Origin of the sequence: Actinokineospora guangxiensis (assembly GCF_042657845.1) — a bacterium.
GTDB lineage: Bacteria > Actinomycetota > Actinomycetes > Mycobacteriales > Pseudonocardiaceae > Actinokineospora > Actinokineospora guangxiensis.
Window position 1 is genome coordinate 1 of record NZ_JBHSKF010000012.1, and the last position, 57,079, is coordinate 57,079.

The 57,079-nt window shown below is 73.7% G+C and carries 55 protein-coding genes and 1 tRNA gene (1 of these 56 cut by a window edge); 32 read left to right on the forward strand and 24 right to left on the reverse strand.

The window, feature by feature from the left end; translation table 11 throughout:
* Positions 1–911: 911 nt before the first annotated feature.
* From ACFPM7_RS21340 to ACFPM7_RS21385, 10 genes are all read left to right on the forward strand, one after another.
* Positions 912–1,529: a hypothetical protein gene (locus ACFPM7_RS21340; RefSeq protein WP_378249452.1), complete on the forward strand. Its 618-nt coding sequence runs from the start codon at positions 912–914 to the stop codon at positions 1,527–1,529.
* 8 nt (positions 1,530–1,537) lie between these two features.
* Complete coding sequence (locus tag ACFPM7_RS21345; protein WP_378249453.1) at positions 1,538–2,005, forward strand: phage tail protein; 468 nt, start codon at positions 1,538–1,540, stop codon at positions 2,003–2,005.
* Positions 2,005–2,484 (forward strand): phage tail protein, encoded by a 480-nt coding sequence (locus ACFPM7_RS21350; RefSeq protein ID WP_378249454.1) that lies wholly within the window; start codon positions 2,005–2,007, stop codon positions 2,482–2,484. The genes ACFPM7_RS21345 and ACFPM7_RS21350 overlap by 1 nt, the downstream gene beginning before the upstream one ends.
* Entirely contained in the window at positions 2,481–3,401 is a 921-nt protein-coding gene (locus ACFPM7_RS21355) for a LysM peptidoglycan-binding domain-containing protein (protein WP_378249455.1), read from the forward strand. The genes ACFPM7_RS21350 and ACFPM7_RS21355 overlap by 4 nt, the downstream gene beginning before the upstream one ends.
* Positions 3,398–5,710, forward strand: a complete 2,313-nt coding sequence (locus ACFPM7_RS21360; RefSeq protein WP_378249456.1) for a phage baseplate assembly protein V — start codon at positions 3,398–3,400, stop codon at positions 5,708–5,710. Before ACFPM7_RS21355 ends, ACFPM7_RS21360 begins: the two co-directional genes overlap by 4 nt.
* Positions 5,711–5,726: 16 nt before the next feature.
* Positions 5,727–6,134, forward strand: coding sequence for a GPW/gp25 family protein (locus tag ACFPM7_RS21365; protein WP_378249457.1), 408 nt, complete (start codon positions 5,727–5,729; stop codon positions 6,132–6,134).
* Positions 6,134–8,086: a putative baseplate assembly protein gene (locus tag ACFPM7_RS21370; protein WP_378249458.1), complete on the forward strand. Its 1,953-nt coding sequence runs from the start codon at positions 6,134–6,136 to the stop codon at positions 8,084–8,086. Before ACFPM7_RS21365 ends, ACFPM7_RS21370 begins: the two co-directional genes overlap by 1 nt.
* Positions 8,083–8,691 (forward strand): phage tail protein, encoded by a 609-nt coding sequence (locus ACFPM7_RS21375; RefSeq protein WP_378249459.1) that lies wholly within the window; start codon positions 8,083–8,085, stop codon positions 8,689–8,691. Before ACFPM7_RS21370 ends, ACFPM7_RS21375 begins: the two co-directional genes overlap by 4 nt.
* A complete protein-coding gene (locus ACFPM7_RS21380) occupies positions 8,688–10,367 on the forward strand; it encodes an NADase-type glycan-binding domain-containing protein (RefSeq protein WP_378249460.1) in 1,680 nt (559 codons plus the stop codon). The genes ACFPM7_RS21375 and ACFPM7_RS21380 overlap by 4 nt, the downstream gene beginning before the upstream one ends.
* Positions 10,368–10,464: 97 nt before the next feature.
* Positions 10,465–11,688 carry a lytic transglycosylase domain-containing protein gene (locus tag ACFPM7_RS21385; RefSeq protein WP_378249461.1) on the forward strand — a complete coding sequence of 408 codons (1,224 nt, stop codon included), beginning with the start codon at positions 10,465–10,467 and terminating at the stop codon, positions 11,686–11,688.
* A 4-nt stretch (positions 11,689–11,692) separates the two neighbouring features.
* Here the strand turns inward: ACFPM7_RS21385 and ACFPM7_RS21390 are convergent, their stop codons facing one another.
* From ACFPM7_RS21390 to ACFPM7_RS21400, 3 genes are all read right to left on the reverse strand, one after another.
* Positions 11,693–13,303 carry a helix-turn-helix domain-containing protein gene (locus ACFPM7_RS21390; protein WP_378249462.1) on the reverse strand — a complete coding sequence of 537 codons (1,611 nt, stop codon included), beginning with the start codon at positions 13,301–13,303 and terminating at the stop codon, positions 11,693–11,695.
* 100 nt (positions 13,304–13,403) lie between these two features.
* Positions 13,404–14,030, reverse strand: coding sequence for a response regulator transcription factor (locus ACFPM7_RS21395; RefSeq protein WP_378249464.1), 627 nt, complete (start codon positions 14,028–14,030; stop codon positions 13,404–13,406).
* Between the two features lie 88 nt (positions 14,031–14,118).
* Entirely contained in the window at positions 14,119–15,411 is a 1,293-nt protein-coding gene (locus ACFPM7_RS21400) for a COG1470 family protein (RefSeq protein WP_378249465.1), read from the reverse strand.
* Between the two features lie 239 nt (positions 15,412–15,650).
* Between ACFPM7_RS21400 and ACFPM7_RS21405 the strand changes: the two genes are divergently transcribed.
* Entirely contained in the window at positions 15,651–18,383 is a 2,733-nt protein-coding gene (locus ACFPM7_RS21405; RefSeq protein WP_378249466.1) for a winged helix-turn-helix domain-containing protein, read from the forward strand.
* 76 nt (positions 18,384–18,459) lie between these two features.
* Here the strand turns inward: ACFPM7_RS21405 and ACFPM7_RS21410 are convergent, their stop codons facing one another.
* The 4 genes from ACFPM7_RS21410 to ACFPM7_RS21425 all read right to left on the reverse strand — a co-directional run bounded on the left by ACFPM7_RS21410 (position 18,460) and on the right by ACFPM7_RS21425 (position 22,473).
* The gene (locus tag ACFPM7_RS21410; RefSeq protein ID WP_378249467.1) at positions 18,460–19,212 is read right to left on the reverse strand and encodes a D-Ala-D-Ala carboxypeptidase family metallohydrolase; all 753 of its coding nucleotides are present in this window, start codon (positions 19,210–19,212) and stop codon (positions 18,460–18,462) included.
* Positions 19,213–19,336: 124 nt separating this feature from the next.
* Positions 19,337–21,073 carry a selenocysteine-specific translation elongation factor gene (selB, locus tag ACFPM7_RS21415; protein WP_378249468.1) on the reverse strand — a complete coding sequence of 579 codons (1,737 nt, stop codon included), beginning with the start codon at positions 21,071–21,073 and terminating at the stop codon, positions 19,337–19,339.
* 4 nt (positions 21,074–21,077) lie between these two features.
* Positions 21,078–22,367: an L-seryl-tRNA(Sec) selenium transferase gene (gene selA, locus ACFPM7_RS21420; protein ID WP_378249469.1), complete on the reverse strand. Its 1,290-nt coding sequence runs from the start codon at positions 22,365–22,367 to the stop codon at positions 21,078–21,080.
* A 12-nt stretch (positions 22,368–22,379) separates the two neighbouring features.
* Positions 22,380–22,473, reverse strand: a tRNA-Sec gene (locus tag ACFPM7_RS21425).
* Positions 22,474–22,527: 54 nt separating this feature from the next.
* On the opposite strand from ACFPM7_RS21425, the gene selD reads away from it, so the two are divergent.
* The 19 genes from selD to ACFPM7_RS21520 all read left to right on the forward strand — a co-directional run bounded on the left by selD (position 22,528) and on the right by ACFPM7_RS21520 (position 36,822).
* A complete protein-coding gene (gene selD / locus ACFPM7_RS21430) occupies positions 22,528–23,535 on the forward strand; it encodes a selenide, water dikinase SelD (protein WP_378249471.1) in 1,008 nt (335 codons plus the stop codon).
* 118 nt (positions 23,536–23,653) lie between these two features.
* A complete protein-coding gene (locus ACFPM7_RS21435; RefSeq protein ID WP_378249472.1) occupies positions 23,654–24,364 on the forward strand; it encodes a hypothetical protein in 711 nt (236 codons plus the stop codon).
* Positions 24,365–24,367: 3 nt separating this feature from the next.
* Positions 24,368–24,874, forward strand: a complete 507-nt coding sequence (locus ACFPM7_RS21440; protein WP_378249473.1) for a MauE/DoxX family redox-associated membrane protein — start codon at positions 24,368–24,370, stop codon at positions 24,872–24,874.
* A complete protein-coding gene (locus ACFPM7_RS21445; protein WP_378249474.1) occupies positions 24,871–25,341 on the forward strand; it encodes a hypothetical protein in 471 nt (156 codons plus the stop codon). Before ACFPM7_RS21440 ends, ACFPM7_RS21445 begins: the two co-directional genes overlap by 4 nt.
* Positions 25,342–25,352: 11 nt before the next feature.
* Positions 25,353–26,288, forward strand: coding sequence for a peptidoglycan-binding domain-containing protein (locus ACFPM7_RS21450; RefSeq protein WP_378249475.1), 936 nt, complete (start codon positions 25,353–25,355; stop codon positions 26,286–26,288).
* Positions 26,285–26,425: a hypothetical protein gene (locus ACFPM7_RS21455; RefSeq protein ID WP_378249476.1), complete on the forward strand. Its 141-nt coding sequence runs from the start codon at positions 26,285–26,287 to the stop codon at positions 26,423–26,425. The genes ACFPM7_RS21450 and ACFPM7_RS21455 overlap by 4 nt, the downstream gene beginning before the upstream one ends.
* Before the next feature lie 117 nt (positions 26,426–26,542).
* The gene (locus tag ACFPM7_RS21460; protein WP_378249477.1) at positions 26,543–27,004 is read left to right on the forward strand and encodes a hypothetical protein; all 462 of its coding nucleotides are present in this window, start codon (positions 26,543–26,545) and stop codon (positions 27,002–27,004) included.
* 22 nt (positions 27,005–27,026) lie between these two features.
* Positions 27,027–27,509: a hypothetical protein gene (locus tag ACFPM7_RS21465; protein ID WP_378249478.1), complete on the forward strand. Its 483-nt coding sequence runs from the start codon at positions 27,027–27,029 to the stop codon at positions 27,507–27,509.
* Between the two features lie 187 nt (positions 27,510–27,696).
* Positions 27,697–28,536 carry an AfsA-related hotdog domain-containing protein gene (locus tag ACFPM7_RS21470; protein ID WP_378249479.1) on the forward strand — a complete coding sequence of 280 codons (840 nt, stop codon included), beginning with the start codon at positions 27,697–27,699 and terminating at the stop codon, positions 28,534–28,536.
* Positions 28,533–29,192, forward strand: a complete 660-nt coding sequence (locus ACFPM7_RS21475) for a methyltransferase family protein (RefSeq protein ID WP_378249480.1) — start codon at positions 28,533–28,535, stop codon at positions 29,190–29,192. Before ACFPM7_RS21470 ends, ACFPM7_RS21475 begins: the two co-directional genes overlap by 4 nt.
* Positions 29,192–31,798, forward strand: a complete 2,607-nt coding sequence (locus tag ACFPM7_RS21480; protein ID WP_378249481.1) for a PEP/pyruvate-binding domain-containing protein — start codon at positions 29,192–29,194, stop codon at positions 31,796–31,798. The genes ACFPM7_RS21475 and ACFPM7_RS21480 overlap by 1 nt, the downstream gene beginning before the upstream one ends.
* Positions 31,799–31,848: 50 nt before the next feature.
* Positions 31,849–32,661 (forward strand): hypothetical protein, encoded by an 813-nt coding sequence (locus tag ACFPM7_RS21485; protein WP_378249482.1) that lies wholly within the window; start codon positions 31,849–31,851, stop codon positions 32,659–32,661.
* Positions 32,658–33,836: a cytochrome P450 gene (locus ACFPM7_RS21490; protein ID WP_378249483.1), complete on the forward strand. Its 1,179-nt coding sequence runs from the start codon at positions 32,658–32,660 to the stop codon at positions 33,834–33,836. The genes ACFPM7_RS21485 and ACFPM7_RS21490 overlap by 4 nt, the downstream gene beginning before the upstream one ends.
* Entirely contained in the window at positions 33,833–34,477 is a 645-nt protein-coding gene (locus tag ACFPM7_RS21495; protein ID WP_378249484.1) for a nitroreductase family protein, read from the forward strand. Before ACFPM7_RS21490 ends, ACFPM7_RS21495 begins: the two co-directional genes overlap by 4 nt.
* Before the next feature lie 371 nt (positions 34,478–34,848).
* On the forward strand, positions 34,849–35,103 hold the full coding sequence (locus ACFPM7_RS21500; protein ID WP_378249485.1) for an SDR family oxidoreductase: 255 nt from the start codon (positions 34,849–34,851) through the stop codon (positions 35,101–35,103).
* A 91-nt stretch (positions 35,104–35,194) separates the two neighbouring features.
* Complete coding sequence (locus tag ACFPM7_RS21505) at positions 35,195–35,491, forward strand: hypothetical protein (RefSeq protein WP_378249486.1); 297 nt, start codon at positions 35,195–35,197, stop codon at positions 35,489–35,491.
* Positions 35,492–35,687: 196 nt separating this feature from the next.
* Positions 35,688–36,236, forward strand: a complete 549-nt coding sequence (locus ACFPM7_RS21510) for a DUF6292 family protein (RefSeq protein WP_378249487.1) — start codon at positions 35,688–35,690, stop codon at positions 36,234–36,236.
* Entirely contained in the window at positions 36,233–36,397 is a 165-nt protein-coding gene (locus ACFPM7_RS21515; RefSeq protein WP_378249488.1) for a hypothetical protein, read from the forward strand. The genes ACFPM7_RS21510 and ACFPM7_RS21515 overlap by 4 nt, the downstream gene beginning before the upstream one ends.
* Before the next feature lie 221 nt (positions 36,398–36,618).
* The gene (locus tag ACFPM7_RS21520; RefSeq protein WP_378249489.1) at positions 36,619–36,822 is read left to right on the forward strand and encodes a cold-shock protein; all 204 of its coding nucleotides are present in this window, start codon (positions 36,619–36,621) and stop codon (positions 36,820–36,822) included.
* Between the two features lie 60 nt (positions 36,823–36,882).
* Here the strand turns inward: ACFPM7_RS21520 and ACFPM7_RS21525 are convergent, their stop codons facing one another.
* The 4 genes from ACFPM7_RS21525 to ACFPM7_RS21540 form a co-directional block, all read right to left on the reverse strand.
* On the reverse strand, positions 36,883–37,239 hold the full coding sequence (locus ACFPM7_RS21525; RefSeq protein ID WP_378249490.1) for an STAS domain-containing protein: 357 nt from the start codon (positions 37,237–37,239) through the stop codon (positions 36,883–36,885).
* Between the two features lie 120 nt (positions 37,240–37,359).
* The gene (locus ACFPM7_RS21530) at positions 37,360–39,666 is read right to left on the reverse strand and encodes an ATP-binding protein (RefSeq protein ID WP_378249491.1); all 2,307 of its coding nucleotides are present in this window, start codon (positions 39,664–39,666) and stop codon (positions 37,360–37,362) included.
* A gap of 62 nt (positions 39,667–39,728) precedes the next feature.
* Positions 39,729–40,286: an ABC transporter permease gene (locus tag ACFPM7_RS21535; protein WP_378249493.1), complete on the reverse strand. Its 558-nt coding sequence runs from the start codon at positions 40,284–40,286 to the stop codon at positions 39,729–39,731.
* A 29-nt stretch (positions 40,287–40,315) separates the two neighbouring features.
* On the reverse strand, positions 40,316–41,341 hold the full coding sequence (locus tag ACFPM7_RS21540; RefSeq protein WP_378249494.1) for a medium chain dehydrogenase/reductase family protein: 1,026 nt from the start codon (positions 41,339–41,341) through the stop codon (positions 40,316–40,318).
* 102 nt (positions 41,342–41,443) lie between these two features.
* On the opposite strand from ACFPM7_RS21540, the gene ACFPM7_RS21545 reads away from it, so the two are divergent.
* Positions 41,444–42,073 carry a TetR/AcrR family transcriptional regulator gene (locus ACFPM7_RS21545; RefSeq protein WP_378249495.1) on the forward strand — a complete coding sequence of 210 codons (630 nt, stop codon included), beginning with the start codon at positions 41,444–41,446 and terminating at the stop codon, positions 42,071–42,073.
* A 38-nt stretch (positions 42,074–42,111) separates the two neighbouring features.
* Here ACFPM7_RS21545 and ACFPM7_RS21550 read toward each other — a convergent pair whose 3' ends face one another.
* From ACFPM7_RS21550 to ACFPM7_RS21585, 8 genes are all read right to left on the reverse strand, one after another.
* Positions 42,112–42,798 (reverse strand): hypothetical protein, encoded by a 687-nt coding sequence (locus ACFPM7_RS21550; RefSeq protein WP_378249496.1) that lies wholly within the window; start codon positions 42,796–42,798, stop codon positions 42,112–42,114.
* Between the two features lie 133 nt (positions 42,799–42,931).
* On the reverse strand, positions 42,932–44,080 hold the full coding sequence (locus ACFPM7_RS21555; RefSeq protein ID WP_378249682.1) for an endonuclease: 1,149 nt from the start codon (positions 44,078–44,080) through the stop codon (positions 42,932–42,934).
* Between the two features lie 292 nt (positions 44,081–44,372).
* A complete protein-coding gene (locus ACFPM7_RS21560) occupies positions 44,373–45,323 on the reverse strand; it encodes an iron-siderophore ABC transporter substrate-binding protein (protein WP_378249497.1) in 951 nt (316 codons plus the stop codon).
* Entirely contained in the window at positions 45,320–46,135 is an 816-nt protein-coding gene (locus ACFPM7_RS21565) for an ABC transporter ATP-binding protein (protein WP_378249498.1), read from the reverse strand. Before ACFPM7_RS21565 ends, ACFPM7_RS21560 begins: the two co-directional genes overlap by 4 nt.
* Entirely contained in the window at positions 46,135–47,202 is a 1,068-nt protein-coding gene (locus ACFPM7_RS21570) for a FecCD family ABC transporter permease (RefSeq protein ID WP_378249499.1), read from the reverse strand. The genes ACFPM7_RS21565 and ACFPM7_RS21570 overlap by 1 nt, the downstream gene beginning before the upstream one ends.
* Positions 47,199–48,221, reverse strand: coding sequence for a FecCD family ABC transporter permease (locus ACFPM7_RS21575; RefSeq protein ID WP_378249500.1), 1,023 nt, complete (start codon positions 48,219–48,221; stop codon positions 47,199–47,201). The genes ACFPM7_RS21570 and ACFPM7_RS21575 overlap by 4 nt, the downstream gene beginning before the upstream one ends.
* 84 nt (positions 48,222–48,305) lie before the next feature.
* A complete protein-coding gene (locus ACFPM7_RS21580) occupies positions 48,306–50,018 on the reverse strand; it encodes an ABC transporter ATP-binding protein (protein WP_378249501.1) in 1,713 nt (570 codons plus the stop codon).
* Complete coding sequence (locus ACFPM7_RS21585) at positions 50,015–51,523, reverse strand: ABC transporter transmembrane domain-containing protein (RefSeq protein ID WP_378249502.1); 1,509 nt, start codon at positions 51,521–51,523, stop codon at positions 50,015–50,017. Before ACFPM7_RS21585 ends, ACFPM7_RS21580 begins: the two co-directional genes overlap by 4 nt.
* Positions 51,524–51,570: 47 nt before the next feature.
* Here ACFPM7_RS21585 and ACFPM7_RS21590 point away from each other — a divergent pair, with 47 nt between their 5' ends.
* Positions 51,571–52,482 (forward strand): GNAT family N-acetyltransferase, encoded by a 912-nt coding sequence (locus tag ACFPM7_RS21590; RefSeq protein WP_378249503.1) that lies wholly within the window; start codon positions 51,571–51,573, stop codon positions 52,480–52,482.
* Here the strand turns inward: ACFPM7_RS21590 and ACFPM7_RS21595 are convergent.
* The 5 genes from ACFPM7_RS21595 to ACFPM7_RS21615 all read right to left on the reverse strand — a co-directional run.
* On the reverse strand, positions 52,443–53,234 hold the full coding sequence (locus ACFPM7_RS21595) for a siderophore-interacting protein (protein WP_378249505.1): 792 nt from the start codon (positions 53,232–53,234) through the stop codon (positions 52,443–52,445). The genes ACFPM7_RS21590 and ACFPM7_RS21595 overlap by 40 nt on opposite strands.
* A gap of 55 nt (positions 53,235–53,289) precedes the next feature.
* Complete coding sequence (locus tag ACFPM7_RS21600) at positions 53,290–53,940, reverse strand: hypothetical protein (RefSeq protein ID WP_378249506.1); 651 nt, start codon at positions 53,938–53,940, stop codon at positions 53,290–53,292.
* Between the two features lie 66 nt (positions 53,941–54,006).
* Positions 54,007–55,257, reverse strand: coding sequence for a glycosyltransferase family 87 protein (locus ACFPM7_RS21605; RefSeq protein ID WP_378249507.1), 1,251 nt, complete (start codon positions 55,255–55,257; stop codon positions 54,007–54,009).
* A gap of 123 nt (positions 55,258–55,380) precedes the next feature.
* Positions 55,381–55,767, reverse strand: a complete 387-nt coding sequence (locus ACFPM7_RS21610) for a hypothetical protein (protein WP_378249508.1) — start codon at positions 55,765–55,767, stop codon at positions 55,381–55,383.
* 106 nt (positions 55,768–55,873) lie between these two features.
* On the reverse strand, positions 55,874–57,079 hold the 3' portion of the coding sequence (locus tag ACFPM7_RS21615; RefSeq protein ID WP_378249509.1) for a cytochrome P450. It continues 105 nt past the right edge of the window; 1,206 of the gene's 1,311 nt are visible here — the last part of the coding sequence; the start codon falls outside the window, past its right edge; its stop codon occupies positions 55,874–55,876.

A 57,079-nucleotide genomic window follows, 5' to 3' on the forward strand; every position in this document is an offset into this window, starting at 1 on the left:
CTGCCCGCCCGGCCCGCGCCGACGACGACGACCGTCCCGCCACCCCCACCACCACTCATCCCGTCCAGTCAGCTCCAATCTCCACCGACGCCCACCCAACCTCCGCCGCAGACCACCCGACGCCCCGCACCGCCGCCGAACAGCCAAGTTCCACCCCCACCTCCAGCTCGCCATCCACCACCGCACCTGAGCCCACTCACCCGGATCCGAGCCACACCTCACACCCCACCCACGCAATCTCCACCACCACAGACCTCCCCACCGACTCCCCCCTGGTCCACCCAACCCCCACATCCGAAGACATCCACCCAACGCCCTCCACCCCCAACCCCCCACTGGCCCCTCACCTCACGCAACCCTCCACCGCCGACAGCCGTCCCCACCCAGCTCCCACCAACCACCCCGGAACCACATCCCTCCACGCTCACACACCCCAAAACCTGATCCACCCAGCCGCTCTTCACTCCCACCCACTCCCGACGATCCACCAACCGCACCCCCCCGCACATCTGTCCCACCCGATCCCCAGCGGCAACCAGTCCCGCCAACCCACCCACGCGGCCAGACCGAACGTCAGTCCACATTCCACGACACCGCATCCCGACCTCAGCACCACGCAGCCACAACACCGACCTCCCAACCCGCGCACGTTCACAGCCCAAACGAATCCCCCCGAAGTCGCCGGCTTCCCCGTTGACGGACCACCCCAGATGATCTCCGGTCCACCCCGAGCGCTCCCCGTCCGGCTCAACCCAGGTCGCGCCTACCTGACCTCCCTCCTCCCTGCCGCATTCGGCCACCGTTCCACGACCGGATCACCAGCCGCGCGAACAAGCCTCGCCCAGAGATCACCCACGACCACCTCCCCAGACCACCCTCCCGCCGCCACCACACCCCCCAGCCTCTGGTCCATGGCAGCCGCCGCCCCCACCACAACCGCCACCATCGCAGCGCTCAAGGACCAGTGGTCCGCCAGGCAGGACGCCGACAACCCGAGACCAGACTTCTGGACCCTCTCCCAAGACACCACAGTCACCGCGCCCTCCCTCGCCGGTCTCGACTCCTCCTTCGCCACCGAATGGGCCGCCGCCGACCAGGCCGAACAGCGGAAAGAAGCGGCGAAGCTCCTGGCCGCGAGGAAGAGCCGTCCCCAGGACAAGGCGCCCGCGCCGATAGTCGCTCCCAACGGGGGCACCCTCAGCGACTACCTCGCCAACGGCGGTTCCCTCGACGCCCTCATGGCCGCAGAACCCGAGGACCAGGACGGGCCCGAAGAACCCGAACCCACGCCGACCACCGCCTTCCTCCCCGGCCGCCGGCCTCCTGAGGAAGACCCGCCACCCACCCTCACGATCGACGAGATCCGCGAGGAACTGGCCGACGAGCCGCCCGCCCGGTGGATGAACCTGGACGACCCCGACGACTACGACGAGCTGGCCGACCGGCTCTACAACACCCTGTCCAGCAGGCTGCGCTTCGACGTGTTGGTCGAGCGCGAGCGGTCCGGCACGTTGCTGGACTTCAGTTAGGAGGAGCGATGCCACCCGATCCGCCGAATCCGCTGGTGCTCGCGCACGGCATGGCGCACCGCTTCGTCGTCACGGCGGGGTCGCGGGAGCTGGGGGCCTGGTCGAAGGTCGCCGGGCTGTCGGTGACCTGGGACCTGGCCGAGTACCGGGTCGGGCATTCCGACCAGTACTTCAAGTTCGCCGGGGTGCCGAAGTTCGCGCGGGTGAAGTTGAGTCGGGCCGCCGACGCGACCGCCACGCCCGCGGTCAAGGTGTGGCTGGACGAGGTGCAGGCCAGCGGCGGGGTGCCCGAGTCGGGGGCGGTGCAGATGTTGACCTCGGCCGGGCAGGCGGTGATGACCTGGACGTTGCAGGAGATGTTCCCGATCGCCTGGCAGATCAGCGAGTTCGACGCCAGTGCGGGCAAGGTCGCCGTCGAGACGCTGGAACTCGTGCACTCCGGGTTCCTGACCGGCAAGCAGAGCGGAGGCGAGTGATGAGCGGCGGCAAGCAGGTCGCGCTGGGCATGGCGATGCGGTTCAACGTCAAGATCGACGGCGTGAACCTGGGCAACTGGACCTCCTGCAAGGGGCTCGAGGTCAAGACGAAGGTCCACAAAGTACGCGACACCGGCAACTACGCCTACGAGAAGATCCTCTTCGGTGACGTCCAGTACCAGACCGTCAAGCTCGAACGGGCGATGGAGAAGACCTCCTCGGCGGTGCTGCGCGAGTGGCTGGTGGAGAAGCTGAGCCCCTGGCAGCAGCCCGGGTTCATGCCGGAGCTGCTGTACTCGGTGATCGGCGGCAGCACGGCGAACATCACCCTGCTCGACTCGGCGTGGCAGGAAGTCGCGTCCTGGAAGCTGAAGAACGTCTACCCCGCGGGCTGGTACGGGCCGACCTTCTCGGCCAAGGACACCGCGGTGGCCATCGAACGGCTGGAGCTCGACCACGAAGGGTTCCTGGACGAATGATCATCCCGAACGCGCTGCCGAAGATGAGCGACCTCGGCAAGGCGATGAACTACGCCTCCCTGCTCGGGGAGAACGCGCGGCTGATGCTGGTCTCCGACGAGGGCGGCATCCCGGTCCGCTTCAGCGTGAACCCGAAGACGGTCCAGCTGAACAAGACGAACAAGACCGAGGGCAACCGCGGGGTCGTCACCTCCACCTTCAAGGACGCGCTGAAGGCCACCAGCAACCTGAAGCTGACGCTCAAGGGCGCCCACCTCACCGGCGCCGTCACCACGCAGGCCTCCATCGACCAGCTGATCGCCTGGGCGACGCCGCGCCAGATCAGCGCCGCCGAGGCCATGGCGCTGGATTCGGTGAGCGCCGCCGAGAACCTGATGAACGACGCGGTCGACATGGCCAAGAACGCCGCGGCCGAGAAGATCAAGGGGATGCTGCCCGGCGGGGGCGGCGACGGGCAGAACGCGCTGCCCGCTGAATCATCCACAAAGGACACGATTGTCAACAGGCTCATGTCGGCGCCGGTCTACTACCGGCTGCCCGTGCTGCTGGTGATGTGGGGCGTGGGCGGACCGCTGCGCGGCGGCACCAAGGTGAACCTGGAGCGGGTGGACATCGAGTACGAGCGCTTCGACTGGACCGGCGTGCCGGTGTGGGCGAAGGTGACGATGAGCCTCATCGAGTACACCGCGCCGCTACCCAGGCAGAACCCCACCTCGGGCGGGTTGCCCGGCCGCAGCAAGCACACCGTCTCCCAGGGCGAGGGGCTCGTGCAGATCGCCACCCGCGCCTACGGCACGCCCAAGGCGTGGCGGGAGGTGGCCGAGGCCAACGGCCTCGACGACCCGCTGCGGGTCAAGCCCGGCCGGACCCTCGCGCTGCCCGCCGCCGACTCCTTCGGACAGGGCGGTGCCCGGTGACCAGGCCGCAGGAGGGCATCGCCAACTCCGAGTCCACGGGCCGCCCGACGGTCAGCGTCGGCGGCACCCCGCTCACCCCGGAGCTGAGAGCGCGACTGCTGCGGGTCGTGGTCGACAACGACCTGCACCTGCCGGGCATGTTCGAGCTGACGTTCCTCGACATGGACGGCAACACCACCGGGTTGGCCGGGGCGTCCATCGGCGCGCCGGTGACCGTCATCGGCGCCGGGCCGGGCGGCACGGCGATGCCGCTGATCACCGGCGAGATCACCGCGATGGAGGCGCTGATCGCCGGGGTCACCGTGCGCACGGTCATCCGCGGCTACACCGAGGCGCACCGGCTGCAGCGGGCCAAACGCAGCCGCACCTACATCAACGTCACCGACGCCGACATCGCCCGCCGGGTCGCCACCGAGGCCGGGCTCCAGGTCGGCACGGTCATGCCGACGAGCACCACGCACGCCTACATGGCGCAGGTCAACCAGACCGACTGGGAGTTCCTGACCGCGCGCGCCACCGAGATCGGCTTCGAGGTGGGGGTCGCCAACGGCCTGTTCCACTTCCGGCCCGCCACCGACAGCGCGACCTCGGCGGGCGGCGGCGTCGAGGGCTTCGGCAAGAGCCTGCTCGCCGACGCGCTCGACACCAGCGCCACCGTCGAGGTGGCGTTCCCGGAGAACCTGATCAGCTTCCGGCCGCGGATCACCGCGGGCAACCTGACCCCGGATGTCGAACTGCGGGTGTGGGACCCGATGCTGCGCCAGACCCTGTCCCAGGCCTCGGGAACGCCGTCGGGCAGCACGCCGTCGCCTGCGGGCATGGGCGCGCAGTTCACCAACGGCGGGCTCTCGGCCGTGGCGAACTCGCTGGAGGCCGCCGCCGACTCGCTGACCTCCTTCAGCGCCACCGGCGTGCAGGACGGGCTGCGGGGCGCGGAGCAGGCGCTGACCAACGCCGCGTCGGAGGCCACGGGCGGTCTCCTCGGCTCGCCGATCGGGTTCCTGGGCGCCCCGCCGAGTCCGACCGCGCGGGTCGTGGTCGACCGGCCGGCCGTCGACGCGACCACCCTGCCCACCTCGGGGCCGATGATCGCCGGGGCGCTGGGCACCGACGTGGGCAGCACGTTCGCCGAGGCCGAGGGCGAGGCCAAGGGCAACGCGGCCATCCAGCCGGGCGCGCGGGTCTCGATCAGCGGTGTCCCCACGGTGTTCGCGGGCACCTGGCAGGTGTCGCGGGCCAAGCACATCTACGACGACTCCGAGTTCGGCTACCGGGTGGTGTTCTCCGCCCACGGCAGGCAGGACCGGACGCTGCTCGGCCTGACCTCGCGCTCCGCGCGCCGCTCCCCCGGCGCCACGGTGCTCGACAGCGTGGTGTGCGGGGTGGTCAGCAACTGCGCCGACCCGCTCGGCAAAGGCAGGGTGAAGGTGACGCTGCCGTGGCTGTCGCCGGACTTCGAGACCGACTGGGCGCCCAACACCCAGTTCTGCTCGGGCCCGCGCAGCGGCGCGATCTTCATGCCGGAGGTCGGCGACGAGGTGCTGGTCGCCTTCGAGTTCGGCGACGCGCGCAGGCCGTATGTCATCGGCGCGATGATGAACCAGCTCACCGGCTGGAGCATCGCCTCGTCCGGGCCGATCGTGGCGGGCGGGCTGCCCGGCCTCGGCGACATGGCGGTAGGCATGGCCGGGCAGGCCGCGGGGTCGGCGCTCGGCTCGCAGTACGGGCCGCTCGGGCAGATGATCGGCGGGCAGATCGGCAAGCAGGTCGCGGGCGAGATCACCGGCGAGGCGAAGGAAGCCATCGACGGCTCGGTGCTCGCGCCGGGGATGCTCACCGAGGTCCACCACCGCGGTTACGTCTCCAGCACCGGCAACGCGCTGCTGTTCTACGACGTGCCGATGCCCTTCACCGAGCCGCCGCCGCACCTGGAACAGGCGATGGGCGACCAGGGCGGCGGGACCGAGGGCGGTGGCGGCTCGCTGCTGCCGCCGGGCACCGGCGCGCTCGGCTCGGCGGTGCGCCTGGGCTCGCAGAACGGCGAGATCGGGGTGACCGTCGACCAGGTCAACGGCGGCGTCACCATCAGCGCGACCCCGATCCCGGGGGTGACGACGATCCCGCTGCCGAACGTGAACATCTCGGCGATGAACGGCTTCATCAGCCTCAGCTCCGGCCCATCGGGGACGATGCTGATCGACGGCGGCACGAACCTGGTCATCTCCTCGGCGCAGACCATCACCCTGCAGAGCGGCGCGATCAACATCATGGGCGGGGTCCTGGTCAACGGCAAACCCCTGCCCATCTGACGGACCGAAGGCAGCCATGATCGACAACGACTTCATCGGGCGGGGCTGGTCGTTCCCGCTGGACGTGACCGCCAACGGCACGATCGCCACCGTCGGCGGGGCGCTCAAACTGGAGCAGGCCATGACGCTGGTGCTGTCCACCTACCCCGGCGAGCGCCCCTTCCGGCCGCGCTTCGGCTCCAGGCTGCGCGACTTCACCTTCGAGAGCGCGACGGCGGCGGTGTTCGCCAGGATCGCCACCGAGGTGCGCGACTCGCTGGCGATGTGGGAGCCGCGCGCCGCGGTGCGCGACGTCGTCGTCTACCCGGCGCAGGACCGCGAGAACCTGCTGCACATCGACATCACCTACGTCATCAAGGGCGAGAACGACGAGCGCAACCTCGTCTACCCCTTCTACTCCATTCCCGATGAGGGGGACTACTGATGGTGCTCCCCGCGCCCAACCTGGACGACCGCCGCTTCCAGCAGTTCGTCGACGAGGCCAAGCGGTACGTGATGCGCCGCTGTCCCGAGTGGACGGACCACAACGTGTCCGACCCCGGCGTGACGCTGATCGAGACGTTCGCGTTCATGACCGAGCAGCTGTGCTACCGGCTCAACCGGGTGCCGGACCGGCTGTACGTCAAGTTCCTCGAACTGCTGGGGCTGCGCATGCTGCCGCCGACGGCGGCCGAGGTGCCGGTCACGTTCTGGCTGTCCACACCGGCCCGCGCGCCGCTGGTGATCCGGGCGGGGACGAAGATCTCGACGACGCGCACGGAGAGCGAGGACGCCGTCGTGTTCTCGACGCTGGCCGACCTGCCGGTGCTGCCGACGGAGATCTGCGCCATCCGCAGGGTGGTCAACCGGGGGGTGGCCAGCGAGAACCAGACCACCGCCTATGAGCTGGGCGAGGCGTTCACCACCTTCGCCGACCCGCCGCAGCTGGACGACGCGCTGCTCATCGGCCTGCGCGACCCGGCGCCGCGCTGCGCCGTGCGGCTGGACTTCGACGGCGACAGCGAGGGCGTCGGCGTGAACCCGAAGCACCCGCCGCTGGTGTGGGAGGCCTGGACGGGCGACGGCTGGGCCCCGTGCCCGACCACCACCGACGAGACCGGCGGGCTCAACCGGTCGGGGCGGATCGTGGTGCACCTGCCCGAGTCGCACGAGGCCAGCCTGATCGACGAGCACCGGGCCGCCTGGCTGCGGGTGCGGGTCGTGGAGCCGCTGCCCGGCCAGCCCGCCTACAGCTCCTCGCCGGTGCTGCGCGGACTGGTGGCGGGCACGGTCGGCGCGACCGCCCGCGCGGTGCACGGCGAGGTCGTGGAGTTCGAGGAGCTGGGCGAGTCCGAGGGCGTGCCGGGGCAGCGCTTCGACCTGGCGCGCAGCCCGGTGCTCACCGGCCAGCACCCGGCGTCGCTGCAGGTGTCGACCGACACCGGCTGGCAGGAGTGGACCAGGGTGGAGAACTTCGCCACCAGCGGCCCCGACGACCCGCACTACGTGCTCGACGGCGTGGCCGGGCAGGTCGAGTTCGGGCCCGCCGTGCGGATGGCGGGCCGGCTGACCCGCCAGTACGGCGCGGTGCCGCCGCGCGACGCGGTGGTGCGGATGCGGCGCTACTACTCGGGAGGGGGAGGGCGGGGCAACGTCGCCCGCTACGCGATCGACACGCTCAAGGGGTCGATCCCGTTCGTCTCCGGGGTGACCAACCTGAACCCGGCGGGCGGCGGCGTCGACGGGGAGACCCTGGACGAGGCCAAGGCGCGCGGCCCGATCCAGCTGCGCACCCGCAGCCGCGCCGTCACCGCCGAGGACTACGAGGCCATCGCGCGCGAGGCCGCGCCCGAGGTCGCCCGCGTGCACTGTCTGACCGCGGGCGAGGACGACGTCGCGCACGGCGCGGTCAAGGTGCTGGTGGTGCCCGCGGCGGCGCAGAAGAACCGTGAGCTGCTGTTCGCCGACCTGGTGCCGGGCGCGGGCACGCTGGAGCGGATCGCGGCCAAGCTGGACGACGTCCGCCTGGTCGGCACCCGCGTGCTGGTCGAGCCCGCCCGCTACCGGGGCGTCACGGTCATCGCCCGACTGGTGGCGCGCACCCGGCTCGACCCCGAGGAGATCCGGGTGCGCGCGCTGGAGCGGCTGTACTCCTACATCAACCCGCTCACCGGCGGCGAGGACGGCACCGGCTGGGTGTTCGGGCGGCGCATCTCCCACGGCGAGGTGTTCGCGCTGCTGCAGTCAGTGCGCGGGGTGGATGTTGTGGAGGACGTGCGCCTGTTCGGGGCGAACCCGGTGACCGGTGAGCGCGGCTCGGAGGTGACGCGGCTGCCGGTCGGCGCGGGCGGCCTGGCGTTCTCCTACGACCACCAGGTGCGGGTGGAGCGGTCATGACCGCCGTCGACCGCAGACCCGCCGTGGTGGACGGCGCGGTGGCCGGGTCGGTGGAGCGCGGCCTGGTGGTGGGCGCGTCGGCCCCGCCGCTGCCGTCGCCGTACCCGCTGATCCGCCACCTGCCCTCGGTGTTCGGCGACGACATGTTCGCCGTGCGCTGGACCGGAGGGCTTGACGACGTCCTCGCCCCGCTGATCAACATCATCGACTGCGTCGGCGCCTACATCGACCCGATGCTCGCGCCGGAGGAGTTCGTCCGGTGGATGTCGGGCTGGTTCGGCGTGCTGCTGGACGAGAGCTGGCCGATGAGCGCGCAGCGGGCCGTCGTCGCCCAGGCGGTGGACCTGTTCCGCATGCGCGGCACGGTGGCCGGGCTGCGCAGGCACCTGGCCGTGGTGGTCGACGGCGAGGTCGAGATCACCGAGAGCGGCGGCACGTCGTGGTCACCGCGGCCGATCCCGGAGCCGCCGAACGACGTGGAGCACTGGGTGCACGTCGTGGTCCGTCCGAGCCCCGGGCGCCCGGTCTCCGAGGACGCCGTCGCCGCGGTGATCCGCGCGGCCAAGCCGGTGCACGTGGCGCACAGCCTGGAGGTGCTCTGGTGATCGTCTGCACGATGTGCGGGAACCACAACGACGACGCCTCCGCGTTCTGCGGTGACTGCGGCAAGTTCCTGGAGTGGAACGGGGAGAAGGTCGCGCCGCCGCCGGAGGTGCAGGTCGTCGTCGAGGAGCCGCCGCCGCCCCCGCCGGAGCAGCGGCCGGGCTGGTGGCGGCGGTTGCGCACGTGGGTCGCGTCGAAGCTGCCCAACCGGTTCTACGTCGCCCCGCGCGAGCGGACCCCGGTCAGCGCGCTGGCGGTGTGGACGTCGGAGGCCGAGCCGCCCCCGCCGCCGCCCGCCCCCGCCGAGCCGGAGGGCCCGCCGCCGCCTCCGGTCAAGAAGCCCCCGCCGCCCCCGCCGGGGGCGAAGAAGCCGCCACCACCGCCACCGGGGAAGAAGGACCCACCCCCTCCCCCCGGCGCGAAAGCACCTCCCCCGCCACCTGGGGCCAAGGCGCCTCCGCCTCCCCCGGCAGCGAAAGCACCCCCACCGCCACCTGGGGCCAAGACACCGCCACCACCACCGGGGGCCAAGACACCGCCACCACCACCGGGGGCGAAGACACCGCCTCCACCGCCCGCTGCCAAGACGCCCCCTCCGCCACCCGGCGCGAAGGCACCTCCGCCACCACCGGGGGCGAAGACCCCACCACCGCCACCCGGCGCGAAAGCGCCGCCACCGCCACCCGGGGCCAAGACCCCGCCGCCACCGCCAGGGGCGAAGACCCCACCACCGCCCGCGACACCCCCGAAGGCCGAGGAGCCCGAGAAGCGCGCGCCGGACCCCGATCTGGTGGCCGCCCTGGCCCAGCCGGTCACCGGGGTCGCCGAGGCGCGGGCGGAGGAGCCGCCGGAACTCAAGCCCGCGCCCGCCGTCGTGCGGACGAGGGCGATCGTGCGGACCAAGCCGACCCGCAGGCTGGAGCTGGGCGACCTGGTGTGCGCGGCGTGCGGCGAGGGCAACGCGCCGACCCGCAACTTCTGCAGCCGCTGCGGTGAGTCGCTGGCCGACGCGGGCGTGGTCAAGCCGACATGGTGGCGGCGGCTGTTCCGGCGGCGCGCCAAGCGCTACCCGGCGGGCACGCGGCCGGGCGCGAAGGGCACCCGGGAGCACAGGTCGTGGGTGGCCGCGCTGTCCTTCCGCAGGCTGCGCACCGCCCTGGTGTTCATCGCGGTGTTCCTCGGCCTGGTCTACGCGGTGTACCCGCCGTTCCGCTCGACGGTGATCGACAACATGCGCGCGCTGTACCGCAAGGTCGCGCCGAACCTGGAGCCGATCCGTCCCGTCACGGTCAGCTCCCCCACGGCGCTGCCCGGCCACGAGCCCGCGATGCTGTCCGACACCTACAACAACACCTACTGGATGGCGCAGCTCGGCCCGGCCAACCGGCCGCGGATCGTGTTCCGGTTCAGCGAGAGCTATCTGCTGCGCAGCCTGATCGTGCACTCCGGTTCCAGCGACGCCTTCGCCGACGACGGCAGGCCGTCCATCCTGCGGCTGACCTACAACACCGGCCGCACGGAGAACGTGCTCCCGCAGGACAGTTCGCGCGCGCAGACGATCGATCTGAAGAACACCACGCTGATCACGTCGGTGACCGTGGAAGTCATCGACGTCTACTCGGGGGCCAAGCGCCAGACCGTGGCCATCAGCGAGCTGGAGTTCTTCGCTCTCAAATGACGGATCGCTTGGCTGAGGAGGACGAATGCGTTGCCCTGGAAGGCAAACGCGGACCGGAAGCGGTTCGGCGGCGAGACCGGCGTGCTGCACTGGACGGGTGACCGAGACCCCCAGCCACCGCGCCCTCCCGCCGAACCGGCCCCGCGTCGCGCTCGCCGTGGCCGGGCTGCTGACCGCGGCGTCCATCGGCGCCATGGCCTCGTCGCCGGAGGCGGCGCCCGCCCCGATCGCGGGCACCGCTCCCCCGCCGACCGCCGAGCCGCCGATCGTGATCCCGGTCGGCCCGCTGCCCACGGACCTCCCGCCGGTGGGCGCCGACGGCGACGCCCCGCCGACCGCGACACCGCCGCCGGTGGCCGCGGGTGGCCGGGTGGACCGGGTCGCCCCGGTGTCCTACGCCGCGGGCGGGGTGCCGTCCACGGTGCTGAGCGCCTACCAGGAGTCCGCCGCGCGGCTGGCGGGCGAGCAGCCGGGCTGCCGCCTGTCGGTGCCGCTGCTGGCCGCCATCGGCAAGGTCGAGTCGGGGCACGCGCGCGGCGGGCGGGTCGACGTGACCGGGCGGACCGTCTCGCCGATCCTCGGCCCGGTGCTCAACGGCGGGCCGGGCATCGCCGCGATCCGCGACACCGACGGCGGCGCCTACGACGGCGACACGGTGTGGGACCGCGCCGTGGGGCCGATGCAGTTCATCCCGAGCACCTGGGCGCGGTGGGGCGCCGACGCCGACGGCAACGGCACGCGCGACCCGCACACCATCCGCGACGCCGCCACCGCAGCGGGCCGTTACCTCTGCGCGGGCGGACGCGACCTGATGACCGCCGACGGCCTGCGCTCGGGCATCCTCAGCTACAACCGCTCCACCGAGTACCTGCGCCTCGTCCTCGCCTGGATGGCCACCTACGCGCGCGGCACCGCCGCGCTCCCCGACTCCCCCGCCACGGGCGGCCCTGGCGGGCGTCCGCCGACGCCCGACCCGCGCCCGCCCGCGCAGGACCCGCAGCGACCGGCACCCCCCACCCCGCCACCGGGTACCGCTCCGCCGAGCGCCACTCCGCCGGGAACCACCCCGCCCAGCCCGACACCCCCCGGCACACCGCCCCCGAATCCCCCTGGCACGCCGCCGCCCGGGATCACCCCGCCGGGAACGACACCGCCGGGAACCACCCCGCCCGCACCCGGGCAGCCCCTCGATCCGCTGACCGGGATCATCTGCACCGTCGACGGCATCACCCAGCCGGTCACCGGCATCATCGGCGGTCTGCTGCCGATCCTGCCGGACCCGCAGCTGCCGGGCTGCCCCGAGCGGCAAGCGACGCCGTAAGGACTCAGGCGTGGAGCCGGGCGGCCTGGTGGTCGCCCGGCTCACGCTGTTCCAGGCGGCCACGCACCACCCGGACGGCGAGGTGGAGGGCGAGCCGGTCGTCGGCGACGGCGAAGTCGACCCCGAGCAGGCCGCGAATCCGCTCCAGCCGCTGCAACACGGTGTTGCGGTGCACGCCGAGCGCCGCCGCCGTCGCCGACGTCGAGCAGTTGCTGTCCAAATAGGCCGACAGAGTCGTGGTGAGCAGACCGGTGCCGTCGGCGTCGACCAGCGGCAACAGCAGCTGGCGGGAGAGCGTGAGCTGCACGTCGGTGACGTAGCGGTCGGCGAGCAAGCGCTTCACACCGCTGGTTCCGACCCGCTCGACCGCGCCGTCGCGCGCCTTAGCCAGCAAGGCCGCTTGGCGCGCTTCGCGCAGGGACTCGCGCAGCCCGGCGGTGCCCGGCCGCGCACCGCCGACCCCGGCGCACAGCCGCAGGCCGCCGTTCTCCCGTTCCAGGTCGGCGAGAACGTCGTGCAGGGCCGCCACCAGGCCGGTGTCGGCCTCCGGGTCGGGAGGAGAGGAGTCCGTCGTCCACAGCGACCACCCGGCTCCGTCGCCGACCGGGTCCGCCGCGACGCCGTGCGCGGCCAGTGCGGCGCCCAGCCGTCCGACGACCGCGGCGGGGTCCGTGCGCCGGGCCGACCGCAGCGCCACGTGCACACCGGTGTGCCAGCCGCCGAGGCCCCAGCCCGCCGCCGTCGCCTGCTCCAGCACCGCGCGCGGCGGGGCCTCGGCGGCGGCCAGCAGGCGGGCGAGCAGGCGCTCGCGGTGGCCGGCCCGGCGCTCGACCCGCAGCGCGGAGGAGGCCAGGTGCGCCACCAGGGCCCATGCCGCGAGCCCCAGCGCCTGGCTGGTGATCTGCACCGCCGAGGGGGGCGCGACCGGGGCCGAGGCCACCAGCCACAGGTTCGCAGGCCCTCCGTTGCTCAACTGCACTGGCTGCGCGACCAGCACTTCCTCGCCCGCCGAACGCACCCAGGGCCGCGGCGACACCGCGCCCCTGGGTACTGAGTCCGCCAGGCACGCGCGCGCCTGCTCGGTGAGCACACCGGCCAGCACCCGGGCTTCCAGGTCGACCAGCGCGACGGGACGGTGCAGCGCGTGCCCGATGACGTCGACCATCTCCTCCGGGGTGGCCCGGGTGGAGCGCAGCTGGTGGGCGATGACGCCGAGCACACCGGCGTCGGCGTCGTCGGAGGCGCGCACGAAGCGGTCCATCGCGGGCACCAGCCGCACCGGCTCGTCCTGCTCGACCAGCACGAGCGCGACGCGGACCGCCTCGGCCAGCTCCAGGGTGGCCGAGGCGAGCCCGCCGGGCGGGCGCTGCACCAGCAGCCCGGCCGCGCGCCGCTGCTCGGCCAGCCGGATGGCCACGTCGGTGACCGCTTCCTCGGCGCGCAGCCCGCTGCGGTCGAACACGGCGAGCGCGCCAGGCCGCACACCTGCCACCGCGAGCGGCCCGGCAGGCGAGATGACCGATCCGACCGGCGTGGCGCACCCGCCGTCGGGGGCGATGAGCGCGGCACCCGGGAAGAACCCGACCGACACGAGACGGCTCAGCATCACGGGCATACCGGCACTCCCTCGATCCCGAGGAGCCCCGGGGCACACGTCCCGGGGGACTCCCGGGCTGTCTAACGACGACGCCGCCCCGGTGGTACGCCGAGAAACCTCAGATCATTCCTTCGCGCATGGCGAATCCGACGGCGTGGGCCCGATTCCTGAGCTGGTACCGGGACACCACACCGTGCAGCGTGTTCTTGATCGTCCGTTCGGAGTAGGACAACTCGCGCGCGATCTCCCTGACCTCCATGCCCTGGGCGATCATGCGCAGCACCGACGCCTCCCGATCGGACAGTCCGGTGAACCGGATGCCGGTCGGCGCGAGCACCGAGTTCTGCAGCCGGTTGACCTGGTCGATCAGCCTGCCGAGCAGCTTCGGGGAGAGCACCCCGCCCATGCCCGAGGCCTGCCGGATCGCGCTGACCAGCCGCTCCGGTGTCGCCTCGGTGCGCGGGACCAGCCCGCACGCGCCCGCCTCGATCGCGGCGAGCATGCCCCGGTCGTCGACCGAGGAGAGCAGCAGGATCACCTGGCGCATCCCCTGCCCGCGCAGCTCCCTGACCTTGCGCACGGCGTGGTCCTCCACCGCGTCGGTCACCACGACGCACACCAGGTCCTGCTCGCCGCCCGGGGCCGCCACGACGGAGATCTCCGGCCGGGCGCGCAGCTGCGCGCTCACCCCGCTCTCCAGGATGGGATCGGTGGCCGTGACATAGACGGGGATGCGCTGCGCCATTCTCATCGCCCTCTCTCGCCGGTGTGCGGTGAGAGCAAGTGTGAGGACGCCGCTCAACACGGGCTCAACGGTGCGCGGGGTACGCCATTCAGCGCACAAGCGCCGCCGTGAAGGTGCCGAAGGGTGTACACGCGTCGCGCGCGTTGCGGCAGGTGACCGCGAGTATCACCTGCTCCCCCGGTGCTACCAGCGGTGACCGGTCGGGCCCGAGCACGAGCGCGTCGCTGCCGTCGCGGTCCACATCGGCCAGGTCCACGGTGGCGATGACCCGGTCGCCGTGGCGCACCCGCACCTCGCCGACATCGGCCGACGGGTTGCGCAGGACCACCGAGGTGACCCGGTGCCGCGGCCCGTCAGGGACGACGTAGGCGAACAGCTGGGGGCCGCCGCCGACGCCGGGGAAGGCCTGGGCGCGGATGGTGAACGTGGTGTTGTTGACCTGGCCGCCGCCGTCACCACCGTCGCCGTCGCCGCCCGTTCCACCGGTTCCCGGCCTGCGGGTGACACCGCCGGTGCCGCCGGAGGGCGTGGTGCGCGGGGCCGTGGTGGTCGGCGGGGTCGTCGTGGTGGCGCGCCTGGTCGTGGACGGGGTTGGCGTCGGCGTGGGGGTGAAGGTCGGCGACGGGCCCGCGATGGACACCGGGCGCTGCCGCAGCAGGGCGGTGACGATCACCACGAGGGCGAGCAGGATGGCGAGCAGGATCGAGAACAGCCAGAAGAACCGCTGCGGGATCAGCGGTCCCTGGTCCAAGCCGCCGTCGACCTCGATCGGCGCGGCGCTGGGGACGATCACCGTGACCTGGAACGGCAGGTGCCGGTTCTGCCCCTTCCAGAAGTAGCGTTTCGGCCGCGCGAGAACCCGCACGAAGGTGGCGGTGCCCGGCTCCAGCCGCGGCGCGTGCGGGCGGATCTTGAAGGTCAGCTTGCTGTCCGGGTCGGCGGCGGTGACCTCGACGCCGTGCGGGTGGTTGCCCTTGTTGTCGATGGCGATGGTGTGCCTGCCGCGCCGCCGCGACGACGAGGTGACCGGCACGATCGCCGCGTCGACCTCGGTGAACGGCTCGACGAGGACCGCGCCCTCCTGCACGACCGAGCCGCCGGGGTCCTCGCGCGAGGACACCTGCAGGGCGAAGGCGTGCTCGCCCGCCAGCACCTCGGGGGAGCGCGGCGGGCTGAAGGTCAGTTCGACGGTGATCTCCTGGTGCGGCATCAGGTTGACCCGCGCGGGCTTGACCTCCGTCCAGTCCCGCACGTCGCCGCGCACGGCGAAGACGAACTGGTCGACCACCGCGGAGTTGTTGCGCACCAGAACGTGGCAGCGCGCCGCGCCGCCGGCCTGGACCTCCACCGACGTCGTCCGCAGTGTCGCGCTGACCGCCATGGGGTCAGCGTGGCGCGTCGGCGGCTCCGGGTCAGCGCGGTCGCAGCCAAGCGCACGGCCACCTCCGGTTGCCCGCGCGGGCAGCCCGGACGGACACCGGACGGACACCGGCCGGGAATGGGCGGGTTGTGCGGACTGCCCAGTTACCCAGGGTCGGGTGGGCAGTCCGCATGATGACACCCGTTCGCCGTGATACAAAACTAGTCAGGGTGTACATCCGGCAGGAAAGAGCGCACCGCTTGACCCGTCGCGGCCGGGCCCCGACCGCGATCCACCGCCGAACCCTCATCACGACCCTCGACGCCGAGGCGGGCTCGCGCCTGCGGCTGCTCGTCGGCCCGGCCGGGGCCGGGAAGTCCGTGCTGCTGCGGCAGATGGCCGCCGCCGGTGACGACCGTCCGGAGCAGTTCCCGGTGGTCTGCCCGGCGGGCACGGGCGACTTCGACACCGCGCTGACCGCCGCTTTCGCCGAGCACCTCGGTTTCCGGCCAACCGGCGTCGACGCCCTCCTCTGCGCCCTGAACGGGGATTCCCGCCCGTTCACCGTGTTCATCGATGACGCGCACCGGCTCCGCGGCGACGGCGCCACGACACTGGCCAGGATGCTGCACGAGGCCCCGGCCGCCACCCGGTTCGTCGTGGCCACCCGCGACGAGCGGGTTCCCGGCGCCGCCGGACTCGGCGGGGAGGTCAGCCGCTTCGGCTACCCGGACCTGCGGCTGCGGTCATGGGAGGTGGAGGAGGTCTTCGCCGAGGTGTACCGCTCGCCGCTGGCTCCCGAGGCGGCGGCGACGCTGTGCGCGCGGGTGGAGGGCCTCGCCGCCGCGCTGCGCCTGCTGCACCTGGAGACCGTCGTGCTCAACCCGGCAGAGCGCGCCGAGGTGCTGGCCGCCCCGCCCGCCCGGTCACAGCGCATCGCCGACTTCCTCGACCGCGAGGTGCTCGGACCGCTGCCGGTGTCGACGGTGGACTTCATGGTGGAGGCCAGCCCGCTGGCCGTGCTGGACAGCGCGGTGTGCGACGCGCTGCTCGGCCGCCGCGACAGCGCCGACGTGCTCGCCGAACTCGTCACCAGCCAGGCGATGACCTGCCGGGCGGGCGGGCGTTTCCGCTTCCACGTGCTGCTGCAGCAGCACCTGGAACGCCGCGGCGCCGAACTGCGCGGCGCGGCGCTGACCCGGCAGAAGTACCGCGCCGCCGCCGCGCACCTCACCAGCGGCGGGCACTGGCCCGAGGGCTACCGCGCCCACGCCCGCGCGGGCGACTGGGCGACGGCGGCGGCCGTGCTGCACCGCTGCGGCACCGACCGCGACGGCCTGCGCGCCTCGGCGTCGGTGCCGCAGGCGCTCTTCGACGACGACCCGTGGATCGCCATCGCCGAGGCGCGGCGGCTGCGCGGAGCGGGCGTGCTCGCCGACGCCTACGACGAGTACCTGCGCGCGGAGGGCATGGTCGGCGAGCCCGGCCTGCGGTGGCAGTGCACCGCGGAGCGCTCGGCGATCGCCAGCTGGATCGTGGACGACCACCTCCGCGAGGAGGACCCGCTCGTCAGCGACGTCTCCGCGCTGGTGGCCATGGCCGTGCGCGAGCGGCCCGCGCGGATGCTGGCCCAGGCCGCGCCCGCGGCGAACCCGGCGTGGGCGCTGGGCCGGGCGCTGGGCGCCTTCCTCGACGCGCGGCCGGACCAGGCCGTCGCCTTGGCGCGACCGCTGGTGACCGGGCCGCCGTCGTTCGTGTCGCTGACCGCGCGGCTGCTCGTGTCCGTGCTGATCGCCTTCGACAACCGCACCTGCGACCCCGGGGTCTTCGCCCGACTGGCCGCCGACGCCGAGGAGGCGGGCTGGCTGAGCCTGGCCAGGATCGCCCGCGCCGCGACCGCGCTCGTCACGCCCGGCTCGTGCGACGACGCGGTCGCCATCGCCGAGGAGTGCGCCAGGGTCGGGGACCACTGGGGCGAGCTGATGACGCTCGTGGTGGCCTCGATCGGCCTGCGGCGGGCGAGCCGCTGCCCCGAGGCGATCACCCGGCGCGGGATCGACCTGGCCCAGCGGCTCGGCGCGCACGTCCCGGAGGCGTGGCTGCGCCTGACCCTGCTGCACGAGCTGCGGCGCACCGGCGACCCGGAACTGGCCGCCCGCACCGCCGACGTCGAGCGGGTGGCCGATGCCCTGCTGCCCCGCTCGGTCGCCGAGGTCGGGGCCCTGGTCGCCGAGGTCGGCAAGCCGGTCCCGGCGCCGCACCCTCGGCTCGCGCTCGCCGAGCCCGCCCCCGCCGCCCCGGTGTCGGTCCGCTGCCTCGGCCGCTACGAACTGGCCGTGGCGGGCGAACCCGTCGACCTCGACCAGTTGCGCGCCCAGGCCCGTCGCGTGCTGCGGGTGCTGTCGATGCACTACGGGCATCCGCTGCACGAGGAGCACCTGCTCGCCGCGCTGTGGCCGGACGCGCCGCTCGCGCCCGCCAAGCACCGCCTGCAGGTGGCCATCTCCAGCCTGCGCGCGCTGATCCGCGGGTTCGGGGTGGACGGTTTCGGCATCGACCGCATCGGCAGCGCCTACCTGCTGCGCCTGCCGCCGGGCAGCACGGTGGACCTGGTCGAGCTGGCCGACGCGGTGCGCCGGTGGCGGCAGGCGCGCCACACCCTGGACGCCGAACAGGTGCGCGCCCTCGGCCACCGCACCCTCGACCTCTACCGCGGCGACCTGCTGGACGAGGAGGGGCCCGCGGAGTGGGTGCTCGCCCGCCGGGAGACGACCCGCGGCGAGGCCGCGGCCGTCGCCGCGGGCCTGGCCCGCTTCGAGATGGTCCGCAACAACCCGGCCGCCGCCATCGAGATCTGCGAGCGCGCCCTGCGCATCGACGAACTCGACGCCCGGCTCTGGGACACCCTCGCCGAAGCCCGCCACCGCACCGGGAACACCGCCACCGCCCTGCGCGCCCGCAACGCCTATCGCGACCTCGTCGCGGGAACCTGACCACAGAGGACGCTTCCGGGGGCGGGGACCGCCCCCGGAAGCAGCCGCACGGCAACCGCCCCGGGAAGCCGTGTCGTCACACGCCGCAGCCCGGCGCCGACCAGAACCGGCCGGTGCCCTGCGCCACGTGGACGTGGTCGTCGTGCCCGGGGTAGCCGGGGCCCAGGATCTCGGTGAAGCCGTGGTTGCGCGCCTGGCGGACGATGGTGCAGTAACCCTGCGAGCCCGCGGCGAGGTCGGCCGAGTCGCCGTACATGTGCCTGCTGTTGGCCGAACCGCCCGCGGCGTTGTTGCACGCGACGCTGCGGAAACCGCTGTTGACGCCCAGCGGCCGCGAGCCGAGGGCGTGGCGCAGGGCCTGGAGCTTCCACATCACGACCAGGGAGTTGGCCCGCGCCTGGCCCGCCGAGACCCGGCCGCCGGACCAATCGCCGTTGCAGCGGTTGAGTTCCGCGTAGGTGAAGTTGATCGGCGTGCAGTCGTCGTCCTGCAGCTCGTAGAGCTTGCCGAAGGTCTGCGGGCCCGCGATGCCGTCGGCGCCGAGACCGTACGCCTGCTGGAAGCGGGTGACCGCGGCCGCGGTCGCGGGGCCGAACTGGCCGTCGATGGCGAGCACCCCGCCGTAGCCGGGGTAGCCGGACACGCGGATCTGGAGCTGGCGCACGTCCTCACCGGACGCTCCTTGGCCCAGGGACCGGCCCCAGGTGTAGCAGCCGTCGGCGGCCCGGACGTCCTGGACGGTGACCGGCCCTGGGTCCGCGGTCGCCGCCGTGGTGGTGGCCAGCGCGGCGACCACGGCGGCTATCAGCGGGAGGATCAGCTTGCGCATGAGGGTGAACACCTTTCAAGGCAGGGGAAAAGGTGGTCACGCGACGCTAGCGAAACGGCCGCCGGATGGTCAACAAGTCACCAGATGTTCGTCTTGTCCGGTCTAATGACACCGTCCAGATGGACTACCCGGCCCCACGCAGCCGTCGCTGCCCGGCGGCGTCGCGGACGGTGACACCGCGCCGGTCGAGGTGCTCCAGCAGGGGCACCGCGACCCGCCGGGTGGCGCCGAGCGCGCTGCGCGCGGCGCTCACGGTGAACGGCGCGGGCAGCGCGGCCAGCAGCGATGCCGCCGTGGCGGGCGCGTCGGCGGGCAGGACCACCGACGGGGACAGCCGCACGAGTCTGCCCGCGCGCTCGGCGGCGGCCAGCTCCTTTTGACCGAGCCCGAGCGCGGCGAGGTCGTCGGCCTCCGGCGCCGCGAACGGCGCGGCGGCCCAGCGCTCCTCCAACACGGCCACCACGGCGGCCAGCGCGTCGGGCAGCCCGTCGCCGCCCGCGCGGACCAGTCCCCCGGAGACGGCCAGACCGGCGGCGGTGAGCGCGTCCCGCAGGACGGTGTCGGGCACCGCTGTCTCCTGCCGGAGAAGGGCGACGGGCACGCCGGGGGCCAGCGGGTCGGCGGCGCGCAGGGCGGCGACCCGGGAGGCGAGCGCGCCGGGCAGGGCGGCGAACAGGTCCGGGTCGACGCACCAGCCGTCCACCTCGACGCCGGTCGACGGCCAGCCGAGCGCGCGGAGGGCGGAAGTCCCGACCGCGCCGTGCCGCCGCAGGTACGCCGACACGGGGCCGTCGCGCAGTTCCCGCTCCCGGCGGCCGGCCGCGCCCCGTCCCGCCAGCGTGGGCGGGTCGGGGTCGAGCACCTCGACGCCGCAGACGATCCGGTGCCCGCCGGGGTCGCGCAGCAGCCCGACATCCCCCGCGCGCAGCGGCAGCGCCACCTGGGTGCGCAGCCGCGCGTTCGACGTCCCCAGTGGACGGACCCGGCACGGGGCCGCCGCGCTTCCGATGTGCAGCACCAGCTCCCGGTTCACCACGGCCGCGCGACCGCGCAGCGCCACGTCCACCTCGGTCGTCGTGCGCCAGGCGGTCGGGGTGAGCAGGGCGTCGCCGCGCCGGAGGTCGTCGCGCTCGGCGCCGCGCAGGTTCACCGCCACCCGCGCGGTGCCGCGCACCACCTCGGCGGGACGGCCCAAGGTGTGCAGGCCGCGCACCACCACCCGCCGCCCGGACCCGGCCAGTTCCAGCGCGTCGCCGACGCGCACGACCCCGGCGCCAAGGGTCCCGGTGACCACCGTGCCCGCCCCGCGCACGCTGAACGACCGGTCGACCCACAGCCGCACGTCCGCGTCGTCGTCGGCGGCGGGCAGCCCGGAGACCAGGTCCAGCAGGCACTCGCGCAGTTCGGGCAGACCCGCACCGGTCGTGGCGCTGACGGCGACCGCGGGCACCTCCCCCAGGCCGCGGGCGCGCAGCCGCTCCAGCGCGGCCTCGGTCGCCCCGGCGGGGTCGGCGCGGTCGGACTTGGTGACCGCCAGCAGCCCGTGGCGCACTCCGAACGCGTCCAGGGCGGCCAGGTGCTCGGTGGCCTGCGGCTGCCAGCCCTCGTCCGCGGCGACCACGAACAGCACCGCGGGCACCGCCCCCACGCCCGCCAGCATGTTCGGCGCGAACCGCTCGTGGCCGGGCACGTCCACGAAGGCGATGTCCGCGCCGCCGACCGCGGTCCAGGCGAAGCCGAGGTCGATGGTGAGCCCGCGCCGCCGCTCCTCGGCCCAGCGGTCGGGCTCCATCCCGGTCAGCGCCCGCAGCAGCGCGGACTTGCCGTGGTCGACGTGCCCGGCGGTGGCTATGACGTACACGCGCTCACCGCGCGGCCAGCACGGCGGCCAGCACGACCCGGTCGTCCTGCGCGGCGATCGTGCGCAGGTCGAGCAGGCAGCGTCCCCGCTCCACCCGGCCGACGACCGCCGGGTCGCCCGCGCGCAGCCGCCCGGCCCAGTGGCCCGGCAGGCTCACCGCGGCGCTGGGCAGTTCGACGCCGGGCGCGCCGCCGCCGCCGACCACCGCGACCGAGTCCACCGCCAGCGCGTCCACCCCGCCGCCGCTCAGCGCGTCGGCCAGTCGTCTCGCGCGCCCGAGCAGAGCGCCGACATCGGCGCGCAGGGCGGCGGGCACCGGCGGTCGCGGGCCGAGCAGGGTGGCCTCCAGCGCCGCGAGGGTGAGCTTGTCGACCCGCAGCGCCCTGGCCGCCGGGTGCCTGCGCAGCCCGTCGACCAGTGCGCGCCGCCCGAGCAGCAGCCCGGCCTGCGGACCGCCGAGGAGCTTGTCACCGCTGGCGGTGACCAGGTCCGCGCCCGCGCGCAGGAGCGTGGCGGCGTCGGGCTCGTGCGGCAGGGCGGGTTCCGGGCGCATCAGGCCGGAGCCGATGTCGGCGACCACCGGCGCCCCGAGCCCGACCAGCTCGGCGACCCCGACCGCGGCGGTGAACCCGGTGACCTGGAAGTTCGACGGGTGGACCTTGAGCACGAACCCCGTCCGCGGGCCGATCGCGCCGGCGTAGTCGGCGAGGGAGGTGCGGTTGGTCGTGCCGACCTCGCGCAGCCGGGCGCCGGTGGCGGCCAGCAGTTCGGGGATGCGGAAGCCGTCGCCGATCTCGACCAGCTCGCCGCGGCTGAGCACGATCTCCTTGTCCTGGGCCAGAGCGAGGGCGCACAGCAGCAGCGCGGCGGCGTTGTTGTTCACCACGTGGACCGCTTCCGCGTCGGGCACCGCGGCGGCCAGGGCCGCCAGCGCGCCGCGGCCTCGGCGGGCCCGCTCGCCGTCGGCGAGGTCGAACTCCACGTCGGTGCAGCCGCCCGCCGCGCGCACGGCGTCGAGGGCGGCCGCCGACAACGGCGCTCTGCCGAGGTTGGTGTGGACGAGGACCCCGGTCGCGTTCAGCACCGGCCGCAGCGACGACGCGGTCGCGGGCAGCGCGGCCAGGGCGTCATCGGCGACGCGTTCGGCGGTGATCTCTCCTGCCCGCGCGCGCTGCTGCGCGGCGGTGATGGCCGCCTTCACCAGCGGGGTGCCGAGCCGCCGCGCGGCCTCGGCGAAGCGGGCGTCGGCCAGCAGGTGGTCGGTGCGCGGGATGCGCCTGCGCGGGTCAGCCACGCGCGGCGCCCGTGCGGAGGCGAACGGGAATCGAACCCGCCAGCGACAGCACGTGCCGCTCACCGGTGTTGAAGACCGGGCCGGCCACCAGGCCGGATGCGCCTCCTCGGAACATGGGCCCATCATGGCACCGCGGGCGACCGGGGCGAGGATGGCCCGCATGAACGACTCCACGACGGTCCGGCTGACCCAGTTCGCGCGCGGCGGCGGGTGCGCGTGCAAGATCCCGCCCGGCGAGCTGGAAGCCGTGGTGGGCGGCCTGATCGGCCGCGTTCCCGACGACGCGGCCGGGGAGCTGCTGGTCGGCCTGGACGACGGCGACGACGCCGCGGTGGTGCGGATCAGCGGCGGCACCGCCCTGATCGCCACGACCGACTTCTTCACCCCCGTTGTCGACGACCCCTACGACTGGGGGCGCATCGCCGCGGCCAACGCCCTGTCCGACGTCTACGCCATGGGCGGGCGGCCGGTGGTCGCCCTGAATCTGCTGTCCTGGCCGCGCGAGGCGCTGCCGTTCGAGCTGGCCACCGAGGTGCTGCGCGGCGGGGCGCAGGTGTGCGCGCTGGCCGGGTGCCACCTGGCGGGCGGGCACAGCGTGGACGACGCGGAGCCCAAGTACGGTCTTGCGGTCACCGGCACCGCCGACCCGGATCGCCTGCTGCGCAACGACTCCGGCCGTGCCGGGCTGCCGCTGTCGCTGACCAAGCCGCTCGGCCTCGGCGTGCTCAACGCCCGGCACAAGGCCACCGGGGAGCGCTTCGAGCACGCGGTAGCGGTGATGACGGCGCTCAACGCCGACGCCGCCGAGGCGGCGCTGGCCGCGGGAGCCACCTGTGCCACCGACGTCACCGGCTTCGGGCTCCTCGGCCACCTGCACAAGCTGGCCAGGGCCAGCGGCGTCACCGCCGTGCTGGACGCGGCCGCCGTGCCGCTGCTGGAGGGGGCGCGGGAGTCCCTGCGCGCCGGGCACCTGCCCGGCGGGTCGCGCCGCAACCTCGACTGGGTGCGCCCGCACGCCGACTTGGAGGCCGTCGACACCGAGACCGCGCTGCTGCTCGCCGACGCGCAGACCTCCGGCGGACTCCTGGTGGCGGGCGAGGTGCCGGGAGCGCCCGTCATCGGCGAACTGGTGGCCAGGGTGGACGGCCGAACGATCCTTGTCGCCTGATCGCAGCAACCTGGCCCGGCGAACGGCGGCTACCTGGAACCGGCCGTCGAGCAGTACATTCACGGATCGTGGCCGAATGTTGTCGGTGAGTACCCAACCGTGGCTGTTCGGAGGGACCGTGAGCTCTGCCGGGGTGACGTCCACCGTCCTGCACCGCGCGCTGGACGGCAGGCGCTACGAGCTGAGCGGGCCGCTCGACCTGGGCCTGCCGAGCACGTCGTCGCTGCGGATCGCGCTGCGCGGGCAGGCGACCGAGCTGGTCTCCGGGCTCGGCGGGCTGGCCGAGGAGGCCGCCGCCGCGCTCGGCGTGCCGGGCTTCGACGAGGAGCTGGGCTTCGCGGGCGGCACCCTGCGCCTCGGCCGGGTCCGGCGCGCCGAGCCGGGCTCGCGCATCACCGAGGACATCCTGCTCGCCGTGTGGCAGGGCCGCGACCGCTGCCTGATCACCCACTTCTACGACACCGGCACCCTGGCCGCCGTGGAGGCGCTGGACAGCCTGGGCATCACCGAGCACGACGACGGGATCGCCGTGCGGCCGGGCAAGGACAGCGCCCAGCTGGCTCCCGCCGCCATCGTCAAGGAGATCCCGGCGCTGGGGCTGCTGGAGCTGACCGCGCCGTCCGCGCCGCAGGCCACCCGCCTGCCGGAGTGGAAGGGCAAAGCCACCCCGTCGGGCGAGCTGTTCACCGACCGGATGACCAACGGCGACCTGTACTACGTCCTGGCGGGCGCGGAGATCTGGGCGACGGTGCTGCCGCTGGCGGGCACCGACACCGCGCGCGTCCCCGTCCTCCTGGAGAGCTTCACGGCCCGCCTGGTCGGGGGGTGAGCGGTGTTCCCCACCAGCGTTGCCGGCTACACCGTCGTGGTGGTGCTCGTCATCGCCGTGGCCGAGCACGTCCGGGCTCCGCGCGCACTGCCTGACGCGCTGCGCGCGCACGGGATGATCCGCGGGCGCGCGACCGGATTCGCGGCGACGGCGGTGACTGCGGTCGAGGCGCTGCTGGCCGTGGCGCTGCTGATGCGGCCGTCGGCTCCGCTGTTCGCGGCGGCGGGGCTGGTGTTCGCCGGTTACGCCGCCTACTCCTGGCACGTCGTCTCCTCCGGACGCGGCGGTCCGTGCGGATGCGGCGGGGTGGAGGTCCCGATGGGGACGTGGGTGATCGTGCGCGCGGGTGTGCTCGCCGCGCTCTCGGCGGTCGCCGTGGCCGGACCACCCCCCACACTGTCCATGATGGACGTACAGCTCGTCGTCGAGCTGCTGGCGGCGCTGGTGTTCGGAGTGCTGCTCTGGCACCTGCCCGCGGCGATGGCCCCACACCCGGAGGTGGCCCGGTGAGTTTCCAGACCAGCGCGCTGATCGTGACCTGGGTCGCCTTGGTCCTGATGGCGTTCGTGGTGGCCGGTCTCGTGCGGCAGGTGCACGCGCTGTCCTCCGGCGGGGCGGCGCGACAGGCGCCCGCCGGGCTGCGGGCGGGCGACGCCGCCACCGGGCTCGACGTGCTGGGCGTCGAAGCGCCCGCCGTGCTGCTGTTCCTGCGGTCGACCTGCTCGACCTGCGTGGACGTGCTGGACGAGGCGGCGAGCGGCGCGAGGCCGGTCGTGGCCCTGTACGAGGGTCGCGCGCCCGACGTGCCGCCGGGCGTGGTGGCCGTCGGCGACCAGGCCCGCCTCTTCGCCGCCTACGGGGCGCTCGCCACCCCGTTCGCGGTGCTGGTCGGACCCGGCGGCCGGATCACGGCGGCGACGCCGGTCGGGTCCCGCGAGGCCGTCCGCACCCTGCTCGACGCCGTCCGGACCGCCTGAGGGAGGCCCCTGTGACCGAAGACGCCCCCGTGATGGTGCCGCCGCTGCGCGGCAGCGACCCCGGCATGCCCGCCGAGCCGCGCACGCGCTCGTGGCGTCCCAGGTGGACTGGACTGGCGCCGAGCAGGCGGACGGTCCTGCGGGCCGGGAGCGTGGCGGGCCTGGCGGTGCTCGGCGGGGTGTTCCCGTCGGTGCGCCGGGCCGTGGCCGACGGCTACGAGATCTACCCGACCTGCCCGTCCTACGCCGCCAACCACAACTGCTCCCCCGGCTGCGGCCCCAGCATGATCTTCGCTGACTCCTGCATCACGTCGGGGACGAACACCGGCTTCCACAAGAACGACCAGGTGACCTGGCGGCTGCGGCCGAACGCGTGCCTGTCGGGCAGCTACGACGGCTGGATGTGGCGCTACGACCAGCCCTGCGGGGCGTGCTCCTGCCACATCGAGCGCCGCTGCCACGACGGCTACCGCAAGACCGCCTCCGGCTGGGTGAACTCCATCTGCCGCTGGACGACCGAGTGCGGCTGCCCCACCTCGGCGGTGTGGCCGTCGGTGTCGCAGGGGGCGTCCGGGGCGACGGTGACCACCATCCAGCACCTGGTCACCCACCACGGCTTCCCGACCGGCGTGGACGGGGCCTACGGACCGGCGACGGCCCAGGCGGTGCGCGACTTCCAGACCGCGCGCGGCCTGGCCGCCACGGGCACCGTCACCGCGACGACGTGGCCCACGCTGGCGGTCACCACCCGCTCCGGCACCACGGGCAGCCACGTGCGAGCCACCCAGGCGCAGCTCAACCGCTACGGGTACCAGATCGCCGTCGACGGCGTGTTCGGCGCGGGAACCCTGGCGGCGGCGACGGACTTCCAGCGCCAGAACCGCATCACCGCCGACGGCATCGTCGGCCCGACGAGCTGGCGCACCCTCACCGGCGGGGCGTCGTGAGGCGTCCGGCGACGCACCCGCTGACCCCGCTGGTGCTCGCGCCCGCGGCGGTGGCCCTCGCACTGGCGGGCTGGTCGGTCGCGGCGTGGGCGGCGCTGGGCGGCTTGGCGGGCCACACGCTCTCCGGCTCCGTTTGAACGAGGAACAGCGCGTTCGCGCTGACCTCGCCAGGTTGGCGGGGCAAGACACCGCAACGGACAGCCCTGCGGCTGTTCAGCACCGGTCTGCTCATCGGCGGCGCGCTGAGCGCGCTGGTGCTGTTCGTCCTCAGCGGACTGCTGACTCCGGTGCCCCCGCCAGTGCGCTACGGCGTTGTCGTCGCGCTGGCCGTGGCCGGTGTGCTCCGCGATGCCCAGGTGGTGTCGTTCCCGCTGCCGCAGAACGCCCGCCAGGTGCCGCAGGAGGTGCTGACCGGACAGGTGGCACGCGGGTCGCTGCAGTTCGGGTTCGAGATGGGCACCGGGGTCCGCACCTACGTCTCGTCCACCGTCCCCTATGTCCTGGTGGCCGCGCTCCTGCTGACCGCGCCCGGTCTCCTCACGGCGCTGGCGGCCGGACTGGGCTTCGGCGCGGGCCGCTCGCTCATGCCGGTGTCGCGCTACCTGAGCCGCGACGGCGAGCTGTGGGACGCCGAACTGCACGCGCACCTGCCCGCGATCAAGCTCACCGCGGGTGTCGCGGTGGCCCTGGCCCTAACTCTGCTGATGTTCTCCTGATACCTCGGTAGCATCGCCGCACATGACCGCGCTGGACTCCCGGATCGCCGGGTTCGACGGGGTGGAGTTCGTCGCCCGGCTGGCTCCGCTGGAACTGGCCTACACCAACATGCACGGCATCCTCGCCGTGGTCTTCGACGACCTGATGCGCGGTGAGTTCCACCTCAGCGCGGCAGGCTCCGGCATCGAGGAGATCGCGGCGTGGGCGGGACTGGTGCACCTCCCCCGCCCGGACACCGCCGTCCTGCTGGACCGCACCGGACGGCTGAGCGACGCCGCCGCGCGGCTCTCCGTGTTCCAGCCGCCGGACCCGGCGCCGACGGCCCGCAGGCTGATCGATGAGCTGACGAACTGGACGCTGATGCTCGCGCACATCCTCGCCCGGGGCGAGACAGCCCGCGCCCACAACCTCCTGCACGCCGTGGTCGCCCCCCTCCAGCTCCAGCTCTGCCGCCTGCTGCGCGACAGCACCGCCCACTGGCTGTCGCCCAGCCGCGCTCCATGAGCGGATCAGCGCGCTGCTCGCCCAGCACTGACCCGGCACACCGGTCACAAGGCTGACGCGGAGTGCGCCGGAAAGGTCCGCAGCGGACATCTTCGATCAGTGGGGTATCAGGCCGGGCTGTTACCAAAGGCAGGTCCTGATCTTCCGGGATCGACGCCCGGTGGGGTCCGCTGAATCGAGGTAGCCGATGACCGTCGTCAATGAGCACGTGGGTGTCCGCGCGCCGGAGCGGTGGGTCGTCGGAGACCCGCGCCAGGTGGCCGCCCTGGAGGTCGCCGGGGACGACCCGTACTTCTTCGACCACCCGCTCGACCACCTGCCGGGGATGGCCCTGGTGAGCGGGCTGCTCGACCTCGTGCGCCGCGCCGGGATCGGCGCGCCGGAGGAGCCGGGGGCGTGGCTGTCGCTGTCGCTGGAGTTCCCGGCGTTCTGCGAGCTGGCGGGCGCGGTGGAACTGGAGGCGGTGCCGCTGCCGGGGGCGACGGCGCTGCGCGCCGCGCAGGGCGGGCGCGTCGTGTGCGAGGGCAGCATCGGGTTCCGCGAGCAGGTGCGGCCCGCCGGTTCGCGCCAGGTCGCGGCGACGGCGCCCGCCGACCCGGCGCTGGTGCACCGGCACCGTCCGGAGAACGTGCTGATCGGGACCCCGGTGAGCGTCGGGGCGGTGTCCTCGGTCGACGTGCTGCGCCCGGCTGCCGGGCACCGGCTGGCGACCGCGCCCGGCGCTCCGCTGCGCCTGGAGACCCTGATCGATGCCTCCCGCCAGTTCGGCACGCTGCTGTGCCACCAGGAGTTCGGCCGCGCGCAGGACACCACGCTGGTGCTGCTCGGGCTCGACGTCGAGGTGGCCTGCGGGCTGACCGGCGACGTCCGGCTGAGCAGGCGGCAGACGGCGGTGCCGCGCAGCAGGCACAAGTCGGGAATGGACGTCCTCGTCGACGGCGCGCCCGCGGGCCGCGTCGACTACGACTACTTCTCCGCCAAGCCCGCCGTCTACCGCAGGATGCGCGGCGAGGTGGCGGCGCCGTGAGCGTCGGCATCGCGCGGCCGGTCGACCCGGTCACGCTGTTCACCAGGGTGCTGTTCGTGGCGGGCGGCGCGCTGCTGGTCTTCCGCGCGGTCACGCACTTCGCCGCCGCCGCCGACCCGATGCGCCTCGTCGCCGGGCTGCTGCTGCTCGCCTACCTCGCGTGGGTGGTGCTGGAGACGCGGGTGACGTTCCAGGAGCCCGAGCAGGAGTCGGCCGAGAACCGCACCCTGGCGGCGTACGCGTCGGCGCGCACGCTGGTGGGGATCTGCGCGGTGCTGCCCTCGGTGCCGTGGTCGGGACCCTCGCCCTGGCCGGCCGTGCCGATCGCGGTGTTCGCCGCCGGGATCGCGCTGCGCTTCGCCGCGATCCGCGCGCTGGGCGCGCACTACACCCACCACGTCGTTCGGCGCGATGACCACGAACTGGTCACCCACGGCCCGTACCGGTTCCTGCGGCACCCGGCGTACTCCGGGATGCTGCTGGCCAACGCGGGCTTCGTCGGGTTCTTCCTGAACCCGGCCGCCGTGCTCGCCCTCGGTCTGCTCGCCGCCGCGCTCTGCTGGCGCATCATGACCGAGGAGCGGGTCCTGTGGTCGCTGCCGGGCTACCCGGCCTTCGCCGCCACCCGCTCGCGCCTGGTCCCCGGGGTCTGGTGATGGCCGCGCTGATCCGCCCCGGTGACACCCGGCTGACCGATGCCACTGTGGTGGGCCACAAGTTCGCCCGCCAGCAGCGGCTGCGCGAGGCCGGTTTCACCGTCCCCGACTTCGTCTGCGTCCCGGTCTCGGCCTTCGACGCCGTCGCGGGGCCGAGACCATCCACTTCGGACGACGACGTGCTTTACTGGGCACGTGGGTCCAAAGAGGCCATCGCCGCCGCCCCGATGCCCCCGGGTCTGGCAGGCGATCTGGTCTCCGCCGCCGAGGAGCTGGGCGGCTTGGTCGCCGTCCGGGCGTGCGTGGTGGCCGACGAGCACGGCGACGGCGAGGACGGCGCCACCGACGCCTTCGCCGGGCTGACCGACTCGTTCCTCTACGTCCGCCCCGCCGACGTCCCCGCCGCCGTGGTCCGCTGCTGGGCCTCGGCCAGGAACCCGGAGTCCGTCGCCTACCGCGTGCGCCGTGGGCTGGCGGCGGACTCGGCCAGGGTCGCGGTGGGCGTGCAGCGGATGGTCCTGGGCACCCGGTCGTTCGTGGCGTTCAGCCGCGACCCGCGCACCGGCGCCCCCACGGGCGTGATCGCCGCGGCGCACGGGATCGGCGAGGGCGTCGTGCAGGAGCGCGCCGACGTCGACCACTTCACCGTCGACGGGGACGCCGTCCACGCGGACGTCGTCGTCAAGCGGCGCATGGTGACCCGCGGCCCGGACGGCCCTTTCGCCGCCGAGGTCCCCGCGGACCTCGCCGACGCCCCGGTGCTCTCCGACGACCTCGCCCGCCAGGTCAACGACCTCGCGGCCAAGGTGGCGGCGTTCTTCGGCCTCCCCCAGGACATCGAGGGCACGATCACCGCCGACGGCCGTGTCCACCTCGTGCAGGCCCGGCCGATCGTGTTCGCCCCGCCGGAGCCGCCGCGCGTCCCGTGGAGCAACCACAACATCACCGAGAGCTTCCCCGGCGTCTCCGGCGCGCTGACCTACTCCCAGGCCCGTGAGTTCTACAAGCTCGCCTTCCACGACGCCTACCGCAGGCTCGGGGTCTCCGAGCGCAGGCTGGCCGACAAGAAGCACCACATCGACCGGATGATCGGCCTGCTCGACGGCCGCGTCTACTACCGGCTCGACGCCTGGTTCGCCCTGCACGGCCAGATCCCCGCGTTCCCGCTCGTGCGGCCGTGGTGGGAGCAGTCGATGGGACTGGACGACGCCGAGCCGCCCACCCGGGCCGACATCGTGCGCGCCCTGCCGTCGGTGCCGGGGCTGCTGGTCCGCCTCGCCGAGCTGCGCGGGTCCGTGCGCGGGTTCCTGCACTGGTGGGACTCCCTGGTGGAGCGGGCCGACGGGATGGACGCCTGGTCGCCGGAGGAGCTGATCGCCTTCCACCGCGGCCTGTGGGCGCAGGTGGGCGAGCGGTGGGGCATCACGCTGATGAACTCCGTGTACCTGCTGTCCTGGGCCACGGCGACCTCCGCGCTGCTGCGCCGCTGGGTGGGCGCCGACGACAAGCGGATCATCGGCGGCCTGCTGCTCGGCGGCGCGGAGAACCGGTCCGTGCTGGGCGTGCGCTCGGCGATCGCCCTGGCCGAGCTGGTCGCCGCCGACCCCGTCCTCGCCACGCGCGTGCAGGACGACCCCGCCGACGAGGTGTGGACCGACATCGTCGGCGGCGCGCACGGCAGACGCGTCGCCAGGGCCGCGGCCGAGCACCTGCGCCGCTACGGCGACCGCGCGCTGCACGACCTCAAGCTGGAGGAGCCCTCGCCCCGGCAGCGGCCGGGCATGGTCGTGGAGATGCTGCGGCCGATGGTCCGCGGCGGGCTCACCGTCGCCGACAGCCGCGCCAGGGAGCGGGCCGCCCGCGCCGACGCCGAGGCCGACCTGCGGCAGCGGTGCCCGAGCCCGGCGCGCAGGCGGGTGATCCGCGCGCTGGCGGCCGGGCTGCGCTGGTTCGTCAAGACCCGTGAGGACACCCGCTACTGCCGCAGCCAGCTCTACGGCCTGACCAGGCAGGTGCTCTGGCGGCTCGGCGACCACCTGGTCGAGGCCGGGCGCCTGGACGAGCGCGCCGACGTGGTCGACCTGACCGTCGAGGAGGTCTTCGGCGCCTACGACGGCACTCTGATCGACTCCGACCTGCGCGCCGTGGTGGCGCGCAGGCGCGCCGAACGCCTCGCCGCCGCGTCCCGGCCCGACCTCGACGCCCGGCTGAGCACCGCCTACGACCGCCCGGTTGTCGACGGCCTGCCCGCGCGCGTCGAGGCCGCCGTCGGCGAGCGGCCCGCCGAACTGCGCGGCCTGCCGTCGAGCAAGGGCGTCGTGCGCTACCCGGCGCGGGTGGTGCTCGACCCGTCGATCGAGCCGGAGTCCTGCCGAGACCACATCATCGTCGCCAAGGAGACCGATCCCGGATGGCTGTTCCTGATGACCGCGGCCCGCGGCATGGTGGTGGAGCGGGGAACACTGCTCTCGCACACCGCGATCACCGGCAGGCTCCTGGGCATCCCGACGGTGGTGGCGGTGCCGGGCGCGACGTCGCTGATCGAGGACGGGGCGATGATCGAGGTCGACGGCGCGGCGGGAACGGTGCGCTTGCTGCCCGGCTAGCGGTCTACGCCGCGGGCAGCTTCCCGCTCGCCGCGTACCTTCCGCTGGCCGTGCTCTGGGGGCTGGGCGCGACGGCGGCGTGCGCGCTGACCGACACCAGGGTCGCGGGCTGGCTGCCGGACTGGGGCGCGCTCGTCTCGGTGGCGACCATGCTGGTGGTGCTGCTGCTGATGCGCGTCGTGGACGACATCCGCGATCTGGACTACGACCGCGAGCGCAACCCCGACCGGCCGCTGGCCCGGGGCGCGGTGTCCGTGCGGGACCTGGCGGTGCTGCTGGCCGTCGGGGCGGCGGTGGTGCTCGCGGCCAACGCGTGGCGGCCGGGGGTCATGGCGGTGCTGGCGGCGCAGCTGGGCTACGTCGCGGTGATGGTGTCCTTCGAGCGGCGGACGGGCTGGCCGTCCGGGGACGCCCTGTTCCTCAACTACCTGCTGGCGCTGCCGGCGCAGGTGCTGCTCAACGGGTTCCTGTACGCCGGTCTGCTGCACGCCGAGGGGCTCGGGCCGTCGTGGTCGGGCGCGGTCGGCGTCGTGGTGGCGGCGGTGCTGTTCGCGCACTTCGAGTTCGCCCGCAAGACGACCAGGGAGCCCCGGCCGGGCGAGCGCACCTACGTGAACTCGCTCGGTGTCCGCGGGTCGGCGGCGGTCGCCGTCGGCTGCGCGGTCGTGGCGGTGGTGCTGCTCGCGGCGGCGGCGCGGCCGTGGTCGCCCGCCGCACTGGTGGTGCTGCTCCCGCTGGCCTTCCCGGTCGTGGCGGCGCTGCGCTTCCGCGGGCTGCCGCGCTGGCCCTACGGCCTGGCCGCGGCGTTCCTGCTCACCGGCTTCGCCGGTCCCCTCGTCGTCAACGCCTTGGAGCTGCTGTGAGCGAGCTGCCGTCCTTCCCGTTCGCCGTCCCCCCGGGCAGCGAGCCGCCGCCGGAGTACGCGGAACTGCGCGGGTGTCCGGTGCTGCCCAGGGTCCGCTTGGCCAACGGCCGCGAGGCGCGGCTGGCGACCCGGCACCAGGACGTGCGGCTCGTGCTGTCCGACCGGCGGTTCAGCCGCGCCGCCTACGAGGGAACCCTGTTCGCCCGCTCGTCGGAGTCGCTGCCGCTGATCACCGTCGACGCGCCCGACCACACCCGCCGCCGCTCGGCGGTGGCGCACGCGTTCACCGCGCGGCGGACCCGCGAGCTGGCGCCGATGGTGGAGGAGGTCGCCAAGGAGCAGGTCGCGGACCTGGCCGAGTCCGGCAGCCCCGCCGACCTCGTCGCGGGCTTCGCGGTGCCGTTCACGCAGCGGGTCATGTGCCGCGTCCTGGGCATACCGGAGTCCGACGCCCCGCTGTTCCGGCAGTGGGTCGATCCGATGATGTCGATGGGCCGCTACCCGGCCGAGGAGGTCGCCCGCGCGCACGCCGGGTTCCAGGCCTACGTCGCGGGGCTCGTCGGCTCGGTGGCCGCCGACCTCGCCGCCGGGCGCGCGGCGCCGGGCCTGGTGGCCGACCTGCTCGACCCCCGCGACCCGGACCGGGCGCTGAGCATGGTCGAGGTGGTGGTCATGACAGCGGGCCTGCTGGTGGCGGGCTACGAGACCACCAGCAACGCGCTGGCGACCGTCGTCCACCGCCTGCTGCGGAGCCCCGAGCTGACCTCCGGGCCGCTGGACCGGACCATCGCCGAGATCCTGCGGTTCGTCCCCGGCAACGGCAGCGGCGGCGTCCCGCACGTGGCGACCGAGGACGTGGCACTCTCGCACGGGCAGGTCGTGCGCGCGGGCGAGGTGGTCATCCCGATCCCGGACGCCGCCAACCGCGACCCGTCGGTGTTCGCCGCGCCGGACGTCCTCGACCTCGACCGCGCCGAGAACCCCCACGTCGCCTTCGGCTACGGCGCGCACCACTGCCTCGGGGCCGAACTCGCCCGCGTGGAGCTGCGCGTCGGGGTCACCACCCTGCTCAGCACCTTCCCCGGCCTGCGCGTCGCCGTCCCCGAGGCGGACCTGCGCTGGCGCACCGACATGTTCGTCCGCGGCCTGTGGGAACTCCCCGTCGCCTGGTGATCGGAAAGCCGATGCTCCCCCTCGCCGTCTCCCTGACCCCCGATGAGCTGCTGACCCGCACCCGCTCGGTCCGCCGCCGCCTCGACCTGGCCCGCCCGGTGCCGCTGCCGCTGGTCGAGGAGTGCCTGCGGATCGCCCAGCAGGCCCCGTGCGGCTCCGGCCGCAGCGTCCCGCACTGGATCATCGTCACCGACCCGCGGACCCGCGCCGCGCTGGGCGAGATCTACCGGTCGGCGTTCCACGAGCAGTGGTCCGCCGTCACCACAGGCGGCCTCTCCGGCGCCCAGAAGCGCTCCCTGGCCAGCGCCGCGCACCTGGCCGACACCTTGGGCGAGGTCCCCGTCCTGGTCCTGGCCTGCCTGAACACCGGTGGGCCCCTCCCCGGCGGCAGCCAGGCCAGTCTCTGGGGAACCGTCATGCCCGCCGTCTGGAGCTACATGCTCGCCGCCCGCACCCGCGGCCTCGGCACCACCTGGACCGCCGCGCACCTGCGCCAGGAACAGCGGGTGGCCGACCTCCTCGGCATCCCGCCGGGAGTCCACCAGGCTGCCCTCATCCCCACCGCCTACCACCACGGCCCCGACTTCCGCCCCGCCCTGAGGCCGCCGCTGGAGGCGACTGTCCACAGAGACCGGTGGTGACCAGACCTGAATCCCGGCCCGGTGCAGGACCTCCTGCGCCGAGCGCACCACGGCGGCGCCGATGAACCGGCCACGGGCATCCACGGCCACACCGGTGCCCGCCGACGTCAGCAGGGTCACCACCGCGCCAGCGGCGGCGATCTCCTCGGCCGTCGGCGTGACCACCGCGTTGATCACCAGGAGCCGCCTCGGGGTGATCGCCGCACGGGCGCGGAAGCTTTGGCGCAGGAGCAGTTCCGTGCTCGGCCGCAGGGTGGCGTCGTCGTGGACGGAGGCGCCGACCGGGCGCGTCGGGTCATCGACGACAACCTCACCAGCGCCGTCGTCGTCCTGCGCGCCGCGCTCCCACTCATGGGCGCGGCGGTCCGGTGGTGCTGCTCGGCTCCGTCAACGGCCGCCACGGCGGCCACGCGCCGGGCCCGGTCGCCACGCCGATGCCGGACCGACTGTCCACAGAGGATGTTTCGGCTTTGCCGGCGCCGATCCCGCTGGACCACGTCACCACGCCGGAGGAGATCGCCGGGACCGTCGAGTGGCTGTGTTCGGCATCCGCGGCGTCCGCGGCGTCCGCGGCGTCGGTGACCGGCACGACGGTCGACGCCGACGGGGGCATGTGGATCGGCTGAACCCCTTCCGCCGAGCGGATTGGGCCGTCCGGACCTACTCTCCGATATGGACCAGCGCGATAAGGACCAGCAATCGACGGGGAGGCACGGCATGTCGGCGCCGCACAGGGAGCACGTCGGGCACGAACACCAGCACGGGGACGGATGCGGGCACGTGGCGGTGCCGCACCAGGGCCATGTCGACTACCTCCACGACGGCCACCTGCACCGCGAGCACGACGGCCACTACGACGAGTGCGAGACCGCCGGGCACTCCCCCCACGCCGAGCACGAGCACCAGCACGGCGCGGGCTGCGGCCACCCCGCCATCCCCCACGGCGACCACGTCGACTACCTCCACGACGGCCACCGCCACGCCGCCCACGGTGACCACTACGACGAGCACTAGCGACCCCATACCCGGCCCGGTCCTCCACTGAGGACGGGCCGGGTTCTCGCGTTCCACGGCCGCCCGCAATCACACCCCCTTTCGCCCGGAATGGGGTATTGTCGGGCGCAGGGCCATGCCAGTCATCCGCATCGGGCGGTGACGGAGCCCAACCAATCGCCCGCCGCCCCCCGCGGCAGCAGACGGGAGCTCCGGCTTGCCGCCGGTCCAACCGCCCAAGCAGCACGTCACGACCGCCGTCTCCACCAGCACGGGCCTCAACGCCGCCCGTCCACGGCATCGCGGCACGCCTGCCCCACACAGCGCCACCCAGCCCGGCGCCACCCCGCCCAGCGCCTCGTCGGACGACGCGCTGGCCACGGCCCTGCGCGCCTACGTCCACGCCGTCGCCGCCGCCGCCGGTGTCCCGGCCGACGGCGTGACCTGCGAAGTCACCGACACGGCCACCGCCTACCTGCCGCTGGGCAGGCGTTCGGCGAGCCACCCCGACCACGACCTGATGCTGGTCTGGGGCGAGCGGCGCGGCTGGGCCGTGCTGCTGGAGACCCCGCCCGGCGACCCCCCCGTCGCGCTCGGCGCGCTCGGCGGCGACGCCGTCGTGGCGCCCGCCGAGGTCGCCCGGTTCGTCAGCACCACCGTCGCGAGCCCGCGCCCCGGCTGCCGCCTTCCCGGCGCGGGCGCCAGGCCCGACCGCACCCGGCTCGCCGCGCGCCTGCGCTGCCTGACCTCAGAGGGACGCCGATGATCCGCGAAACGATCGACGAGACGAACACCGCCGGGCCTGAGCGGCCCGCGGGGTCCGCGCCCGGCATGGTGGCCTTCAGCCACCCGAACCAGGAGCCGGAGAGCGCCGGCCGCGCGGTCGCGCCGGTCCCGCAGCCGAACTTCATCGCGCCGACCTCCTGACGCGACTCGCCCAGTCGGCCCATGCGGCGCGCCTGTTTGACAGCGAAGCCCGCACGTGCTGAACTGACTACGGTTAGACATCTGTGTCGGCTTATCCCAGCGCTCGCAGAGGTTCTGAGCGGGGTGGGCCTGGCATCACTCGACGTCACCACCGTCCCGCACATGACCCGAACGCCCAGCAGGGCGTTCGTTTCACCATGTGATGTGGAGTTCCAAAAGATATGACCCAGGGCACCGTCAAGTGGTTCAACGCCGAAAAGGGCTTCGGCTTCATCACCCCGGACGACGGCGGCAGCGACGTCTTCGTGCACTACTCGGAGATCCAGAGCAGCGGCTTCCGCAGCCTGGAGGAGAACGCCCGCGTGCAGTTCGAGATCGGCCAGGGCCAGAAGGGCCCCCAGGCCACGGGCGTCACCGTCATCTGACACCCGCTTGATGAAGAGCGCCCGTCGTGAGACGGGCGCTCTTCGGCATTTCCGGGCCCCTCAGGCGGCCGGGGCCACCGCGGCCAAGGCGTCGTCCACGGTGGCGTAGGCGGTGAAGTACGGGGTCAGGCCCGTCAGGGCCAGCACCCTGCTGACCGGTCTGGCCAGGCCGGCCAGCACGAACCGCTTGTCGGCCTGGTGAGCGCTCAGCCGGGCGACCTCCAGCTCGCGCAGGCCGTGCGAGCCCAGGAACACGACTTCGGACATGTCGACCACGACCGCCGCCTGGGCGGTGACGGCGGCGACGAGAGCGGCGCCGAAGTGCGCCGACGTCGCCAGGTCGATCTCGCCGCGGACCCGCAGGACCGTGACCGGACCTCTGGGGTGTGCGGTGATGTCGAGCATCGGGATGGTCACAGCAGTCCTCCTGTTTCCGCGCATGCGGCGGCCAGCAGGCTGGTGGTTTCAACCCCCGTGACCCCAACGAGGTCACGCACGGCGACTGTAGCCCGACGCAGGCACGCGCCGCCACAGCGGTTACCGAGACGCGACCGACCGCGCCGTGTGGCTGGCGGCGACCTGGCGGACGAGGTCGTCGGCCACCTCGCGCAGCTTGACGTTGCGCCGCTGCGACGCGGCGACCAGCCGGTCGAACGCGGTGTCGGCGTCGCAGCGCTGGGTGACCATCAGGATGCCCACGGCCTGGCCGATGGCGGTGCGCGTCCGCAGCGCCACATCGAGGTTCGCCGCCCGGCGCTCCCCGTGGGCGATCGCCCCCTCCCGGGACTGGGCCAGCTCCAGGTGCACGCGGACCCTGGCCACCAGCTCGGCCGGGTGGAACGGCTTGACCACGTAGTCGTCGGCGCCGTGGCGCAGCCCGTCGGCGGTGGATTCGGCGCCCGCCCTGGCGGTCAGGAGGATCACCGGCAGCCGGGCGAGGCCGGGGTCGGCGCGGATCTCGCCGAGCAGCTCCAGCCCATCGCGGCCGGGCAGCATCACGTCGCTGAGCACGAGGTCGGGTCGGTCGGCCCGCACGGCGGCGATGGCCGCTCCCGCGTCACCGACGGCGGTCACGGCCCAGTCCTCGGCGTGCAGCAGACGGATGAGGTAGTCGCGCAGGTCGGCGTTGTCCTCGACCAGCAGGATGCGCTGCCCGCCCGCGCGGTCGCCGCTCAGCGCGGCGGGCGGCTGCCACTGGCGGGCCTCGGCGACGAAGGCCGCGCCGATCTCCGCCACCGGCCGCACGCCCGGCGCGGCGTCGGTCGCCGTGTGCGGGACTGTCACAGTGAAGGTGCTCCCCACCCCGGGCACGCTGGACAGGCCGACCGTGCCGCCCAGCACGCCGACCAGCTCCTCCACCAGGGCCAGGCCGATCCCCGCGCCCTCGCGGCTGCGGCCGGTGGTGCCCGCCACCTGGTGGAAGCGCTCGAAGACGCGGACCTGCTCCGCCTCGGGGATGCCGACCCCGGTGTCGGCGACCGCGAGTACGAGGTTGCCGCCGGCCACGCGCAGCCGGACGGCCACGCTGCCCGCGCGGGTGAACTTGATGGCGTTCGAGACCAGGTTGAGCACGACGTGGGACCACATCTCCGGGTCCAGGAGCGCGACGGCGGGCTCGGCGTGGACGGTGAAGTCGAGTCCCGCGCCCTCGGCGGCCGAGCGCAGCATGGCGGCGCACTGCCCGGTGATGGCGCCCACGTCGACCGGCTCCGGTCGCGCCCGCAGGGTGCCCGCCTGCGCTTTCGTCACGTCGAGGAGGGCGTCGACCAGCCTGCCCAGCCGCCGCGCCGCCCGCAGTGCCGCGTCGAGCGCGTCGCGGTGCGCCGGGGTCAGGGCCGCCTCCTGGGCCACCACCTCGATCGGGGCCTCAAGAAGGGTCAGCGGGGTGCGGAACTCGTGGCTGACGTTCTGGAAGAACCGCGTCTTGGCGGCGTCCAGCTCGGCCAGCGCCCGGGCCCGGTCGCGCTCGGCCGCGTAGGCGATCGCGTCGCCGACGGCGGAGCCGACCATCTCGGCGACGAGGTCGGCGAAGGTGGCGTAGGCGTCGTCCACCTCGCGGTAGGGGCTCATCCCCAGCACCAGTGCGCCGACGACGGCGGACCTGTCGACCAGCGGGTAGACGCGCTGGTCGGGGGTGTGCCGGGGGACGCCGGTGGCGATCACCTCGGCCACGACATCGGCCTGCCCCGCCGCGCCCGCGACCGGCTCGGTGTCGCCGAGGTAGGCGGCCACGGCGGTCAGGTCGGCGGTGGCGCCCGCCAGGACCTCCACCGCCGCCCGGCACACGTCGACCGGGGTGTCGGCCTCGGCGATCGACAGCGTTCCCAGTCGCCGCAGCGTCTCCAGCCTGCGGTCGGCGAGCACCTGGGGCGTCGCGTCGCTGGTGGTGACGAAGACGCCCAGCACCTCGCCGTTCGGACCGTGGACGGGGCTGAAGGAGAAGGTCCAGTAGGTCTCCTCCAGGTAGCCGTGCCTGCGGACGAAGAGGAGCTGGTTGTCGGAGTAGGTGGCCTCGCCGCCTGCCAGGACACCGGCCGACAGGGGGCCGAGGTGGTCCCACACCTCGGGCCAGCACTCGGCGCCCAGCTGGCCGATGGCGGCGGGGTACTTGTCGCCGATGGCGGCGGCGTAGGCGTGGTTGAAGATCTGGACCAGGTCGGGACCCCACCACAGCAGCATGGGGATGCGGGAGGGCATCACCGTCCGCACCGCGGCGTGCAGCTCCGGCGGCCACTGCTGCACCGGCCCCAGCGGGGTCGCCGACCAGTCGAGTTCCCGGTGCGCCGCGCTCGTGTCGTCGTCGCTCAGGAAGAGGCCGTCCACACCGGCCTTCCGCGTGCTCATCCGCACCTCCCCCACCACGATCCCCGGAACAGTACAAGGCGGCCACCGAGACGCTTGAGATGTCAACCACTTCTCGCCGCGACGAGCCTGCGACGCTCCAGGAGCGTGGCGACGATGTAGGCGCCCCCGCCCGCGACGGCGAGAACGCCGTACACACCCGCTGTGCCGAGCAGCAGCGACGCCGACGCCACGACCGCCAGCCAGGTGCCCAAGGCGTAGTGCAGGGTGTTGCCGCGCACCGCGCCCTCGGCGAGGTAGATCATCCCGACGACGAGGACGGACCCGGCGGGCCACAGGACCTCCTGCAGGGCGGGTTCGACCGCCGACAAGCCGGTGATCAGCAGGAACAGCGCGATGAACCCGGTGGCCCACGCGGTGCCGACCAGCTTCTCGGCGAGCCTGCGGGACTCGGTCGCGCCGCGCTGGGCGCGGGTGGAGGCGAGGATGCTCAGGACCATCCCCGCCACGATCCCGGCGGCGAGCAGGACGATGGGCAGCCAGCCGGGTAAGCGCAGCAGCGGATCGGCGCCCTTGGACAGCGCGGCGGCGCCGTGTCCGAGGATGTAGGCCAGACCGAAACTGATGTAGGCGAGGCGGCTGTCGACGTCCGCGGGGTTCATGAGGGGTCCTCTCAGGCGGGTGGGCGGCTTCACGCGGACGAGACGATGACGACTTTTCCCATGACGGTCCGGGACTCGGCGAGGGCGAGCGCCTTGCCCGCGTCGGCGAGCGGCACCCGCGCGGCGATCTGCGGGGTGAGGACGCCGTCGGCGACGAGGGCAAGCACCTGGGAGAGGTCTTCGGCCAAGCGGGCACGGAAGGCGGCGATGCGGCGCTTCCCCGCCCAGAAGTTGTAGAAGCGCGCGCTCTTGCCGTTGGGCAGGTGGTTCCAGGCGAGCAGGCGGGCGAAGAGCTTGAGCACCGGCAGCATCGCGTTGCCCGGCTCGTCCTTGGTGGCGGCCGAGCCGTAGTTGACCAGCGTGCCGCCGCGGCGCAGCAGCCGCCAGGACTCCCGCAGCCCGGGGCCGCCGACGTGGTCGAACACCGCGTCCACCCCCGCGGGCGCGTGGGCGCGGATCTGGGCGTGCATGTCCGGGTCGCGGTAGTCGACGGGGATCGCGCCGAGCGCGCGGACCGCGTCGTGGTGGCGCTCGGCCGCCGTGCCGATCACGGTGATGCCCGCGTGCCGGGCGAGCTGCACGAGAACCGACCCCACACCTCCGTTGGCGCCGAGGACCACGACCACTCCCCCACGGCGGACGGCGGCGATGCGGTGCAGCATCTGCCAGGCGGTCACGCCGTTGACCAGAACGGTCTCGGCGGCGGCCGGGTCGACGCCGTCGGGCACCGGGACCAGGTCGCCCGCGTCCACGACGAGGTGGCTGGCCCAGCCGCCGGTCTTGGTGACGGCGGCGAAGCGGCGCCCGGTCAACGCCGTCGCGACCCCGGGACCGGTGGCGACCACTTCGCCGACCACGTCGTAGCCGGGGACGAAGGGGAACGGCGGCTGGTCGTAGTACTTGCCCAGACGCATCTGCTGCTCGGCGAAGGAGACGCCGGTGGCCTCCATGCGCAGCAGGACCTGCCTCTCGGCGGGTTCGGGCAGGTCACGGACCCTGACCTGGAGGCCATCAGGCGCTACCACGCCGGGAAGGACGATCTCGGTGGTGTTCATGCGCTCCCCTACGTCTGTTTGCTAACAGTCGTAAGTTAACGCACGTATGGCTGAGATGACAACGTCCCGCGCTGATAAACTCTCAGGTGTATGGTTACGGCCGTGAGCACCGTGCCGACGCGCAAGCGCAACCGCCGGGGCGAGGGCGGAAAGCTCCGCGAGGAGATCATCGACGCCGCCTTGGCCCTGCTGGACGAGCACGGCGACGAGAGGGCCGTGACGCTGCGCTCGGTCGCCCGCCAGGTCGGCATCGCGGCGCCGTCGATCTACCCGCACTTCCCGGACCAGCCCGCGATCATGCTCGCGGTGGTCCACCGGGAGATGGACCGACTGGCCGACGAACTCCGCGCGGCCGCGGACGCGGCCGAGGGACCCAGACCCCGTCTCTTCGCCGTCTGCCACGCCTATCTCGACCTGGCCCACACCCGGCCGTCGCGGTACCGGATCATGTTCGGCGGCCTGTGGATGCCAACCCTCGGGACCAGCTCGATCACCGAGGAGGACATGGACTCCCTGGGGGCGGCGGCGCTCCAGGTGCTGGTCGACGTCCTGGACGAGTGCGTGCGCGCGGGCGAGGCGACCAGCGACTCGCTGTTCAGCGACGCGGTCGCGTTGTGGTTGGGGCTGCACGGATTGGCCCACCAGCGGGCTGTCGTGCGGAAGTTCCCGTGGCCGGACGACATCGCCGAGCGGGTGATCGGGGGGCTGGCCCGGCTCCGGCCGCCCGGCTAGATGTACCTGGCCACCACCAACGCGCCGGCCGGGTGCGCCTAGAACAGCACCGCGTCCCCCGGTGGCGTCTCCGGTGCGCGGGCGGCGTTGCGCGCGTCGGCGATCTTGCGGGCCGTGGCGCCGCCGATCAGGGACGGCAGGTAGCGGTCGGCGGGCCACACCTGGACCGGGGTGTCGCCCAGGAGCGTCGGGATGAGCAGCTCCATCGGGCGCGCCGAGCGGGCCTGGGGAATCCCGTCGTCGTTGACGGGGGTGGTGGGCAGTTCGGTCCAGTGGGGGTCGTGGAAGGTCCACGGGAGGTCCTGGGCCCACTGGGGCGGCTGGAAGATGTGGCGGCGGGCGCCGCGGACGGTCACCGGGGTGGCGCTGGTGGACCAGTGGGCCGAGCGGCCGCGGCGGGCGGGCGGGGCACCCCGGTGGTAGAAGACGGTGGTGCGGCGGCGCTGGTGGAAGCGGACCTCGTGGAAGCGCTGGCCGTGCGGGGTGTGCTGGACGAAGCGCAGGTCGTCGCCGCGGCGGTAGAGGGCGGCCTGCGCCGCGGCGGCGGCCTCGGCGATCGCCTGGGACAGGGGGCGGCCGTGGTGGTCGCCGAACTCGCTGAGCAGCACGATCGGGGTGTCGGTGGGGGTGGCCTCGAACGCGCGGGCGTGCACGACGGTGTCCAGGCCTGCCTTGCCGTAGGGAATCACCGCGTCGTGCACGAGTCGCCAGGTGGTGTCCTGCATGGTCCTCCTTCCGTCGCTTTCGACCATACGTTCGACCACCGACACTTTTGGGCCCCTGGACCTGCGGAAGGGCCCGGAACCAGCCATTCGGCCGATCCCGGGCCCCGATTGCCGCTGCGGAGACCGGCCCTGGTCAGCCCCAGATCTGGGCCGCCCACTCCGGGTGGTCGATGAAGGGGTTGCGGTTGTTCTGGAACTGGTCGTGGATGACCTGGTTGCGGCGCTGCTCGAAGGCGTCCGGCGGGTCGGCGGAGTTCCAGGCCAGCAGCACCGACAGCTTGCCGACGTAGGGCGCGCTGCCGTTGTTCGTGCTGTTGTTCAGCTCCAGGTCGGCGAAGCCGTCGGTGCCCGCGTAGCGGACCGCCATGTAGAAGATCATGCGGGCGACGTCGCCCTTGACGGCGTCGCGCGGCTCGAAGGAGTCGGCGTCGGTGTTGCTGTCAGGGGCTTCGGAGACGGGGGAACCGCCGTTGTCGAAGTCCTTGTTGCCCCGGGTGCTGTTGACGGTGACGTCCTCGGGGCGCAGGTGGTGGATGTCGGTGCCGGGCCCGGCCGAGGTGCCGAAGTCGCCGTGCGACTGGGGCCAGACGTGCTCGCGGTTCCAGTCGTCGGCGTTGCCGCCGTTGGTGGACTTGGACTGGGAGCGGCCGGAGTAGAGCAGGACGACGTTGTTGGCGTTGACCGGGTCCTGGTCGGTGACCTTGAGGGCGTCCCAGACCTGGCTGTAGGAGAGCTTCGTGTTGTTCTTGATGATCTCGTGCAGCTCGTCCTTGAGATCCTGGCCGGTCAGCCCCATCGCGGTGCGGTAGTAGGTGTCGTCGTAGTCACCTCCGCCACCGGGCGGCGGGGTCGTCGTGGGCGGGGTGGCCGCCGCGGGCGCGATGGCGGTCGGCGACGTCAGCCCGGGGTGGGAGAAGTAGGCCCGCAGCGGCCCGGTGACATCGAGCCGGTCCCCGAGGACGTCCGGGTTCGACCGCAACCCGTACTCGGCCCGGAACCCGGAGGTGACCTGCACGTACAGCATCCGCGCCGGACTGGTCTCCGCGGGCGAGTCGGCCAGGGCGATGGCGTAGTCGGACGGGAACGAGGTCGTGACGACCGTGGCGGTGGCGGTCGGCTGCCCGACGACGTAACCGCGCACGGTCCCCGTCGTCCCCTGCTGCCCGATCGCCTGCGCGACGGTCAGCGGCCCGGCCGCCGCCGCGCTTCCAGCGGGAATGTGTAAGGCGACCGCGACCAATGCCGCACCGACAACCGGCGCGAACATCGTCCACCGCCCCATGCGTGATTTCTGCACGAGTGTGTCCTTCCCCGACGATTTGTCTCAGACACTCGCACAGAAATCACCGCCGATCTTCCGCCGAATGGAGCAGCAGCACGCCAGCTTGAGGCCCACGAGCTGCGAAGGTAGCCACCAGCGATACACCACGTCGACCAGCGGGAAACGCTGAAGGAAGTGCACGGACCAGCAGCTGCGGCGGATTTCCCAACCGCATTCCCAATTGCCGGATAACGGCTGGGGAATAACGACGGCCGGCCGCACCCCAAGGGTGCGGCCGGCCGTCAGGGACAGGTCAGCTGCCGATGGTCGAGCCGAACAGCGGGGCTGCCTTGTCGATGGCGTAGATGGTGCCCAGCGTCGAGCCGCTGCTGAAGGCGTTGATCAGCGTCGTGTCGTCCAGGATCAGCAGGTGGCCCGCCTTGGCCGACGGGATCTGGTTGAGGATCTTGTCCGCGCGCAGCGGCGCCGCGTCGCTGCCGAGGGGGAAGACGACGGTCAGGTCCGCGCTCAGCAGTTCGATCTGCTCGCGGGAGAGGTCGACGCTGAAGGAGTCGCCTGCCAGGGACTGGATCTCGGGCTTGTTCTTCAGGCCCAGGCTCTCCATGAAGTCCACCCGGGAGTCGCCGCGGACGTAGGCGCTGTACTTGTCCGAGTAGTGCGCGCCGACCGCCACCGTCTTGCCGGTGAGCGACGGGTTGTTGGTCTTGGCGGTCTCGAAGGCGGCGTCGACCTCGCCGATGAGGCGCTTGCCCTCCTCGGTCCTGCCGAGGGCCTGGGCGACGAGCTCCATCTGCTGGCGCCAGGTCGTGCCGTAGGAGACCACGTCCGCCGGGGCGCCGACGGTCGGGGCGATCTTGGTCAGCTCGCGGTGCTTCTCCTCGGAGTTGTCCGAGCGGGTGTTGAGGATCAGGTCCGGTTCGAGCTTGGCGATCTCGGCGTAGTCCAGTTCCAGGGTGGGCAGGATGACCGGCGCCTGGGTGTAGCGGCCTGCCGCCCACGGGCCGACGCCCTCGCCGCCGAAGGCGAGCCAGTCGCTGGCGGCGATCGGCTGGACGCCGAGGGCCAGCGCGGCTTCGGCGTCGGACCAGCCGAGCGCGACGACCTTGACGGGGTTCGCCGGGACGGTGACCGGGCCGAAGCGGGTCTGGACGGTGGGGCCCGGCGCGGCAGCGGGCTCCTCGACCTGACCGCACCCGGCCACCGCCAGGACAGCGGCGACGGCCAGGGCAAGACGGGTCCTCACAGGCTTTCTCCTTCCACATGGTGGTGACGACCGATGGGGACGATCATGGGCGTGCCGGACACCGGGTCGGTGACGACGTGGGAGCGCAGACCGAACACCCGCTCGACGGTGTCGGCGGTCATCACCTCGGTCGGCCCGCCCTGGGCGACGATCTCCCCGGCGCGCATGGCGATGAGGTGGTCGGCGTAGCGGCAGGCCAGGTTGAGGTCGTGCAGGACCACGACGATCGTGGTGCCCTGCGTGCGGTTGAGGTCGGTGAGCAGGTCGAGCACCTCGACCTGGTGGGTGAGGTCGAGGTAGGTCGTCGGCTCGTCCAGCAGCAGCAGGTCGGTGCGCTGGGCCAGGGCCATGGCGATCCAGACGCGCTGGCGCTGCCCGCCGGAGAGCTCCTCGACCCGCCGCTCGGCCACGTCCAGGGTGTCGGTGGCGGCCAGGGCCTCGGCGACGGCGTTGTCGTCGGCGGAGTTCCAGCGGCGGAACCAGCCCTGGTGCGGGTAGCGGCCCCGACCGACGAGGTCGGCGACGGTGATGCCCTCCGGTGCGGTCGGGGTCTGCGGCAGGATGCCGAGCACCGCGGCCAGCTCGCGGTTGGGGTAGGCGCTCAGCTCGCGGTCGTCCAGCAGCACGGCTCCCGAGGCCGGGGCGAGCAGCCGGGCGAGGCCGCGCAGCAGCGTCGACTTCCCGCAGGCGTTCGGCCCGATGATCATGGTCAGCTCGCCGGGCGGCACTACGACCGACAGTCCTTTGACGACCTCGCGGTCGTCGTAGCCGAGCCGCAGCTCCTCGGTGCGCAGCGTGTGCCGGGCTGTCATCAGCCGCCCTTCCCGGTCCGGTTCGCCCGGGCCAGCAGCAGGAGCAGGTACGGGGCGCCGATGGCCCCGGTCAGGACCCCGACGGGGTACTGCACGCCGCCGGGCAGGTTCTGCGCGGCGAAGTCGGCGACGAGCACGATGGCGGCGCCCACGAGCCCGGACGCGGCCAGCGCCGGACTGCCGTCGCGGGCCAGGCGCCTGCCGATCGGCGCGGCGAGCAGGGCGACGAAGGCGACCGGTCCGGCCGCCGCGGTCGCCGCGCCCGCCAGGCCGACGGCCGCGGCGAGGAGCCCGAGCCGGGCGGGTTCGACGGACACGCCGAGCCCGCGCGCGGCGTCGTCGCCCAGGCGCAGCAGGCCGAGCTGGCGGGCGAGCACGGCGACCGCGGGCAGCAGCACGGCCATGATCAGCGCCAGCGGCACGACCTGGGTCCAGTTGCGGCCGTTGAGGCTGCCGGTCAGCCATACCAGCGCGTCCTGCGCGGTGGCGACGCGCGTGCGGGTCATCAGGTAGGACACGACGCTGAGCAGGATCGCCGCGATGCCGATGCCGACGAGCACGAGCCGCGACCCGGAGATCCCGCCGCGCCAGGTCAGCGCGTACATCGCGGCGGCGGCGGCGAGCGCGCCCCCGAGGGCGAGGCCGGACACCGCGACGCCGCTGAGGCCGAGCACCGAGATCCCGAGCACGGCGGCGGCGCTCGCCCCGGTGCTGATGCCGATCACGTCGGGACTGGCCAGCGGGTTGCCCAGCAGGCTCTGGAACACCGCGCCGGACACGCCGAAGGCGACGCCGACGAGCACGGCGGCCAGCGACCTCGGCAGCTTGAGGTCCAGGATGATGTAGTCGGTCGACCTGCTGCCCTGTCCGGCCAGTGTGGACAGCATGTCCGGCAGCGGCACGTAGCCGCGCCCGAAGGACAGGGCCAGCGCGAAGAACACCACGAGCAGCGCGGCGAGCGAGCCGATCACGACGGCCGAGCGCTTCCTGGCCAGCTCCCTCGACCGGCTGATCACCGTGCCGGGGGGCGGGCTCTCCTGCGCCGCCACGGACTCGACGGCGGTCACGGCGCGGCCACCCGGCGCCCGCGCACCAGCGCGATGAACACGGGCGCGCCGATGACGGCGGTCAGGATGCCCACCTGAAGCTCCCCCGGCCGGGCCACGACGCGGCCGATGATGTCGGCGCCGAGCAGCAGGATGGGCGCGAGGACCATCGAGTACGGCAGCAGCCACCTGTGGTCGGGCCCGGTGATGCCGCGGGCCAGCAGCGGCACGGCCAGCCCGACGAAGGCGATCGGGCCGACGGAGGCCGTGGCCGCCCCGCACAGCAGCACCACGGCCACCCCGGCGGTGATCCTGGCCCGGCCGACGTCCTGGCCGAGCGCGCGGGCGAGGTCGTCGCCCATGGCGAGGGCGTTGAGCGAGCGGGCCGAGGCCAGGGCGATCAGCAGGCCGAGGGCGATGAAGGGCAGCACCTGGTGGAAGACGTCCATCGAGCGCCCGGACAGCGCGCCGACCTGCCAGAAGCGGAACTGGTCGAAGGCGTCGGTGTCGGTGAGCAGCACGGCGGTGGTCAGCGAGACGAACGCCGCGTTGGCCGCCGCTCCCGACAACGCGACCTTGAGCGGGGTCGCCCCCTCGCGCCCGAGCGCTCCGACGCCGTAGACGAGCAGCGAGGCGACCATCGCGCCCGCGAAGCCGAACCAGACGTAGCCCGCGAGCGCGCTGATCCCGAACACGGTGATGCCGATCACGACGAAGAACGCGGCCCCCGCGTTGATGCCGAGCACGCCGGGATCGGCCAGCGGGTTGCGGGCGACGGCCTGCATGACCGCGCCCGCGACGCCGAGCGCGGCGCCGACGAGCAGGGCGACCAGGGTGCGCGGGAGGCGTTCGTCACGGACGAAGAGGTGGTCGTTGTTCGCCGGGTCGAACGCGGTGAAGGCGTCCACCACGACCTCGGCCGGGATCTCCTTGCTGCCGACGAACACACTCAGCACGGCGATGCCCGCCAGCACCACCCCCGCGACCGGCAACCCGACGGCCAGCAGGCCCCGGGACCGGCGCGCGGTTGCCTGTGCCATGTGCCGCCTCCTGCCCCACCGCATCCTCCGACGGGATGTTAGGTAAGGCTAACAACAGTCGCACTGGGGATTCCCGTTGACCCTTCAACTTCTCGCCGTGTCGCCCCGCGGGCGTGACGCCGACCACGCGGCCCACAAGTCGGCGTAGCGGCCGCGAGCGGCGAGCAGGTCGGCGTGCGAGCCGGTCTCGGCGACCTTGCCTGCGTCGAGGACGACGATCCGGTCGGCTGCGGCGGCCTGGGTCAGCCGGTGGGCGACGACGAGCGCGGTGCGCCCGGCGAGCGCGGCGGCCGCGGCGCGCTCCAGCACCCGCGCGCCCGCGCTGCCCGCCTCGGCGGTCGCCTCGTCCAGCACGACGACGGGCGGGTCGGCCAGCACCACCCTGGCGAGGGCGAGGTGCTGGCCCTCGGCGGCGCTGAGGCGGTGGCCGCCCTCGCCGACGACGGTGTCCAGCCCCTCGGGCAGGGCGTCCACCCAGGTGAGCGCGCCGACGGCGGCGAGGGCGGCGCGCAGCTCCTCTGCGGTGGCGTCGGGCTGGACGAGGCGCAGGTCCTCGGCGACGGTGCCCGCGAAGACGTGCACCTCCTGGCTGACCAGGTAGACGGCCCCGGCGCTGACGGTGCCGGCGTCGGGGGGCGCGACACCGGCGATGAGCCGCGCCAGCGTGGTCTTGCCCGCGCCGTTGGCCCCGACGACGGCGACGTGCTCGCCGGGCCGGGCGGCCAGGTCGACGCCGTGCAGCACGGCGGTGCCGTCGTATCCGAAGTGGACACCGGCGACGGTCACCGAGGCGTCGCCCGCGCGCTCGGCGAGCGGCGGGGTCGGCGCGTCGGGCAGGCCGACGAGGCGGGAGAGGGCGGCAGCGGCGAGCTGCACGTCGTCGGCCAGGCCGAGAGCGGCGTTGACGGGGTTGAAGATGCCGTGGAAGTACAGCGCGGCCGCCGTCGCGGCGCCGATGGTGACCTCGCCGGAGCCGACCAGCCAGAAGCCGGTGCCGAGCACGGCGGCCAGGCCGACGAACTCGGCGAGGTTGAGCCTGCTGAAGAATCGGGTGAGCAGGTTCGCCCCGCGCATGCCGAGGTCGATCGCCGAGGCCGAGCGCCGGTCGACGCGCCCGAGGTGGCGCTGCCGCAACCCGAACGCCCGCACGGTGCGCGCGCCCTCCACGGTTTCCAGCAGCTGCTGCTGCAACTCCGCGACCGCTTCGCGCTGTGCGGCGTAGACGACGCGGGCGTTGCGCGCGTACCAGCGCACGGTGTGCCACTGCACGGGTGCGGCGAGCAGACCGGCGACGAGGAAGCGCCAGTCGAGCAGTGCCATGCCCGCGAGGCTGAGCACGATCGTGACCGCGGAGCGGGCCACCGTCGGCAGCGCGACCCGCACGCCCTCGGCGACGACCCCGACGTCCCGGCTGGCCCGCGAGGTCAGGTCCCCCGCCCCCGCCGCCTCCACCCGCAGCTGCGGCAGTCCCAGCGCCGCACCGACGAAGCGCTCGCGCAGGTCCGCGAGCACGGCCTCGCCGAGCCGCGCGACCTGCGCCGCGGCGACGGCGGTCGCGACCCCGGACACGACCGCGACGAGCGCGAGCCCGACGACGGCGTGGACCAGCGCCTCCCGGGGCAGCGTCCCGGTGACGACGTCGACCACCCGGCCGAGCAGGGGCGCGGCGAGCAGCCCGACGGCGGTGCCGAGCACGAGGGTGCCCAGCGCGGCGATGAGAGCGCGCTTGCGCCGCGCGGTCAGGTCCCACACCACGCGCCAGGTCTCGCGCGGGGTGGCGACGGGCAGCGGGGTCACCCGAGCACCGCCGCCCGGTAGGCCGCGCTGTCGCGGAGCAGGTCGGTGTGGGAGCCGGTGGCGCCCGCGCCCGCGAGTGGTCCGAAGTGGACGCGGTCGGTGTGGGCGAGCAGGGTCGGGCTGGTGGTGACGACGATCGTGGTCGCGCCTGCACGCAGGTCGCGGACGGCGGCGGCGATGGCGGCCTCGGTGACCGAGTCGACGGCGGTGGTCGGGTCGTGGAGGACGAGGACGGGGGCCCGGGTGGCGAGGGCTCTGGCCAGGGCGAGCCGTTGGCGCTGGCCGCCGGAGAGGGCCGCGGGGGTCCAGTCGGGGCGGGCGCCGACAGCGGCGAGGGCGGGCTCGTCGTCCGTGGTGTCCTCGGCGAACAGGTCGACCTGGTGGGGGGAGACGACGACGGCGGAGCGGACCTCGGCGACGTCGTGGGCGGCGACGTCGCGGCCGTCGAGGGTGAACGTGCCGCTCTCCCGGCTGAGGCGGGCCAGCAGGGCGGCCGGATCGTCGGTGACGACGCCGATGTGCTCGCCCGCGCGCACGTGCAGACCGTCGACGACCACCTCGCCCGCGACCTCGCCGAGCGGGGCGCCGCCTTCCGGCGCGGCGTCCGGGGCGTCCAGCACGGCCCGCACCCGCCCGACGGAGCCGCGGGCCACCGCCAGTTCCCCGGCGACCGCGGCCAGCGCCGTCAGCGGCCAGACCGCGAACTGGGCCAGTCCGACCGCGGCGACCAGGTCGCCGACGGAGATCGCGCCCGAGAGCGCGAGGTTGCCGCCCACCAAGGCGATCGCGGCGAGGAACAGGCCGTTGAGCCCGGTCACCAGCCCGTCGAGGGCACCCCGGGTGCGGCCCGCGACGGCCGCGGCGCGCAGGGCGTCCTGGCTGACGGCGCGGTAGCGCTCGTGCGCGGCGGTCTCCGCGCCGATGCCCTTCACCACGCGCAGCCCGGCGACGAGGTCGGCGGCCACCCCCACCGCCCGCGCGGCCCGCTCCTGCTCGCGCTCCCCGCGCGCCGCGAGCCGCCGCGACAGCACCCGCGTCAGCCCCGCGACCACCGCGGCGGAGGCCACGACCAACACCCCGAGCGGCACGGACATGCGCAGCAGCGCGACCGCCGCGACCGCGAGCCCGACGAGCGCGGCCACCCCCACGGGCACGAACAGCGCCCGCAGCCCGATCCGGCGCGCGTCGCCGGTGGCCACGTGCACCAGCTCCCCCGGCTTGCCCGGCGCACCCCGCACGACGCGATCGACCACGGCCAGCCTGATCCGGTGCTCGCCGAGCATCGCCGCCCGCTCGGCCGCCCGGTGCCCGAAGCGGAAGCTGAACGACAGCAGGGCGAAAGCCCCGGCCAGCGCGAGCAGCCACCACAGCAGCGCGGCGCCGTCCCGGGCGGCCGTCGCCTGATCGATCACCAGCCCGACGACGACCGGGACCAGCGCCTCCCCGGCCTGGTGCGCCGACGCCAGGACCGACGCGAGCACCACCCGCCTGTTCACGATCCGCATGACCGCAGGCTAACCGTGGGGGGACCGGGGTGATCTACGGTGGGACAGTGACCAGAAGGCGGCTGTACTCCGGTGTGGACGACCTGCGCGCCATGCAGCTGCTGAGCAGGCGGATCTGGCAGCGCGCGGGCCAGTGGCACATCGGGGACCTTGCCTGGGGGCGGTTCCAGCACACCGGCTACGAGCCCCAGTGGCCGACCGCTCTCTGGGAAGACGGCGGGGAAGTAGTCGCCTGGGGCTGGACTCGGCAGCCGGACACCCTCCGCCTGCACGTCGACCCGGAGCGGCCCGAGCTGGTCGCCGAGGTGCTCGACTGGTTCGCGGGCGTGGCCACCGCCGAGGAGCTGGCCGTGACGGTCCTCGACAGCGATGAGCCCCTCATCGCGGGACTGCGCGCGGCCGGGTACGTCCGCCGCGACAAGGCCCACCACTGCCTCTACATGGCCCGTCCGCTCGCCGACCTGCCCGATGTGGTTCTCCCCCACGGCTTCCGCGCCCGACCTGTGGGCGCGGACGACCTCGACCGCAGGGTGGCCGTGCACCGGGCCGCCTGGCGCCCGTCGATGGTCACCGAGGAGAGCTACCGCGCGGTGATGGCGGCATGGCCGTACCGGGCGGACCTGGACTGGGTCGTCGAGGCGCCGGACGGCCGCTTCGCGGCGAACTGCCTGGTCTGGCTGGACGAGCACAACGGGGTCGGCGAGCTGGAGCCCGTCGGCGCCCACCCGGAGTTCCGCCGCAGGGGCCTGGCGCGCGCGGTGTGCCTGGCCGCCCTGCACGCCCTGCGCGCGGCGGGCGCGCGGCAGGCGGTCGTCTACCCGGCCCAAGGCGTGCCGAGCCGTCCCGGCGCGGTCCCGCTCTATGCGGGCCTCGGCTTCCGGGCGTACGCGCGCACGGCCGACTACGTGCTGGACAGCGCTCACCGCTGGGCGTCCTCGGGCGCACCCAGCCGCCAGTAGCCGCAGAAGTACACGCGCGCCTTGTCCATCCCACACCCGCGCACGAGGTGGCGGCGCACCTGTCTGACCGCCGCGGCCTCCCCTGCCACCCACGCGTAGCCGGGCCCGTCCGGTGGCGCCTCGGCGCACACGGCCTTCACCAGCCCGACCCCGTGCGGACGGTCCCCGCGCACCACCCACTCCACGCGAACCCCCTCCCCCGCGCCGAAGTCCACGCGGTCGGCTGGGTCGGGGATCTCCACGACCACCCGCGCGACGGCGTCCCCGGCCAGTCCCGCCACGATCCCCGAGAGGGCGGGCAGCGCCGTCTCATCGCCGACCAGAAGCTGCCAGCGGGCGTCGCCGGGCGCGTAGTCCGCGCCGCCGCGATCGCCGGTGAACCGGGCGTCCGGACCCCAGATCACGACCTCGTCGCCCGCGGCCGCCGCCTCGGCCCAGCGCGACGCCGGGCCGGTGTCCCCGTGCCGGACGAAGTCGATGTCGGCCTGCCCGTCACGCACCGCGCGGAGGGTGTAGGTCCGCATCACCGGGCGGGCGTGTTCGGGGAGAAGGCGGTAGCGCTGGTACCAGTCCGCGCCGCGCGGCACCGCCCGCGCGGACACGACCGGCGTCGGCAGGAAGACCTTCACGCGCTGGTCAGGCCCGTCGGAGGTGAGGTGCGGCAGGCCGCTGAAAGTGACCCTGACCAGGGAAGCGCCCACCGGGCGGACCGCGACCACCTCGGTGTCGAAGTGCTCGTACGCCTGGACCACACATCCTCCCCTCGCTAGTTAGGCGAGCCTAACCATACAACGCGGGGAGTGGAGGTCAGCGGATGAGGACGGCCCGGTCGCGTATCCGGTCCCAGGCCGAGACGGGCAGGTCGACGTAGGCGAAGAGGTCTTCGACGGCGATCACCGAGTCGCGGACGGCGACGATCGCGACGGCCTGCTCGATGGTGAGGTCGCACACCTCGGCGATGGTCTCGGCAGGCGCGGAGCCGACGTCGACCAGGCCGCCGTCGTCGTAGTGGCCGTCCAGATCGGGTCGGCCGATGCCCAGTTCGCGGGCCATCAGCGGGTCGGTCGCGACCAGCCCGCGCGACTCGGCCCGCCGCGCGCGGGCGTCGAGCACCCGCCGCACGGCCGGGTCGACCGGCGGCGCGATCCCGTACACCTCGCGGCGCAGCCGAGACAGCACCGCCGCACCGCCCACCATCGATCCCAGCGCCGCGACGAACACCACGCCCTGCACCACCGCGGGCACCGCGGAGTCCGGCTGCCCGGACACCACCACCAAGGCGACCGCGACCGCGGCGAACCCCGCGGTCGCCAGCCACAGCACCGGCCTGCCCAGCCGGACGGCGGCGTGCACGAACGGCACGAACGTCAGCAGCCCGAACGTGGCGACCGGCACCACGACGTACCAGAGACTCCCCGCCCGCGCCGCGCCCACCACATGCCGCGCCGGTGCACCCATCGATCCCCCTCCGCAACGCGTCCTGCCCCCCTATCGCCTGGGAGCAACGCGCGTTACGCCGATCGGCTAGGCGGTCTCCAGGTCTCCGCGCGCGACCTCGCGGTCGGCGGCCGGTTTGCGCTCGCGGACCTTCCACATCGTGATCGCGAGCAGGAGCAGCGCGACGAGGACGTAGGAGTCGCCGTAGATGTGCTCGAACCAGTTCCAGCCGAACTCGGTGTCGCTGCCGCGCGGCAGGTCCTGGTGCAGGGCGTAGTAGAACACCGCCAGCACTCCGAGCGCGATCAGGATCGACAGCCTGCGGTGCGCCACGTGGTAGGCCAGCACGATCAGGGCGGGGACGGCGTAGATCCAGTGGTGCGACCAGGCCGTCGGCGCGACCAGGAGCGCGATCGAGGCGTTGACGACGAAGGCCGACGGCGCGTCGAGGCGCACCATCAGCAGCACGCCGAACCCGACCACGGCGCCGACCAGCACCACCCAGATCACGGTCTGCGCGGTTTCGGGGATCACCAGCCTGCGCAGCGCGGCGAGGATCGTCTGGTTGGTGCCGAAGGGCGTGCCGCTCACCCCGTCGGTCGGGCCCGCGCCGGTGAACCAGTACGCGACGGAGGCCTTCCAGGCGACCAGGAAACCCAGCGCGACGAACGCCGCGCCGCTGAGCACGGTGACCAGCGCCGCGCGGTAGTCCCTGCGCAGCAGGAAGAACAGGATGAACGCCGCCGGGGTGAGCTTGAGCGCGAACGCCACGCCCACCAGCAGCCCGCGCGGCCAGCGCGGGTTGCGCGCCAGCAGATCCAGGGTGACCAGCGCCATGAGCCAGATGTTGAGCTGCCCGAAGGTCAGCGTCTCGTCCACCGGCTCCAACGACAGCGCGATCGGCAGCACCAGCGCGGTGCCGCCCGCCACCTCGATGTCGCGGGCCCGTGGCCAGCACCGGCTGATCACCACCCAGATGGTCACGATCAGCGCGATGAGGGTCAGCGCCGTGCCGACCACCTTCGCCGCCCACAGCGGCATCAGGGCGAACGGCGCGAGCAGCACCAGCGACGGCGGCGGGTACAGGTAGGGCAGCCCGACGCCGATCGACGTCTGCGGCATCGGCCCGTACGGGTCGCCGCCGGACATCCAGGCCTCCACGCCGAAGCGGTACACCTGCAGATCGATCAGCTCGTGGCCGAGCAGCAGGTTCCGCAGCACCAGCGCGGACACCGCGGCGCTCGCGGCGAAGAGGAGCAGCCGCACGGGCGTCGACGCCGACGCCCACCAGTCGCGCACCGCACGCGCGCCTGCCCGGTACAGCGTGGACACACCCACCCGGAGACCCAATCCTGTCGGGTGACCCGTTCGGCCACGGCCCAGCCCCGGCCGTGCACGAGCGGCAGCCCGCGCCCGGGGCGCGCGGCAGCTGGGCCTGCCGCTATCGGGTGATGATTTTACCTACTCCGCGCCCACAGACCTAGGCAGGGGCATCACCAGGGAACACACCTGTGACAGCTGCGTCGGGAACTGGGCGGTGACCGCCTTCCACGCCGCGCGCAGCGAGACGTCCTCGGCGAGCACGATCAGCGGGCCGCGGCCCCAGTGCGTGGCGACCACGGTGCCGACCCGGTCCGGCTGACCGGGGGCGGGCGCGCCGCCGGGCAGGAACTCGATGGTCAGCGACGAGTTGGTGCCGGTCACGTCGTCGGCGACACCGACCATGGCCGCGTGGTACGCGCGCTGCGAGTTGCGGATCGTCACGTCGACGGGCAGGGCGCTCTCCGGGTAGGCCGAGTTGTAGGCGGCGACGGTGGAGAACCGCCGCGGCAGGTCATCGATGGCCATGGTGCGCTCCTGTGGTGCGTTCGGACTTCGCCGAACGATACCCACAGGCCAGAGCGCTGATGTGCCAGTACGGGGGCAGTGGGCCGGATGCCCGACCCCCGGCGGCTCAACGGGTGAGCACCGGCAGCGCGTCCACCCCGTAGACGATCGACTTCTGCCGGAAGGGCAGGGTCTCGTAGTCCGCGGCCAGCTTCAGCTCCGGGAAGCGCCGCACCAGCGCCGGGTAGGCCGCGCGCAGCTCCATGCGGGCCAGCTCGGCGCCGATGCAGCGGTGCGCGCCGTGGCCGAACGCCAGGTGCGAGGTGGGCTTGCGGGTGCGGTCGAAGCCGGGGTCGGCGACCAGCGCCGGGTCGCGGTCGGCGGAGTTGAGGCTGACCACCACGACGTCGCCCTTGCCGATGTGCGTGCCCGCGATCTCGACGTCCTCGCGGGCGAAGCGCGGGAAGGCGACCTGCACCACGGTCAGGTAGCGCAGCAGCTCGTCCACGAACGGCGACACCGCGGCGTCGTCGTCGCGGACCATGGCGAAGGTCTCGGGGTCGCGCAGCAGCACGATCGCGCCGAGCGCGAGCATGCTGGCGGTGGTCTCGAAGCCGCCGGTGAGGACGCCGTCGGCCAGGCCGGCCAGCTCGTCGTCGGAGACGTCGTCGCCGTGCTCGCGGATCAGCGCGCCGAGCAGGCCGTCGCCGGGGTCGACCCGCTGCCTGCGGACGACCTCGGTCAGGTACTCCAGCGACTCCGAGATCGCGCCGAGGGACGCCGTCGCGCCGCTGAACAGGTCGAAGCGGGCGACGCTGAGGCGCTGGAAGTCACCGCGCTCGGAATACGGGACGCCGAGCAGTTCGCAGATCGTCAGCGACGGGATGGGCAGCGCGAACTCGCTGACCAGGTCGACCGGGCCGTCCACCCTGGCCATGTTGTCCAGGCACTCGGTGACGATCTCGTCGATGCGCGGGGTCAGCCGGGCCAGGCGCCGCATCGTGAACTCCGGCGTGAGCAGCTTGCGCAGCCGGGTGTGCACGGGCGGGTCGGAGAAGCCGAGACCGCCGGGGTTGGTGGTGTCGAGGGCGTCGAGCGCGCCCGCCAGGTGCTTGAAGTCGTTGCTGAACGCGCGCGTGTCCGCCAGCACGTGCTTGGCGGCCTCGTACTCGGTGACCACCCACAGCTTCACGCCGAAGGGCACCTGGATCTGGGTGACGGGCGCTGTGGCGCGCATCTCCTCGGCGGCCGCGACCGGCTCCAGGCCGTCGCGGGCCAGCGGCACCATGGCCTCCTCGGGCAGCAGCCGGGAGAGGTCCAGGCCCTTGCCCTT

Coding starts and splice junctions, on each gene's coding strand:
- ACFPM7_RS21515 (WP_378249488.1), top strand. CDS start 36,233: ATGATCCGCGAAACGATCGACGAGACGAACACCGCCGGGCCTGAGCGG.
- ACFPM7_RS21575 (WP_378249500.1), bottom strand. CDS start 48,221: ATGGCACAGGCAACCGCGCGCCGGTCCCGGGGCCTGCTGGCCGTCGGG.
- ACFPM7_RS21365 (WP_378249457.1), top strand. CDS start 5,727: ATGATCGACAACGACTTCATCGGGCGGGGCTGGTCGTTCCCGCTGGAC.
- ACFPM7_RS21585 (WP_378249502.1), bottom strand. CDS start 51,523: ATGCGGATCGTGAACAGGCGGGTGGTGCTCGCGTCGGTCCTGGCGTCG.
- ACFPM7_RS21340 (WP_378249452.1), top strand. CDS start 912: ATGGCAGCCGCCGCCCCCACCACAACCGCCACCATCGCAGCGCTCAAG.
- ACFPM7_RS21565 (WP_378249498.1), bottom strand. CDS start 46,135: ATGACAGCCCGGCACACGCTGCGCACCGAGGAGCTGCGGCTCGGCTAC.
- ACFPM7_RS21530 (WP_378249491.1), bottom strand. CDS start 39,666: ATGAGCACGCGGAAGGCCGGTGTGGACGGCCTCTTCCTGAGCGACGAC.
- ACFPM7_RS21395 (WP_378249464.1), bottom strand. CDS start 14,030: ATGGCGCAGCGCATCCCCGTCTATGTCACGGCCACCGATCCCATCCTG.
- ACFPM7_RS21600 (WP_378249506.1), bottom strand. CDS start 53,940: ATGGGTGCACCGGCGCGGCATGTGGTGGGCGCGGCGCGGGCGGGGAGT.
- ACFPM7_RS21400 (WP_378249465.1), bottom strand. CDS start 15,411: ATGGCGGTCAGCGCGACACTGCGGACGACGTCGGTGGAGGTCCAGGCC.
- ACFPM7_RS21390 (WP_378249462.1), bottom strand. CDS start 13,303: ATGCCCGTGATGCTGAGCCGTCTCGTGTCGGTCGGGTTCTTCCCGGGT.
- ACFPM7_RS21350 (WP_378249454.1), top strand. CDS start 2,005: ATGAGCGGCGGCAAGCAGGTCGCGCTGGGCATGGCGATGCGGTTCAAC.
- ACFPM7_RS21550 (WP_378249496.1), bottom strand. CDS start 42,798: ATGCAGGACACCACCTGGCGACTCGTGCACGACGCGGTGATTCCCTAC.
- ACFPM7_RS21520 (WP_378249489.1), top strand. CDS start 36,619: ATGACCCAGGGCACCGTCAAGTGGTTCAACGCCGAAAAGGGCTTCGGC.
- ACFPM7_RS21410 (WP_378249467.1), bottom strand. CDS start 19,212: ATGCGCAAGCTGATCCTCCCGCTGATAGCCGCCGTGGTCGCCGCGCTG.
- ACFPM7_RS21470 (WP_378249479.1), top strand. CDS start 27,697: ATGACCGTCGTCAATGAGCACGTGGGTGTCCGCGCGCCGGAGCGGTGG.
- ACFPM7_RS21555 (WP_378249682.1), bottom strand. CDS start 44,080: ATGGGGCGGTGGACGATGTTCGCGCCGGTTGTCGGTGCGGCATTGGTC.
- ACFPM7_RS21480 (WP_378249481.1), top strand. CDS start 29,192: ATGGCCGCGCTGATCCGCCCCGGTGACACCCGGCTGACCGATGCCACT.
- ACFPM7_RS21375 (WP_378249459.1), top strand. CDS start 8,083: ATGACCGCCGTCGACCGCAGACCCGCCGTGGTGGACGGCGCGGTGGCC.
- ACFPM7_RS21535 (WP_378249493.1), bottom strand. CDS start 40,286: ATGAACCCCGCGGACGTCGACAGCCGCCTCGCCTACATCAGTTTCGGT.
- ACFPM7_RS21345 (WP_378249453.1), top strand. CDS start 1,538: ATGCCACCCGATCCGCCGAATCCGCTGGTGCTCGCGCACGGCATGGCG.
- ACFPM7_RS21505 (WP_378249486.1), top strand. CDS start 35,195: ATGTCGGCGCCGCACAGGGAGCACGTCGGGCACGAACACCAGCACGGG.
- selD (WP_378249471.1), top strand. CDS start 22,528: ATGAACGACTCCACGACGGTCCGGCTGACCCAGTTCGCGCGCGGCGGC.
- ACFPM7_RS21465 (WP_378249478.1), top strand. CDS start 27,027: ATGACCGCGCTGGACTCCCGGATCGCCGGGTTCGACGGGGTGGAGTTC.
- ACFPM7_RS21355 (WP_378249455.1), top strand. CDS start 2,481: ATGATCATCCCGAACGCGCTGCCGAAGATGAGCGACCTCGGCAAGGCG.
- ACFPM7_RS21370 (WP_378249458.1), top strand. CDS start 6,134: ATGGTGCTCCCCGCGCCCAACCTGGACGACCGCCGCTTCCAGCAGTTC.
- ACFPM7_RS21540 (WP_378249494.1), bottom strand. CDS start 41,341: ATGAACACCACCGAGATCGTCCTTCCCGGCGTGGTAGCGCCTGATGGC.
- ACFPM7_RS21610 (WP_378249508.1), bottom strand. CDS start 55,767: ATGGCCATCGATGACCTGCCGCGGCGGTTCTCCACCGTCGCCGCCTAC.